We start from the raw sequence: 57,472 nt of genomic DNA on the forward strand, positions 1-57,472 counted from the left end.
ATGGTGGTCTTTGTCAATGGTAAGCCTAGCAAGAAGGATTACCGCAAATATAAGATCAAGACTGTGGTAGGGCCGGACGACTACGCTAGCATGCGAGAGGTCATCAAGCGTCGCTATAGTCGGGTCATTCGTGACGGGCTGACGCCACCAGATCTGATTGTCATTGACGGTGGACAAGGCCAGGTCAATATCGCTAAAGACGTTATCCAGAACCAGTTGGGGCTTGATATTCCTATCGCTGGACTGCAAAAAAATGACAAGCACCAGACCCATGAATTGCTCTTTGGTGATCCTCTGCAAGTCGTCGAATTATCTCGTAATTCTCAGGAATTTTTCCTCCTCCAGCGCATCCAAGATGAGGTGCACCGCTTTGCCATTACCTTCCACCGTCAGCTTCGTTCTAAGAATTCCTTCTCATCGCAACTCGATGGCATCGAAGGTTTGGGGCCAAAACGCAAGCAAAATCTCATGAAGCATTTCAAATCACTGACCAAGATTAAAGAAGCCAGTGTCGATGAAATCGTCGAAGTGGGCGTACCGCGAGCAGTGGCAGAAGCTGTGCAGGCAAAACTCAATCAAACAGAGCCAGCTCGTCCTTTGTTAGAAGTGGCGGAGCCTTTGGTAGGGTTGGATAGTTAATATATAAAGCAAGACCGTGTAAACGGTCTTTTGTGGCATAATTGGAAAGAAGTGAACCAAAATGGAGAGTCAATTATGATTTCTATAGAAAAGTCAAATCAGTCTGAAGTTGAAAAAATTTGCTTTATTGCGTAAAGATTTTACAAATAGGAATGTAATGATGACACAATTTGAAGATAAATTTATGGATGTTCAGGCTAGTATGATTTCATTAGCATTGGAATAGAAAATAAGGATGCACAACTTCATGAAAAACCTCTGCAAGCTCTTTCAATTTGTGGTAAAATAAGAGTAACAGAAATTAGAAAAGGAAACCAATTATGAAATTTCTTGAATTAAACAAAAAGCGTCATGCAACTAAGCATTTCAATGACAAACCGGTAGATCCTAAGGATGTCCGTACAGCTATTGAAATTGCGACCTTGGCACCAAGTGCTCATAATAGTCAGCCTTGGAAGTTTGTAGTGGTGCGTGAGCGAAATGAAGCTTTAGCGGGTATTACCTTTGGCTCTAACCAAGATCAAATCAAGGAAGCTCCAGTGACAATTGCCCTCTTTACAGATACGGATTTGGCTAAGCGGGCGCGCAAGATCGCGCGTGTCGCTGGGGTAAAAAATTTTTCTGATGAGCAGCTTCAATTTTATATGCAAAATTTGCCAGCTGAGTTTGCTCGCTATAATGACCAACAAAAGAGTGATTACTTGGCCCTTAATGCGGGTTTGGTCGCTATGAACCTCGTTTTGGCCTTGACTGACCAAGGTATTGGCTCAAATATCATCCTAGGATTTGATAAATCAAAAGTCAACCAAGTTTTGGAGATTGATGAGCGTTTCCGTCCAGAACTCTTGATTACTGTTGGTTATACAGATGACAAGCTAGAACCTAGCTATCGGTTACCAGTTGATGAGATTATCGAAAAGCGTTAATAAAGTAAAAAACAGAAATCGTAATTTAATTCAAAATATTCATTTTAAATCAAAGTGTTTTATAGAGGTGAGAAAATGACAATTGATTTTAAAGCAGAAGTTGAAAAACGTAGAGAAGCTCTGTTGGCGGACTTGTTCAGCCTTTTAGAAATTAATTCAGAGCGGGATGATTCTAAGGCAGACAAGGAACATCCTTTTGGACCTGGTCCTGTAAAGGCCTTGCATAAATTCTTGGAAATTGCTGAACGTGATGGTTACCCGACTCAAAATGTGGACAATTATGCTGGTCACTTTACTTTTGGGGAAGGAGAAGAAGAACTGGGTATCTTTGCCCATATGGATGTGGTACCTGCTGGAAGTGGTTGGGATACAGACCCTTATACACCGACGATTAAGGATGGCCGTCTCTATGCTCGTGGTTCTAGTGATGACAAGGGACCAACTATGGCATGTTACTACGGTTTGAAAGTCATCAAAGAATTGGGCTTGCCGGTTTCTAAGCGCGTGCGCTTTGTGGTGGGGACAGATGAAGAGTCTGGCTGGAAAGACATGGAGTATTACTTTGCTCATGTAGGCCTGCCTGAGCCTGATTTCGGCTTCTCACCAGATGCTGAGTTTCCAATTATCAATGGTGAAAAAGGAAATATCACAGAGTACCTGCATTTTGCTGGTGAAAATGCTGGCGCAGCACGCCTGCATAGCTTTACTGGTGGCTTGCGGGAGAACATGGTGCCTGAGTCCGGCACAGCTGTCTTGTCAGGTCATTTGCCAAATCTAGTTGATAAATTGGAGCAGTTTGCTAAGGAAAATGGACTAGACTTCACATATGAAGAACTTGCTAATAGCCAAGTCACTGTGACCATTATCGGTAAGTCTGCGCACGGTGCTTCTCCTCAGTCTGGTGTCAATGGTGCAACTTATTTAGCCAAATTCCTAACGCAGTTTGACTTTGCTGGCCCTGCTAAGGATTATCTAGATGTGGCTGGAAATATTCTCCTAAATGACCATGAGGGTGAGAACTTGAAGATTGCTCATGTGGATGAGAAGATGGGAGCTCTGTCAATGAATGCGGGCGTTTTCCGCTTTGACGAAAATAAGGCTGATAATACAATTGCCCTCAATATTCGCTATCCTGAGGGAACTAGTCCAGAAACCATTCAAAATGTTTTAGAGCAGTTGCCAGTAACCAAAGTGACCTTGTCTGAGCATGGACATACTCCTCACTATGTACCGATGGAAGATCCGTTGGTGCAGACCTTGCTGGCTGTTTATGAAAAACAAACTGGACTGAAAGGTCATGAGCAAGTTATCGGTGGTGGTACCTTTGGACGCCTCTTGAAACGTGGTGTTGCTTATGGCGCGATGTTCCCAGACTATATCGACACTATGCACCAAGCCAATGAATTTATCGATGTAGAAGATCTCTTTCGCGCGGCTGCAATTTATGCTGAAGCCATTTACGAATTGATCAAATAAAATAAGAACTCATTTGGCTATGCCAGGTGAGTTTCTTTTCAAGGGAGGAAATATGATGCAGACAATAGAAGATATTACCAAGGCCATTATAGCTGACCCACAGAATAAAGCTTTCACAGAACAGGGTATCAGACCACTTTTTGCGGCGCCTAAGAATGCTCGGATTAATATTGTTGGCCAGGCACCGGGGCTGAAAACCCAGCAGGCGGGGCTTTACTGGAAGGACAAGAGTGGCGACCGACTGAGAGAATGGCTGGGTGTTGATGAGGAAACTTTCTATCAGTCTGGATATTTTGCGGTTCTGCCCATGGATTTTTATTTCCCTGGGCATGGTAAGTCTGGAGATTTACCGCCTCGCAAGGGCTTTGCTGAGAAATGGCATAAGCCGATTTTAGAGCTCTTACCAGATATTGAGTTGACTATCTTGATTGGTCAGTATGCACAGAAATACTATCTGCATCAAAAAGGTACAGTCAAGCTGACCGAGACGGTCCAGCATTATCAAGACTACCTACCCGACTTTTTTCCCTTGGTACATCCATCGCCCCGCAACCAAATTTGGATGGCGAAAAATCCTTGGTTTGAGGCAGAAGTGGTGCCAGAATTGCAAGCATTGGTACAAAAGATTATTCATCAATAAAGGAGGAAATCTATGGATGCTTATCAACAAGTGGCTAACAAGTTGCAAGAGTTGGGGATCCCCTTTGATGTGGTGGAGCACCCACCTGCATTTACCACAGAGCAAGCCGACTCCTATATCGAAGGAATCGAGGGGGTTCGGACTAAGACCATGTTTTTGACCAATAAGAAGAAAACTCAATATTATCTGTTGATTATGGATGATCAAAAGAGTCTAGATATGGACTTGTTTAAAGACTTGGTCTCAGCCAACCGCATTCGCATGGCTTCAGCGGATTCTCTCTTTGAAAAAATGCAGCTACCACCAGGAACGGTATCGCCTTTTGGCCTTCTGAATAATCCTGAGCGGGATATTCAAGTTTATTTTGATAAGGACATTGTATCAGAGGATATCATGACTTTCCATCCCAATACCAATGAAAAGACGATTTTTCTCGCAACCCAAGATCTTTTTAAGTTCTTGACTCATCTGGGCTATGATTATCAAATTTTGGAACTTTGATTTCTGGAAAAGCTGTGGGGCTTCTTGGCCTTGCAGCATTTTTCTTGACACAAAAACGTTAGGAAAATTATTATTCTTCTCAAAGAGCAAGAGAAGGAGAGAAATAGAAAAAAGCCTGAGTAAAATTCAGGCTTTCTTGGATAGATTGAATAAAGTTTTTAGTTGGATGCTTGAGTGCTGGACTCTGTTGTTGTATGCTGGTCTTGGCTTGTCGAACTGCTGTCAGTGGAAGGAGTTGTATGGCTCGTATTTGCTTCTGCGCTTGAGGAGCTTGATGATGTTTCGGTCTCAGTAGCAGCTGAAGTTTCTGTTGGAGTCGAGCTAACAGATGTAGACTCTTTTTCTACCTCTTTGATGATGGTAGTAGTCGTAGTCGAGTTGCCTGTATCAGTTTTTGATTTTGAGTCATTGTTGTTCATAAGGTTCATGATGGTAAAGCAAGCAATGACGATTGAAAGAAGACTGGCAATTGTAGCAATAGTCTTTTGTAGGGCGGAAAAGCCAGTTTTAATATGCTGACTAGCTGGTTTTCGATTTGAAGTGCTGTTATTTTTTTCTTTGCGAGAATAGTTTTTCATGTAAAAGTCGCTCCTTTTCGTTCTTAATTTATTATACGTCTTTTATTTAGAAAAGTCTTCCAAAAATCTGAATTTTTTAAATGAAAACGCACACAATAGAATGAAGAACAACAGCTCCAAAAGGCGGAGAGATAAGCCTCTTAGAGCTGTTGGTTTTATCAAAATGTTAGAGCTACTTTGGAGTTGTTTCAGAGGCAGGGGCAGCTTGGGCTACAGCTAGCCGAGCTGCTGGGACTCGATAAGGGGAGCAGGAGATATAAGTGACTCCGATTTCTTGTAAGAAAGGAATGGAAGCTGGATCACCACCAACTTCGCCACAAACTCCGATGGACAAGGTTGGATCTACTTGGCGAGCTTTTTCAATGGCCAATTTCATCAATTGGCCGACACCTTCCTGGTCAAGGCTTTGGAATGGATCTTGGGTGAGCAACTTTTTCTCTTTATAGTCGTTGAGGAATTTTCCGATATCATCCCTTGAAAAGCCAAAAGTCATCTGGGTCAAGTCATTGGTTCCAAAGCTGAAGAAGTCCGCTTCCTGAGCCAGCTGATCAGCAATGAAGCAGGCTCTCGGCAGTTCGATCATGGTACCAATGTCATATGGGAATGGAGAGCATTGATGCTTTTTGAAAATCCATTCGATATGCTTGATGAGCAGCTCTTTAAGATAGATAAGCTCTGATTTTGTAGCAATCAACGGAATCATAATTTCAGGACGCACTGGATTTCCTTCTTGCTGCAGTCGAATGGCGCTGCTAAAGATAGCTTCTATTTGCATCTTATAGATATCTGGCAAGGTAATTCCCAAGCGACAGCCGCGATGGCCAAGCATAGGATTTGTTTCTTGCAATTGTGTGATTTTTCTTTCTAGTTGACTAGCTTTTTTATTGAGCTTTTCAGCCAGCAGGGCAATTTCCAGATGGTCTTTCGGGAGAAATTCGTGCATAGGGGGATCCAGTAGACGGACAATCATGGGTTTTTCACCAACAGTCTGGAACATCTGATAGAAGTCTTCTGCTTGGTAATCAAGGAGATGGGCAAGTGCCTCCCGTCTTTCTATCTCGTTTTCGGCCAGAATTAATTTCCTCATTTGCAGGATTCTTTCCTCACCGAAAAACATATGCTCGGTTCTTGCCAGTCCGATGCCTTGCGCTCCGAAGCTAATAGCGGTTTGCAAATCTTGAATCGTTTCAGCATTGGCGCGGACTGAGAGCTTAGCTACTTCATCAGCCCAAGTCAGCAAGAGCTGCAGATCCTGATCTTTTTCTACAGAGACAGTCGGGATTTGACCCAGATAAAGAAAACCAGTCCGACCATCTACGGATAGAATATCTCCTTCATTGAGCAAGATATCTCGGCACTGGATGGTTTTGCTGTCCTCTTGGACAAGTAGATCTCCACATCCTGCGACACAGCAGGTTCCCATCCCTCGAGCTACAACTGCTGCGTGTGAGGTCATTCCACCTTGGCTAGTGACGATTGCTTGGCTGACAATCATTCCTTCTATGTCTTCGGGAGAAGTTTCTTGCCGGACCAGCACAACTTTTTCGCCAGCTTCATGTAGTTCTTTGGCTCGCTTGGCAGTGAAGACAATTTTTCCTGTTGCAGCACCGGGACTGGCTGGCAATCCTTGCGCTAAAATTGTCGCTTGCTGGAGCTTATTTTCATCAAAGACGGGGTGAATCAGCTGATTGATATGAGCAGGGCTAATCCGACGAATGGCCTCGCACTTGTCTATCTTGCCTTCTTCTACTAATTGCAGAGCGATTTTCAAAGCAGCCTTGACTGTTCGCTTACCATTACGGGTTTGCAGGATATAGAGCTTGCCCTTTTCGATTGTAAATTCGATATCTTGCATATCTTTATAGTGATCTTCAAGTATGTGGGCATATTCTTGAAAAGCAGCATAGGCTTCTGGCATCTTTTCTTGCAGATGTTGAATGGGATCGGGCGTGCGAATACCGGCCACGACATCCTCTCCTTGGGCATTTAAAAGAAATTCGCCAAAGAGGCCTTTTTGACCTGTTGCTGGATTTCGAGTGAAGACCACTCCAGTCCCACTTTCTTGATCAAAGTTGCCAAAGACCATGACTTGAATATTAACGGCAGTTCCTAAATCTTCTGGAATCTGATTGAGCTTGCGATAGACTTGGGCGCGTGGATTATTCCAAGAGCGAAAAACAGCTTTGATAGCAGCGAAGAGTTGTTCCTTAGGATTTTGAGGAAAAGTCTGATAATGCTCGCGATACAGCTGCTTGTACTGATCAATGAGAGCTTGGTGCTCTTCCAAACTAAAGTCGTTGGCAGTCTTACCAGCATTCTTTTCAAAATAGGAGAGCAACTGATCGAAGTCTTCTTTTGGAATTTGGAAAACGACATCTGCATACATCTGGAGCAGCCTGCGATAGCAATTATAGGCAAAAGCCATATTGGTTTTGGAAGCCAAGGTTTGGGTTCGCAGGTCATTCAATCCTAAGTTTAAAATCGTATCCATCATGCCAGGCATAGAAAACTTAGCACCGCTGCGAACAGAGACTAGCAGTTGCTCCTCTTCGTTCCCTGAGAAGTATTGGCCAGTTTTTTGCTCTAGTTCAGAAATAGCCTGCAAAACATTCTCGCTTAATGTTTCTTCAAAAAAGGAAGGCTTACTTAAAAACTGAATACAGGCTTCCGTCGTAATAGTGAATCCTGGCGGAACTGGCAAACCTAAATTGGTCATTTCAGCCAGATTGGCACCTTTACCACCCAAAAGAGCATTTTGCTCGGCTCGTCCTTCCTCAAAGGAATAAATCCATTTCGTCATATCTTACCTCCAAATAGACAAAAATGTGTCATATATATATCGTTTATATTCTAATATACATCACATATATTTGTCAATGGAAAAGATCGTTATATTTCATTGATATAAGATAAAAATATGATATAATATGACAGAAAAAGATGAAAAATAAAGTATTCTATCTCTAAAAAGGAGACATATTGCATTGGAATTATCAGCACGCCAAAAGCAGATTGTTGACATTGTCAAGAAAGAGCAGCCAGTCAGCGGGGAAAAGATTTCAGAACTGATGGAAATTTCTAGAGCAACCTTGCGCTCGGACCTGTCCTTTTTGACGCTGGTTGGCATTTTAAAAGCGACGCCAAAGGTTGGCTATACTTATTCAGGGAATGATTTAGAGACCTTATTTTTCTTTGACACTTTTCGCAAGAAAGCGGAAGATATTATGGTTTCTCCAGTTTTGGTGCCTCAAGAAACTTTCATCCAGGATGCGGTGATAAGGCTCTTTATGTATGACGCGGATGTTCTTTATGTCATTGATGAAAAGAAGCTACTCTTAGGAATTGTCTCGCGCAAGGATTTGCTACGAGCGGCTTTATCCAGTAGTATCGGAACAACGCCTATTGCAGTTTGTATGACGCGGATGCCTCATCTTAGAACCTGCCATAAGGATATGAATATACTAGAGGTGGCCGCTCTTTTGCAGGATTTTGCCATTGACTCCCTGCCTGTGGTAGAGAAAGATAATGAGCGCAAGATTTTAGGAACGGTGACTAAGACAGCTCTGCTGGACTATATCATTCAGGAAGCGCGCCAAGCGGAAGTAAAGAGACAGGAGTAGTGACAATGAGGAAAGAAATTATTGTATATAGCATTTCAGATTCTTTAGGAGGAACCTCGCAGCGACTCTTGTCTGCTGTAAGTGCGCAGTATCCAGATTTGACATTTAATAATAGCTACCGTTTTCCTTTTATAGACAAGGAGCAAGAATTGCTGGAAATTTTGCAAGATGCTTTAAAAGATGATGCCTTGGTCATCAGTACCTTGGTAAATGGAGAATTAGCTAAGCTGGCTAGAGAATTTAGTCAAAACCACAAGCTGGCCTACATTGATCTCATGCACCCTTTCTTTGAAATCATAGGAGAAAAGACTGGGATTAGCCCGATTGAGATACCAGGAACCTTGCACCGTTTGGATACGGAATATTTTAATAAAATATCAGCGATTGAGTTTGCTGTAAAGCATGATGATGGCAAATCTCCGCAGGGATTTTTGGAGTCGGATCTAGTTCTACTGGGAGTTTCACGGACTTCAAAAACTCCTCTCAGCATTTTTTTGGCTAATAAGGGCTACAAAGTTTCCAATTTACCTTTGATTCCAGAAGTTCCGCTTCCTCAAGTTTTAGACAAGGTGGACAAGCGTAGGATGATCGGTCTGGTCTGTGAGCCAGAAAAATTAGTCAAAATTCGTAGCAACCGCCTCAATTCGTTGGGGCTGTCCCACTCGACCAGCTACACAGATTTGGAGAAGATTTATCAGGAATTAGACTATTCCAAAGAAGTCTTTAGAAAATATCAGATAGAGGTCATCAATATTACAGATAAATCAATTGAAGAGACAGCTTTCCTGATTGAGGATTATTTAAAAAAATTAGATATGATTGGCGAGGCGAAGTAATCGTGTTCAGGGCCGGTTCCTAAATTTATCAGGTAGGGACTGCGCCCTTTTCTTGTTCCTAGGCTCGTTTCGTGTTACAATAGGAGTATTGATTTTTACTGATAAATACAGAGGAAAAAGATGATTTATTTAGATAATTCAGCGACAACCAAGCCCTATCCAGAGGCGCTGGCTACCTATACAGAAGTGGCTTCTAAAATCTGGGGTAATCCTTCTAGTCTGCATAGTTTGGGCAGTCAGGCGACCCGTCTCTTAGAGGCCTCTCGCCGTCAAATAGCAGAGCTTTTAGGTAAGTCTTCGTCGGAGATTTTTTTTACGTCTGGAGGGACAGAAGGGGACAACTGGGTACTTAAAGGAGTCGCCTTTGAAAAGATTCCTTTTGGAAAACACATCATCGTATCCAACATTGAGCATCCCGCGGTTAAAGAATCAGCCCTCTGGTTGCAGAGTCAGGGATTTGAAGTTGATTTTGCGCCAGTAGATAAGGCGGGTTTTGTTGATGTAGACAAACTAGCGGAGTTGATTCGATCAGACACTACTCTGATCTCGATCATGGCTGTCAATAATGAGATCGGTAGTATTCAGCCCATTCAGAAAATATCCGAACTGCTAGCAGACAAACCGACTATTTCCTTTCACGTGGATGCTGTCCAGGCTGTTACGAAGATTCCGACAGCGGCTTATCTGACGGATCGCGTGGATTTCGCGACATTCTCCAGTCATAAATTTCACGGTCTTCGGGGCGTAGGATTTGTCTATATCAAGTCTGGCAAGAAAATTAGTCCGCTTTTGACTGGTGGCGGCCAGGAGTCGGATAAGCGCTCCACAACGGAAAATCTAGCAGGCATTGCAGCCACAGCCAAGGCTCTGCGATTGTCCATGGAAAAGCAAGAAACGTTTGCCCAGCGGACGGCTCAGATGAAGAAGATTATCCTTGAAGAGCTGCAGAAGTATTCCGACGTGGTGGTCTTCTCAGGCTTGGAAGATTTTGCGCCTCATATCCTGACCTTTGGTATCAAGGGAGTACGAGGTGAAGTCGTCGTCCATGCGTTTGAAGACTACGAGATCTATATCTCGACGACCAGCGCTTGCTCTTCTAAGGCTGGTAAGCCAGCGGGAACCCTCATCGCTATGGGGGTCGAAAAGTCTCTCGCTCAAACTGCCGTCCGTATCAGTTTAGATCTGGACAACGATATGAGCCAGATGGAACAGTTTTTAACAACTTTTAAAATCATTTACGAAAAAACCAGAAAAGTAAGGTAAACAATGCAATATTCAGAAATTATGGTGCGCTATGGTGAGCTTTCTACCAAGGGCAAGAACCGCATGCGCTTTATCAACAAACTCAAACGTAATATTCAGGCTGTTTTGTCAGTCTATCAGCAGGTCCATGTCAAGGCTGACCGTGACCGAACTCATGTCTATTTGCATGGAACAGACTATCAGCCTGTCGCTGAGTCACTCAAGCAGATTTTTGGGATTCAGAATTTTTCACCGTCTTATAAAATCGAAAAGTCGGTACCAGCCCTAATCGAAGCTGTCCAAACCATCATGAAGGAAGTTTATCAAGAAGGTATGACTTTTAAGATTTCCAGCAAGCGCAGTGATCACAGCTTTGAATTGGATAGCCGCGAGCTCAATCAGACATTGGGGGATGCTGTTTTTAAGGCCATTCCAAATGTTCAGGTCAAGATGAAAGCGCCAGATATTGACCTGCGCGTTGAGATTCGTGAGGAAGCGGCCTATATCTCTTATGAGACGATTCGTGGTGCTGGGGGACTGCCAGTCGGCACTTCAGGCAAGGGCACGCTCATGCTGTCTGGTGGGATTGACTCACCGGTGGCTGGTTATCTGGCTCTCAAGCGTGGTGTAGACATCGAGGCGGTTCACTTTGCTAGTCCGCCTTATACTAGTCCAGGTGCGTTGAAAAAAGCTCAAGATTTGACGCGAATATTGACCAAGTTTGGCGGCAATATCCAGTTTATCGAAGTGCCTTTTACAGAGATTCAGGAAGAAATCAAGGCAAAGGCTCCAGAAGCCTACCTGATGACACTGACTCGTCGCTTTATGATGCGTATTACAGACCGGATTCGAGAGGAGCGGGGCGGTCAAGTCATTATCAATGGAGAAAGTCTAGGTCAGGTGGCAAGTCAAACCATCGAGAGTATGCAGGCTATTAACGCCGTGACCAATACACCGGTTATCCGTCCTGTCGTGACGATGGATAAGCTGGAAATCATTGAGATTGCAGAAAAAATTGATACTTTCCAAATCTCTATCCAGCCATTTGAAGACTGCTGTACTATTTTTGCGCCTGACCGGCCTAAAACCAATCCAAAAATAAAGAATGCCGAGCAGTACGAAGCTCGTCTAGATGTTGAAGGCTTGGTAGAACGCGCTGTTGCAGGCATCATGATTACAGAAATCAGGCCACAGGTAGAGACTGATGAAGTTGATGAGCTGATTGAGGGGTTGTTGTAGGAGTTTAGAAGTAGCTTTTTACTAAAAGAATCTGGAAATTATATCCATCTATGCTGAAGATAAAAGGGGATATTTATGAACGAGTGGGATTATTTCTTGAGTGGGCTCATGCGAGCATTGTCTTGGAAAGATGGACAAGATAATGCTTTGCTGTTTGGAATTCCCAGTTGGACTTATTTTATTGGTCTCTTAGTTCATTTCCAGATTTTCCTAAGCTTGTATGCTCTCTTATTTTTGGGATATCATAAAGATATTAAGGAAGCTGGCTCTGTCAAGAAGGCCATGAGAAATAAATGGAATACTATACGTCAAAGCCAAAAAAGTAAGGGCAGAGCTATTTTTGTCACAATAATTGGCGTTCTTCTTATGTTTTTTATCTTTCCTGCTTATGAAGGCTATCGAATGACCAATGGTATTTGGCGCTATCATTATTTTACTAATCAGATAACCGAGCTAAAAACGGCTTTAGTGACTGGTGTTGATACCGAGACTGGAGGAAGTAAGTCTACCTATTCTCGTATTACCTTTACTATTAACGTTGATGGAAAAGAGCGAGAGGTTAATGTTTCAGATAGTAATAAAAGTCTTGCCAGATCAGCAAAAAAAAATTTGAAGCCTCCGATAGCTATTGAGGTCTATGTCAATCAAGAAGGGCAGATTGTATATTTTAAATAAATGGAAGTACAGAATGAGGATATTTAGTCGAAAATCCGTTTTCATTAAATAAAATTACTTGCAAAAGGTTAGTAGAAGTGCTATACTAAGAATGTTGACTATGCACGGCCTGTGCAACCGCTCGAACATCGTTGATCACATAGTGAGTATAAAGTGGTTCGTCCCACGATGCTAGGCGAGTCTTCACAAAAATACGGGGAAACCCCAAAAAATCATAGGAGGTGCATAATGAGCACATACGCAATCATTAAAACTGGCGGAAAACAAGTTAAAGTTGAAGTTGGTCAAGCTATCTACGTTGAAAAATTGGATGTTGAAGCTGGTCAAGAAGTGACTTTTAATGAAGTTGTTCTTGTTGGTGGTGATAAAACTGTTGTCGGAACTCCACTTGTTTCTGGAGCTACTGTAGTTGGAACTGTTGAAAAACAAGGAAAACAAAAGAAAGTCGTTACTTTCAAGTACAAACCTAAAAAAGGTAGCCACCGCAAACAAGGTCACCGTCAACCTTACACTAAAGTTGTCATCAACGCAATCAACGCTTAATTTACAGGAGAACACATGATACAAGCAGTCTTTGAGAAAGCCGAAGATGGCGAGCTGAGGAGTGCGGAAATTACTGGACACGCCGGAAGTGGCGAATACGGCTTTGATGTCGTGTGTGCATCGGTTTCTACGCTTGCCATAAATTTCATCAATTCAATTGAAAAATTTGCAGGCTATGAACCAATCCTAGAATTAAACGAAGAAGAAGGCGGATATTTACGAGTAGAAATCCCTATGGATATTCCGCCGCATCAGAGAGAAATGACTCAGCTTTTCTTTGAATCATTTTTCTTGGGAATGGCAAACTTATCGGAGAACTCTTCTGAGTTCGTCCAAACCAGAGTTATCACAGAAAACTAACACGGAGGAAAAACACTATGTTAAAAATGAATCTTGCAAGCTTGCAACTTTTCGCCCACAAAAAAGGTGGAGGTTCAACGTCAAACGGACGTGATTCACAAGCAAAACGTCTTGGAGCTAAAGCAGCTGACGGACAAACTGTAACTGGAGGATCTATCCTTTACCGTCAACGCGGTACACACATCTACCCAGGTGTTAACGTTGGCCGCGGTGGAGACGATACATTGTTCGCAAAAGTTGAAGGTGTAGTACGCTTTGAACGTAAAGGTCGCGATAAGAAACAAGTATCAGTTTACCCAATTGCGAAATAATTCATTCTTTATAGAAATCCCTGTCTTAAGATAGGGATTTCTATTTTTGGAGAAAATGAAATCGTTTCCTTTTGTGAAATCATTTTAAAAGAAATTGTTGCTACATGCAATGTTTTTTTTGTATAATAGAGTTGTTATAAGGATATTCTAAGGAGGGCAATATGGGATTTCTGGGTTTAGCTATTTCAGCTTTGTTAAATAATACGTTGATTCAATTAAAAGATGAATTGGTGGACTTTGGTGTAGATAATTGGGAAAAATTTGAAACTGGATTTAATAAAAGTTTTACTTCCTATTTTGAGGGTTCATTTAAGAGAGTGAAGAATATTCCGTTTGTGTTAAGCGGTACAAATAATATTGATTTGCTTTCTATTTTTCAGCCCACTTATTTAAAATCAGAAATAAGTCATGTGAGATGTTATACTGCTGATTTAGATAATATTTTACAAGAATCGGATAATGCTTGGATTTATGGATATGGTGGCATTGGTAAATCAACCATGCTGAAGTACTTTTTCCTTAAGGAGATTGAAAAAGCTACGAGTAACAATAATCAAAGAATCCCCATTTATATTGAATTGAGGAAATATAATTTTGATTCGAAGAAAAGAAGGGAATTTTTAAATTTTATATATGAAGAAGCTAAAGTATTAGGGTTTGATTTAGAGTTTGAGTATTTTGAATATATGGCAAAAAAAGGGCGTTTTATTTTTCTTTTGGATGCTTTTGATGAAATAGCTTCAAATAATATGGAACAAGCGGCGACAGAGATAGAAGAATTAGCCACTAAATATTCTAATAATCCAATCCTTGTGACTAGCCGAAAATTACTTTTTAATCATATAAATAATGCCTCTTTATTTCATCCCTATCAAACGAATGGCTTAAGTAAAGACGAAGCAATAGCATTAATAAAGCGCATCAGTACATTGCCTGAATCAGAGCCAAGAGAAGAGGTGTTTGAAGGGTTTATCAAGAGTTTGGAAGATCAGTTATATGATGAATATCAATCATTTGCAGAAAATCCTATATTGCTTTTCTTGATGTTACAAATGTTTCAAAGAAATGCAAATTTTCCGACTGAGAAAGCTACTTTTATCAAAGATTCTTATCGACTGCTCTATAAAGAACATGATCATTCAAAATTAGTTGCTATGAAAAGACAATTTAAAACCGACTTATCTGAGTCTACTATGTTGCGAGTGATTTCTTATCTTTGTTTTCTCACTTACTTTGAAAATAATGGAGAGAAATTAGAGTTTACAGAAAGTGAAATTCTTTCTTTGCTAGATAGGGTATTAAATCATGAAGATTCGTCTTCAACAAGAGCAGAAGATTTGCTTGCTGATTTGATAACCCGTCTATGTATCATACATAAAGAGGGACGATCTTACTATTTTGTCCATAATATTTTCCAAGAATTTTACGCGGCAAACTACTTATATGAGTTGTATGATGAAACCCAAGAACAATTTTTTAAAACTGCTTTTCTTGCTGAAGATATGAATGAACGTTTGATTTTGACTACTTTAGAATATTATGATGAATTGGATAAAGAATTTAATAAGAAGAAGTTAAACTACAATATCTTCCTGCCAATTTTAGAAGAATTAAAACGTAGAAATGAAGGAAGAGACTTTGGTGAATTGGATACAAATTTATACGATGTGAGCCTGTCTCCTAAAGGTGAGGGAGATATTAGTTTCGATGATTTGGGTTCTTATTTTTTATATTATTTAATGGAATTTGCTGAAAAAGTTTATTTAGTAGAGCAAGATAAAAAACTGCCTTTGCCTGTAAAATTTCCCAAAATTAAAGAAAAAAAGATATTTTTTATATTTTCCAAATATCATGATAATTTAAAGGATCAAGAGTATTTTCAACTGCATGTTAAAATTTATAATGAACTCCAAAACGTAAAACTAACAAGTGAAGCAATGGAACTTATGGAAAAGTATAAGCTAGACTTGCTTAATTTCTCTATTGACTATAGTACGATTCGTAAAGACGATGCATGGTATGAAGTCTTCAAAAAAAGTAGTGCTTATGAATGTTTAAATTTCATTGAAGCCTGGGTAACAACGACAAGAACCGAAAAAGAAGCGGACAAAAGAAAAATCCCAATTTTGAATTTTNAAAAATAAATCGGCAATATCTGCTAATTTATTTAGTTTTGAAATCGTTTCCTTGACATTTTCTCTTCTTAGTGTTTTAATATACCCTATAGGGGTATAAAGGAGAAAAAATATGTTTCATTTTTTTACAAAAATAGATAGTATTTCAACGGATGAGTTGGAGAAGCGATTGAAGTCCAATATCCAACTAATTGATGTACGGACACCATCCGAATTTCGTAGAGGACATATCAAAGAGGCCCAGAATATTCCTTTGAGCCAAATTGGTCAATTTGCTCCAGCTAAAAAGGAGACGATTTACGTTATTTGCCATTCAGGCGTGCGGAGCAAGATGGCAGCGAAAAAGCTGAAGAAAAAGGGCTATGATGTTGTCAATGTCCGCGGTGGTATGAGCGCTTGGACAGGGAAAACCATTAAGTAGAAGGGGTTAAACAATGAAAATTATTATCGTTGGTGGAGTTGCAGGCGGTATGTCTGCGGCAACACGTTTAAGACGGATGATGGAAGATGCTGAAATTGTGATTTTTGAAAAAGGTCCTTTTGTATCTTTTGCGAACTGCGGTCTGCCTTATTATATTTCTGGTGAAATTGCTGAGCGAGATGCTCTCTTGGTTCAAACACCTGAAAGTCTCAAGGCGCGTTTTAACTTGGATGTGCGACCTTTTCATGAGGTGGTGAAAATTTCGCCTGAAGATCATACGGTGACGGTGGCTCATGACGGTTCAGAGTTCACAGAGCAGTATGACAAGCTGATTCTTTCACCGGGGGCGAAGCCTTTTATTCCTGAGATTGAAGGACTTTCAGAAGCAAATAATGTATTCACTTTGCGCAATGTTCCAGACTTGGATCAGATCATGATAGTCTTGGATAAAGAGCCACAAGAGGCTGTTGTCGTAGGTGCTGGATTTATCGGTCTGGAAACGGCTGAAAATCTACGCAAGCGTGGCCTGAATGTAACAATCGTAGAAAAAGCGCCGCATGTTTTGCCACCGCTGGATGAGGAAATGGCAGCTTTTGTCCAAGCTGAATTAGCGGACAAGGGAGTGAAGGTCATTACTTCCCAGTCAGCTACTCGCTTCGAAGAAAATGGCAAAATAATCGTCTTGGAAGATGGTCAAAAATTGGCTTCAGATGTGACCATTCTCTCTGTCGGGGTCCAGCCTGAAAATAGCTTGGCTAAGGCAGCAGGGATTGAAACTGGTCTTCGTGGGGGCATCTTGGTCGACGAGCATTATGAAACAAGCCAGAAAGATATTATTGCAGTCGGCGATGCTATCCTTGTCAAGCAGGAAATCACTGGTGAAGATGCCCTGATTGCCCTAGCTTCGCCTGCTAATCGACAAGGTCGTCAGGTAGCAGATGTTATTGCTGGCTTGGAGCGGAAGAATAAGGGAAGCATTGGTACGGCTATTGTGCGTATCTTTGATATGACAGCCGCTTCCACAGGCCTGAACGAGCGTTTCCTTCAGCAAAATCAGCTGCCTTATCAAGCGATTCATGTCAGCGGTAAGGATCATGCAGGCTACTATCCAGGTGCGACTGACTTGACCTTGAAATTGCTCTTTGAGCCAAAAACTGGAAAAATCTATGGTGCTCAAGGTGTGGGCAAAAAAGGCGTTGATAAGCGGATTGATATTCTGTCGACAGCTATCAAGGGCAATCTCACGATTTTTGATTTGCCAGAGCTGGAGTTCACCTATGCACCACCTTTTGGCTCAGCCAAGGATCTGGTCAATATGCTGGGCTATGCAGCTATGAATCTAGCGGAAGGCTTGAGTGAAAATATCCAATGGCACCAGCTGGAAGACGAGTTGGCAAGCGGGAAAGTCTTTTTAGATGTTCGGACGCTCAATGAATTTAAGCAAGGACGCTTAAAGGCGGACAAGACAGTCCATATTCCTCTGAATGAACTCAGAGAACGCTTGGCTGAGCTGGATAAGGAAGAAGAATATATCGTGAGCTGCCACAGCGGTCTGCGCAGCTATATTGCCGAGCGAATCTTAAAACAAGCAGGATTTGCAGTGAAAAATCTAAACGGAGCTTATGCTTTGTATAAAATGGTAAAACCAGAAGGAGTAGAAAAATGAAAACTATATCAGTGGCTGACTTAGAAAAGCAGTATCAATCTGAAAAATTGGCCATCGTAGATGTGCGCGAAAGACATGAATTTCAAGCGGGTCATATCCCAAATGCTGGAAATCTTCCGCTTAGTGAGTTGGAAACTGGCTATAAAAAGCTGGATCCTGACTACAAATACTATGTCATTTGCCAAGGAGGTGCACGTTCAGCGACTGCTTGCCAATTTCTTGCCATGCAGGGCTTTGATGTGACCAACGTATCAGGTGGCATGAACGCTTGGTCTGGAGAGACGGAATAAAAGATAAAAAGGATTCAAGTCGTTGCTTGAATCCTTTTTTCCTCTTCTTCTTATTTTCGATTTACCAGAAAATGAATAGCTTTCTCTATTCTTTCCCTTTGCTTTTTCGGATCATCAGATGGATTTTCTAGGCAATCCGTTAAATTCTCAGTAATAACCATCTCAATAACACGGTCAACGCTGGAGCGGACGGCTAATAACTGTGTGAGAATATCTGAACATTCCCTGTCCTCTTCAATCATTTTTTGAATGCCTCTTAACTGTCCCTCGGAGCGCTTGAGGCGGGTAATATAATTAGAATTCACGGTGATTTCCTCGTTTGTTTACATTGAGTTTATTATATGCTTAATCTGTATATTTGTCAATTGGATTGGTTGGAGGTAGTTTTCAGAAATTTTCCATAATCACTCTCTGATTCCTCTATTTACTTTTTATCAGAATTCTGGTATAATAGCTTATGTTATAAAATATAACATAGAAATTGAACTAAGAGAATACTAAATAAAATAAGGGCTTATCTTTATTTCCGATCCTCTTATTCTTGGACTTTTCTCTCAATTTTTGGAGGTGTATTTATGAAAGTATCAAAAATGCTTTTAGCTACTGGAGTGGTACTCAGTGCAGGAGTATTCTTGTCAGCATGTGGCAAATCTTCATCCAGCACAACTACATATTCTTATGTTTATGCTAGTGATCCAGATAGCTTGAACTACCTGACCACTAACCGTGCAACTACATCAGACGTTATTACAAACCTTGTAGATGGTCTTTTGGAAAATGATGAATATGGAAATCTAGTTCCTTCTCTTGCAGAATCATGGACAGTTTCTCAAGACGGCCTGACTTACACATATAAGCTTCGTAAGGATGCTAAGTGGTTCAATGTTGATGGCGAAGAAGTTGCAAATGTGAAAGCTCAAGACTTTGTGACTGGACTTAAATATGTGGCTGACCAGAAGTCTGAAGCCCTTTACCTGATTCAAGACTCGATTAGTGGCTTGGATGCCTATGTCAAAGGCGACGAAAAAGACTTTTCAAAAGTCGGAGTGAAGGCAGTGGATGATTATACGGTTCAATACACGCTGACACGCCCAGAGCCTTATTGGAACTCTAAAACGACGAATAATATCTTGTTCCCTGTCAATGAAGAATTTTTGAAATCTAAAGGAAAAGATTTTGGTTCTGTTGATCCATCAAGTATTCTTTACAACGGTCCTTTCCTTTTGAAATCCTTGACCTCTAAGTCTTCTATGGAATTTGTTAAAAATCCAAATTATTACGATAAAGACAAGGTCAGTCTAGAACATGTTAAATTAACCTACTATGATGGATCAGACCAAGAATCTTTAATTCGCAACTTCAGTGATGGTGCTTATAGTGGTGCCCGTCTCTATCCGAATACTTCAGGATTTGCGGCAGTTAAGAAGAAATATGCGGACAATATCCTTTATAGCCCACAGGATGCGACCTCATATTACTTTAATTTCAACTTCAACCGTCAATCATACAATCACACTTCCAAAACAAGTGATGATCAAAAGAATGCAACAAAAGAAGCGGTTTTAAATAAGGACTTCCGTCAGGCCGTCAATTTTGCCCTTGACCGGACTTCTTATGGTGCGCAAAGTAATGGTAAAGATGGAGCTACCAAGCTGTTGAGAAATACGCTTGTCCCTCCAACATTTGTTCAAATTGGCGATCAAACTTTTGGCCAAGTAGTTGCTTCTAAATTAGTGAATTATGGTACAGAATGGGCAAATATTGATCTGACAGATGCTCAAGATGCTTATTATAATCCAGAGAAAGCCAAGGCAAGATTTGCTAAAGCTAAGGAAGCTTTAGAGTCTAAGGGAGTTCAATTCCCAATCCATTTGGACCTTCCTGTAGACCAAGCTGACAAGGTGAGTATCCAATGGGCAAGTTCAGTAAAACAATCAATTGAATCAACCTTGGGTGCAGAAAATGTAGTGATTGACCTGCAGAAGATTAGTGTGGATGATTTGAACAACATCACCTATTTTGCAAATACTGCAGCTCAAAAGGACTATGACTTCTATACAGGGGGCTGGTCAGCTGACTATCAAGACCCATCTACCTACTTAGATACTCTAAATGTAAATAATGGTGCTAGCTTGCAAAACTTTGGTTTTGAGCCAGGCCAAGATATGGACAAGATGAAAGAGCTGGGCTTGGACACTTATACTAAGATGTTGGAAGAAGCAAATGCTGAAACGACAGATGTGAAAGTTCGCTATGAAAAATATGCGGATGCACAAGCTTGGTTGCTTGATAGTGGGATTATCATGCCGACCATTTCAGGAGGCGGTAGTCCTTCTGTAAGTAAGTCCAAACCTTTCAGTCGTGCCTATTCACTCGTTGGAATCAAGGGATCTGGCTTCAATTTTAAATATACGAAGCTCAGAAGTGAGATTGTAACGACCAAAGAATATGAAGAAGCTAAGAAGAAATGGCAAGAAAAAACGTTGGAATCTAACAAAAAAGCCCAAGAAGAACTAGCAGATCATATTGAAAAGAAATAAGAGATTAAAAGATTAACTTTCAAAGAAAGTTAATCTTTTTGATTTGATCTAGATTAGAAATTTCGTAAAAGGAGCCATTTAGACTTGTTTTTTTGTGAAAAATTAGTTATAATAAATAAGTTGCCACCCTTAGTGTAATGGATATCACGTAAGATTCCGGTTCTTGAGATGGGAGTTCGATTCTCTCAGGGTGGATGACTTAAGCTCGGACTCGTGAGAGTCCTTTTTTATTGTCTAAGGGAGGAGATTGCCATGGCAGTGAAGCTAATCGCTCATACCTTGATTGAGAAGAATGGGCAGTATTTGCTGATCAAACGCTCAAAAATAAAGCGCGGCCTTCCTAATGTTTATCCGTGCTATTGGGATATTCCTGGCGGAAGAGTAGAAGAGAACGAACTACCCAGAGAAGCAGCTCTACGCGAGGCTATAGAAGAGGTTAATCAAAAGATTCGAATTGATAAGATTATCCATGAAGATAGTCAGTTTGACTCAAGAAAGAATGCTGTTTTTACACGCTTGGTTTATGGGGCCAGAATTATAGATCAGTGCGATATCCTATTGGATCCAGAAGAGCATACAGACTTTATTTGGCTTTCTTCTTTGGAGGACTTAGAGGGAGAGCTGATTGTTCCTTATTTAATTGATATTTTTTCTGATAGATTCCACATAAGATAACAAAAAAACATCCCCTTTTTTATCAGGAGATGTTTTTTCTGATTAGTTTTTAGATGCTTCTTGGAATTCTGGATTTTTCCAAGCTTCGTCAATAATTGCTTGCAATTCTTTAGCAGATGCTTGCATTTTTTGAGTTTCTGCATCGTTCAATGGGATATTTACTGGACGAACGATACCGTGTGCACCAACAACTGCTGGTTGACCGATGAAGACATCTTTCACACCGTATTGGCCTTCTTGGAAGACTGAAAGTGGAAGTACAGCATTTTCATCGTCAAGGATAGCTTTTGTGATACGAGCAAGGGCTACAGCGATACCGTAGTATGTAGCACCTTTCTTGTTGATGATTGTGTAAGCAGCATCACGAACGCCTTCGAACAATTCGATCAATTCAGACTCTTGAACATTTTGAGTATCTTTAAGGAATTCTTCAAGGTTTACCCCTGCGATGTTAGCATGTGACCAAACGGCGAATTCTGAATCGCCATGCTCACCCATGATGTAGGCGTGAACTGAACGAGCATCAACATCCAATTTTTCAGCAAGTGCTTGACGGAAACGGGCTGAGTCAAGTGAAGTACCTGAACCGATAACGCGTTCTTTAGGGAAGCCTGAGAATTTCCAAGTTGAATAAGTCAAAACGTCAACTGGGTTAGCAGCAACAAGGAAGATACCATCGAAACCTGATTCAACAACTTGTGTTACGATTGATTTGTTTATGGCAAGGTTTTTACCCACGAGGTCAAGACGAGTTTCACCTGGTTTTTGAGGTGCACCCGCAGTGATAACAACAAGGTCAGCGTCTGCACAGTCAGAGTATTGAGCTGCGTAGATCTTTTTAGGTGAAGTGAAGGCAAGGGCGTGGCTAAGGTCAAGCGCATCACCAACAGCTTTTTCGTGTAATTGTGGAATTTCGATAATTCCAAGCTCTTGTGCAATTCCTTGGTTAACAAGCGCGAAAGCGTAAGATGAACCTACGGCACCGTCACCAACAAGGATGACTTTTTTATGTTGTTTAGTAGCAGTCATTTCTAAACATCTCCTTATTATTTTTGGGGTTTTCCCCATACAATTACATTCTACCACTTTTGATACAGTTTGTCACGGCTCACCGTGGTATTTTGACCCCTAAAAGGCTATGTAAACGTTTTTATATTCGGTTTTAAATACTGAAAATATAGCTAAAATGTGGTATAATGAGATAGTGATTTAATATTGAAATGAGGCATTTTTTAATGCAAGATAGAAACTTAGTAGATGTCAATTTGACCAGCGAAATGAAGACCAGTTTCATCGATTATGCAATGAGTGTTATCGTGGCTCGGGCTCTTCCAGATGTTCGCGATGGTCTTAAGCCGGTTCATCGCCGGATTCTTTATGGCATGAATGAGCTAGGCGTTACGCCTGATAAGCCTCACAAGAAATCAGCTCGTATCACAGGGGATGTCATGGGTAAATACCACCCGCATGGCGATTCCTCTATTTATGAAGCGATGGTGCGGATGGCTCAATGGTGGAGCTATCGCTACATGCTGGTAGACGGCCATGGAAACTTCGGTTCGATGGACGGAGACGGAGCCGCTGCCCAGCGTTATACAGAAGCACGTATGAGCAAGATTGCGTTGGAGATGCTTCGTGATATTAACAAAAATACTGTTGATTATATTGACAACTATGATGCCAGCGAGAGAGAGCCGATGGTTCTTCCTGCTCGCTTCCCTAACTTGCTCGTAAATGGAGCGACAGGGATTGCCGTTGGGATGGCGACCAATATCCCACCTCATAATCTTGGTGAGTCTATTGATGCGGTTAAGCTGGTTATGGATAATCCAGAAGCAACGACTCGTGACATCATGGAAGTCCTGCCTGGCCCAGATTTTCCAACAGGAGCACTGGTGATGGGGAAATCTGGTATTCACCGTGCTTATGAAACAGGGAAGGGTTCGATTGTTCTTCGTTCTCGTACTGAGATTGAAGAAACGAAAAACGGCCGTGAGCGAATTGTCGTAACCGAGTTTCCATACATGGTTAATAAGACTAAAGTCCATGAGCATATTGTTCGCCTGGTGCAGGAAAAACGCATTGACGGTATCACAGCTGTTCGCGACGAATCCAACCGTGAAGGGGTCCGTTTTGTCATTGAGGTTCGCCGTGATGCCTCTGCTCATGTCATTCTAAATAACCTTTTCAAGTTGACTCAGATGCAGACCAATTTCAGCTTCAATATGCTGGCTATTCAAAATGGTGTGCCGAAGATTCTGTCTCTGCGTGAGATTTTGTTGGCCTACATTGAGCACCAAAAGGAAGTGGTGACTCGCCGGACAGCCTTCGATAAAGAAAAGGCGGAAGCTCGAGCACACATCTTGGCTGGTTTGCTGATTGCGTTGGATCATATCGATGAAGTGATTCGCATTATCCGTAATAGCGAGACGGACGCAGAAGCCCAAGCTGAATTGATGGCTAAGTTTGAACTTTCTGAGCGCCAGAGTCAGGCTATCCTTGACATGCGTCTGCGTCGTCTGACTGGTTTGGAACGTGATAAGATTCAGTCAGAGTACGACGAGCTGATTGCCTTGATTGCGGACTTGGCTGATATCTTGGCAAAGCCAGAGCGCGTTATCGCTATTATCAAGGAAGAGCTAGACGAGGTCAAGCGTAAATTTGCGGATGACCGTCGAACTGAGCTGATGGTGGGAGAAGTCCTTTCTCTTGAAGATGAAGATTTGATTGAGGAAGCGGATGTTTTGATTACCCTGTCTAATAAAGGCTATATCAAACGTCTGAATCAGGCAGAATTCACTGCTCAGAAACGTGGTGGACGCGGTGTTCAAGGAACTGGTGTCAAAGATGATGACTTCGTCAAAGAGCTGGTTTCAACGAGCACTCACGATAGACTGCTCTTCTTTACTAACAAGGGCCGAGTCTATCGTCTCAAAGGATATGAAATCCCTGAGTACGGCCGAACAGCCAAGGGCTTGCCAGTGGTCAATCTCTTGAAACTGGATGAAGGAGAGACCATTCAGACCATTATCAACGTTCAGCAGGACAGTAGCGATCATTCCTACCTCTTCTTTACAACCCGTTTGGGTGTGGTTAAACGAACCAGCGTAACAGAGTTTGCTAATATCCGTCAAAACGGTCTCAAGGCCTTGAATTTGAAGGATGAAGACGAGCTTATCAATGTCTTTCTGACGGACGGTGCTGCAGATGTTATCATTGGTACTAAGTTTGGTTATTCGGTCCGTTTCAATGAGACAGCTGTCCGGAGCATGAGCCGTAGTGCGACTGGTGTTCGTGGGGTTAATCTGCGGGACGGCGACCAGGTCGTTGGAGCTGGTGTGATTTCTGAGGGTGACGAAGTGCTTGTCATTACCGAAAAAGGCTATGGTAAGCGAACTCTTGCCAGTGAGTATCCAACCAAGGGCCGTGGTGGTAAAGGGATAAAAACAGCCAATATCACTGATAAGAACGGACCTCTCGCTGGTCTGATGACCGTCACTGGCGAAGAAGATTTGATGATTATCACCAATACAGGTGTCATTATCCGTACCAGTGTGGCTAATATTTCTCAGACAGGCCGCTCAACTATGGGAGTGAAGGTTATGCGTCTGGACCAAAATGCTCAGATTGTTACCTTTACAACGGTTGCGCCTGATGAAAAAGACGATGAGGAAGAAGTAGAATAAGAGGAGGATGAATGTGAAGAAATCTAAGAAAAAATTCAAGCTAAGAAATTTCATCATTAACTGTGCGGTTTTCCTTTTATTTCTAGTTGCTCTAGCTCTGATTTTCAACTCGTCTATCCGAAATATGATCATGGTTTGGCACACGAATCAATACCAGGTTAGCAAGGTCTCTAAGGAAGAAATCAAGCAGAATAAGGCAGTCGAGTCAAGTTTCGAGTTTAGCGATGTCCAATCTCTTTCTACAGAAGCGGTGATTAATGCTCAGTGGCAGGCTCAAAAATTGCCAGTTATCGGTGGCATTTCAATTCCTGAAGTTTCAATGAATCTGCCAATTTTCAAAGGTTTGGATAATGTTGGCCTTTACTATGGTGCTGGCACTATGAAAGAAGATCAACAAATGGGACAAGGAAACTATGCCTTAGCCAGCCACCACGTCTTTGGAATTACTGGAGCCAGTGACATGCTCTTTTCACCGCTAGATCGTGCCAAAATAGGGATGAAAATTTATATCACGGATAAGGAAAAAATCTATACCTATACGATTTCTAGTATAGAAAGTGTTGCACCAGAGCGTGTTGATGTCATCAATGATACAGAAGGTGTTGCTGAAATCACTTTAGTCACATGTGAGGATGCAGCAGCAACCAGTCGAACTATTGTTAAAGGTACGCTTGAAAGTACGATTGACTATGACAAGGCACCAAAAGATATTTTAGATGCTTTCAGTCGATCTTATAATCAAATGCAGCTATAATAAGAAATATTGTAAAACGAAGTAACAAGAGTTACTTCGTTTTTTGATTGATAAAACTAAAATGATATACGAACAGATACTAGAACGCTTTCAAAGAATATGCCTTCTTTATTAGATTGTGCTATACTTATGTTAGTATGGTACTCTTTTAGTCAAGAAAGGAAATTATCATGAAAATATATAAATCATTTTTAATATTTTTTATAGCATTTATATGTTTAGGAAGTATCACTGCCTGTAGCCAGTCCAAAACAGCAGAAAAGAAGTTTGATTTCATAATGACATCAGAAGATAAAAAGAGACTTCATAAAGAAGAAGAGCAAATTGCTTTGTATTTGGTGAATCATTATGAAGATGTGAAAAAAATAGAATTTGTAAATTTTTATAAAGGTAGTTTTGGGACGGGGGATTCTATATCTGTTAAAGTAAATTCAAATAATTATATAAAACCAATTACTTTAGGAGATCCAAGTGGCGAGTATATTATTAGCTATAATCCTGAGAACTTTCATTTGAATGAAAAGAATCCGCCAACTCAATTAGATAATCTAAAAAATATTGAGATTAAATATTATGAGGAGATAGAAAGGTGATCTCCATTTCAGATAAAAATCATAATAAATTAGCAAAAGAGGCGTACAACTTGAACCAAAGAACGAACAAATTTGCTTGATATATGATTGTTTTTATTAAAATATGCTATAGGTAGCATAGTTGAAGATTTTGAGATTTATAAAGAAAAGGAGTATTTATGAAAATATCTAAGTTACTTTTGATAGTATTTATTGGGTTTCTAGGGATAGGAACACTCAGTGCCTGTAGTCAGCAGAAAAAAACAGGACAGAAAGAGAAAGTTACTATGACAAAAGAAGAAAAAAAGGAACTTCGTAAAAAGGAAGAGAAAATAGCTTTGTATTTGGTGAATCATTACGAGGATGTGAAAAAGATTAAGTTTGATAAATTTCACAGGGGAGGATTTGGGATAGCAGATTCAATAAGTGTTATTGTCAATGATGATAGTTATATAAAACCAATTATATTTAACGATGATAGTGAAAGATATTCTGTTGATTATGATCCGAGTGATTTTCATTTAATAAAAAAGAAAAATTCTACAGAATTAACCAGTCTTGATGGGATTGAAGTGATATATTATGAGGAAAAGTAAATTGATTATAGAAAGATAATATAATTGAGGTATGAAATCGTCAATTTCAAGTTATTGATGACGCTGCATAAAGGAAGGAGTATTTATGAAAATATCTAAGTTACTTTTGATAGTATTTATTGGGCTTCTAGGGATAGGAACACTCAGTGCCTGTAGTCAGCAGAAAAAAATAGGACAGAAAGAGAAAGTTACATTGACAGAAGAAGAGAAAAAGATAATCAGAAAACAAGAGGAGGCTCTTGCTTTATTTTTGGTTAATAATTTTGAGGATATTGAAAAAATAGAATTTATAAGTATAGTAAAAGGTGGTTTTGGAACTTCCGATGTGGCGTATATGAAAATTAACGATGAACTCCTTGTGGATTCTAATCTGCAGGACACATATGATATTAATCATTATTCTTTGGGTTATCATCAAAGTTCAAAATTTTTAGTAAGAAAAGAAGTTCCTTCTTCATTTTCAAATACAGATGAGCTGAAAGTGAAAGTAATGTATTATGAGGGAAGAAAATGAATAGTATAACTGATGAAGATTATAAATGGATAGCAAAAAAGTTTTACAAATTAGCTCCTAAAAACAATGAAGACTCGCAAAGAAATTAGGGCAAATTTTTTATGTCAACAGTTGAAACACCGAGTTATTAATGCTTCTGAAGATGTGAACGCTTTCTTGTTTCATAATTATTTTGCTATAATATAACTATGTTAGTATAGTTGAAGATTGTATGTTTTATAAAAGAAGGGAATATTATATGAAAATATCTAAGTTACTTTTGATAGTATTTATCGGATTTCTAGGGTTGGGAACGCTCGGTGCCTGTAGCCAGCAGAAAAAAACAGAACAGAAGGAGAAAATTACTATGACAAAGGAGGAAAAAAAGAAACTTCGTAAAGAAGAAAAGAAAATCGCTTTGTACCTGGTAAATCATTATCAAGATGTGAAAAAAATAGAATTTGTAAATTTTCATAAAGGTGGTTTTGGGACGGGGGATACAATCACTATAAAGGTCAATGATAATAGTTATATTTTACCAACAGAGTTGGAAAGTATTGATGGATATTATTCAATAGGATATGATCCAAAAGACTTTCATTTGATAGAGAAGAAACCTCCAACACAGTTAACTAGTCTAGACGGAGTAGATGTTAGTTATTACGAGGATTATTAAATGACGCGTTGACTGATAAAGATTACAACATAATATCTAAAAAAGCCTATAATTTGGATCCGAAAGAATATAAAGCAGAAGAACAATTTAGTGTGGGAAAGGAATCTGACGTTAACGGTCGAAATTCCGAGTCATTGATGCTATTGGTTACTCTATTGAGTTAAAATATAATAGTATGTAAAATTTAGTTTCATCCATAATAAAAGTGATAAAAAATGTAAACGCTTGCTTGGTTTATATTCTTTTTGATATAATATATTATAATCGTGTTAGGATAGTTGATGATCTTGTGTTTTATAAAGGAAAGGAATATTTATGAAAATATCTAAGTTGCTTTTGATAGTATTTATTGGATTTCTAGGTTTGGGAACACTCGGTGCCTGTAGCCAGCAGAAAAAAACAGAACAGAAGGAGGAAGTAACATTGACAGCAGAAGAGAAAAAGATAATTAGAAAACAAGAAGAGGCTCTTGCTTTATTTTTGGTCAATAATTTTGAAGATGTTTATAAAATAGAGTTTGAAAGTATTTCAAAAGGCGGATTTGGTAGACCTAGATTCATTTATTTCTCGGTAAACGATAAAATAGAAGTTTCAACAGACTTAAAAGATAGTTACGATATACAGAATTATGGCTTGATCTATCATAATAGCTCAGAGGAACTGAAACGTAAGGAAGTTCCAACTAGTTATACAAAATTATCGGAAACCCAAATAAATGTTATACATTATGGAGAGAAGAAATGAACATAACGGATGCGGATTATAATAAAATTGCAACATATGTTTACGATATTGACCCAGTAGATAATCCGGATAAGCAATTATCAGTTGGAGAAACGATTAACGTTAATGGTCGAAAATTCCGAGTCATTGATGCTATTGGGAACTCTGCTGAACCAACGGATAATAGTATGCAAGCTATGGCTGTTGCTCCTGTTGATGATCAAGGGAACGTAGACTACAGTCAGGTAGTGGTTTCTTATGTTGGCACCAATTTTGGAGACAAAAAAGATGTTCTCAATGACCTTGAAAATCTAGGTATGGGTTTTACGGATAAAATGATAACAGGTCTCCCCTCGATTTCAGGGATGGGCAAAGGCATTCTAGAAGGACATTTTAACGATAGTGTTAAAAAGGAAGTTGTCGAAAACATTGTAGATGTTCAGTCAAAAACAGCATTAGAGTTTGCCCAGCGAGTAGAGAAAAAGGTTCGTAAAGAAAATCCCAATGCCATTATAACAACGAATGGTCATTCTTTGGGAGAGTCTATGGCACTTTATACTGCCTTAAAAATGGGATGGAATAATGTTGGCTTTAATGGTCCAGATATTCATAATATTGTTTCGGAAGAAGAAATAGCCTATATGCAGGCGCATCCAGAGCAATTTCGTAATTTTAGAAATCCAAATGATATGTTTTTGGGGAACATTTTGGGGAATAAAACAGGCGTTGCCATTTATGTCAATATGACAGATGCTAGTTTTGTTGATGAATCTTTACGAATTTTACAAGATGATAAACTTTCTTGGAAAGAAAAGGCAGATAAGATCTATAGTCTAGGGGATAAATATCATAGTTATAATACTTGGAGATTTAATAATAAAGGTCAACTCATTGATGAAAATGGCAATGTTGTGACCAATACTGCAAAAGGAAATGCGAATGCCCTCATCCTAGAAACAAAAACGAGAATGTTGCGGTATTATGGCATGAAAAGCTTACTTACAGAAAGCGGAGGTGGCCTAAGTAGCAACGAACGAATTTTTCTAGACAGCGAGCAAGCTACTATTGGTGCAAATGCTCTTGTTAATGCTGCTCAGCAAGTTTTGGATCAGATTAAGATTGAGAAACAAAGAGGAGTAGAAGAAGTTGAGTCTTTATTTGAAACGACCAAGTCTCCGTTTATGGTCAGTAGTCTCAGTCCTGATGAGATTAGATCGGCTTTTGCAGCTGGTGGTGTCACACATGATAGTGTGGTCGGAAATGTAGAAATCTCTCTACAAAATAAGCTCAACAAAGCGAGTCAAATATTAGATGAAATGACTAAATTGAAAGATAAAATTGCAGCTGGTATAAACAAAAAACTCGAAGAAGACATAGCTTTAGCAGGGGAATTCAATCAATGGAGAAATTTGAAGTAGCACAACGTGAAGTCGAAAAGAAAACTAAAGAATTAGAAGAATTGGAAGAGCGGCATCGAGAAAAGTTGCAAGAATTTGAGGAAAGAAATGATTATTTTCAAACTGCGCGTCGTGCCATACAAAATATTCTTGATGAAAAGTACGAAGAAACGTTACATTATTTGAAATCTACTGATGCGGATCAGGATTTTTATAGGATTCTTAATAGAGAGATGGAATCTTACCAAATGTTATCGGAAGATGCCTTGACGGAGGCGCAAAAAATATTGGAATTAGAATCTTTAAAAGAGAGTGATAATTTCCGACGAGAAAGACGATATCTAGATGATAAGTTAGAGGAGGCTTATCTGCGTAGGAGAATAGCCGCAGATGACAATAATAAAACTAGAGAGTAAAAGGAAGTGATGCTAAAATGGCAACAACATTGACTGAGGATATTACAGGTGTATTTACTGTAGGAAATTTCGATGATTTAGGAACTCGTCTGCTTGCTATTCAAAAACAGATTGAAAAATCTTTGATAACAAATGTTTATGCTCCACATATTCTTAGTAAAAGTGATGGTATTAAGACCAAATCTAAGGAAGCGATTAGTAAAGTTGCAAAGGAAGGAAAGTTGGCTATCAAGGGGATTAATGATACTTTAGATAGTGCCATCAAGGGACAATGGTCTACATCCGTTAGAGAGGCTGTTACAACAGCAAGCAACAAATATGATAAGATTTAGCAATTAATAATAAATAGCCTAAATAAATGAACTCGCCTAATCGATAGATTTTGTGTCTAACCTTTTGGTATGTAGTTCATTTATTTAGGTTCTTTTTTTTACTTAATAGCGAATTAATAAGTAAGGAGGTTGATATGTATCGTATTTCATTGCAGGATGACATAAGTATGATGCCGCGTGAACGGCTGATAAGAGAAGGAGCGGATAAACTTAGTAATCAGGAATTGCTATCTATATTTTTGCGAACAGGCAGCAAAAAAGAAACTGTCTTTCAAGTTTCTCAAAGGATTTTATCATCGATTTCTAGTTTGAATGATTTGAAATATCTGACTTTGCAAGAATTGCAGACAATTTCAGGAATTGGCCCTGTGAAGGCTGTTGAGTTGCAAGCCATTATTGAGCTTGGCTGCCGTATCAATAAGGCTGAAGTTCTGGAGAGGGAGCAAATCCTTGGAAGTCAAAAACTGGCTCGTAAAATGCAGGTAGAATTGGGAGATAAAAAGCAGGAGTGTTTGGTCGCTATTTATCTCAACAGTCAAAACCAGATCATCCATCAGCAGACAATCTTTGTAGGAACGGTAACTAGAAGTATTGCTGAACCGCGCGAGATTTTGCATTATGCTCTCAAACACTTGGCGACATCTATTATACTTGTACACAATCATCCTTCTGGAGTGACTTTACCAAGTAAGAATGACGACGAGGTCACCAAACACATGAAAGAAGCTTGTGAACTAATGGGGTTGGTTCTTTTAGATCATTTAATTGTTTCAAAAAATAATTATTATAGCTATCGTGAAAAAACGGATTTGATCTAAAGTTTGTGAACGACATAATCAAACAAGGCTAAATCACCTGTTCTTGTGGGAAATAGAAATTCTGGATGCCACTGCACACCAAGAAATGGACTCCCATCAGTCGAGGTAACAGCCTCAATGACCTTATCCCGAGGATCGTAGGCTATGACTTCTAGATTTTTCGCTAGATCCTTGATACTTTGGTGATGGAATGAGTTGATTTGACAAGTAGGTCCGTATAATTCATGGAGGATGGAGCCATTTTTAGTGACCATAGTCTGTGTAGTGTATTGAGCAGTGCTATCTTGCCAGTGATTCTCAATGTCTTGGTGAAGTGTGCCACCCATGGCGACATTGTAAAGCTGAGTACCACGACAGACACCAAAAATAGGTTTGTTTTGCTTGCGTGCTTCTCGGATGAGAGCTAGTTCAAATAGATCCCTTTGAAGCAGATAATCATCACTTTCGATAGTCTGTTCCTCGCCGTAGAAATGAGTATGGACATTTTGTCCACCGGTAAGGATCAGTTTATCGATCATAGTGATATAGGTGTGAGCTAAGGCTTCATCACCAATTGGTAAGATAATTGGGATTCCTCCAACTTTATTGACTCCCTCGATAAAGCCAGTTGAAGTATAACTGATATGGATAAATTGATCGTTGGGAATATCCCTTTGGTTTCCTGTTATACCGATAATCGGTTTTTTCATAAAGTGTCTGTTTCCTTTCTTACCTTACTCATCATCTTTTCTCATGAAGTAGAGTAAGGTTTGGAGTTCGCTGGTTAGGTCCACATATTGTACAACCACATCTTTAGGGACAGATAGGTGTACTGGGGAGAAGCAAAGAATTCCCTTGATACCAGCATCAACCAAGACGGATGCGACTTCTTGTGCCTTAACGCTCGGAACTGTCAGAATGGCAGTCTTTACGTTTCCTTCTTGGACTTTTTCTTTTATTTGAGAAATTCCATAAATAGGAATTCCATCATTTGTGGTGGTCCCGACGTCAGAATAATCATCTGTATCAAAGGCCATTACAATCTTCATTTTATTCCGTTCATGAAAGCGGTAGTGTAAAAGAGCACGGCCCATATTTCCGACACCAACGATCATGACATTTGTAATCGAGTTGTCGTTGAGAAGATTGGCAAAGAAATTCATTAGTTTCTTGACATCGTAGCCAAAACCTCTACGACCTAACTCACCGAAGTAAGAAAAGTCACGCCGAACAGTCGCAGAGTCGATTCCAATCGCCTCTGCGATTTGTTTTGAATTGGCCTTTTCAATATTTTCCGCGTTAAATCGCTTGAAAATTCGGTAGTAGAGGGAGAGCCGTTTAGCAGTAGCACGTGGAATAGAATTGCTTTTTTCAGTTTTCACAAAATCACGACCTTTCTATCTTCTATTCTATAGAAAGCTTGTGAAAAAATCAACTAATTTGATGAACAAAATATTATTATACTAATAAAGATAGATAAAATAATAGAAATAAGCAAAATTCTTAGAATTTCGCTTATTGGGGGGCTTTTTCAAAAATGTCTCTTTCAACTAAACTATCCATCAAGAAATAGAATTTTTGCTGAATAATATGGTGTTTTTCTGATTTGAAGATATTAACCAATCTTAAACCAGACTTGTCCGTAATATTGATTTTTACTCCGCTTAGATCTTTATTGACGATAATCTTAAGCAAGAATCCATCGCCACTATTGGGAACCGCTTCAAGTAAACGAGAAAGCTCATAATTACCAACTTTTGTTTCAGCAAATGTATTGTCCCGTAAGGTAAATTTCTTAACATTTGGATGGAGTGAGTAGGTGAAGTCGCAGTTTGCTAAGCTAACAGATGTTTGAAAAGCCATCTTATCCTCCTAGTATTTCTTTTAGTTTTTGGCTGAATAGTTTGATTTCTTGGATGCTAGTTTGGTCTGATACACTGATACGAATGGATTCTTTTAAGCGCTCAGAGTTTGGGCCATATAAGGCTTGAAGGACATGACTGGGCTGAACAGCACCAGCTGTACAAGCAGAGCCAGTCGAGATTGAAAAGCCATTAAGGTCCATTTTAAGCAAGATAAGATCATTCTTTTGGTTTGGAAATCCAATATTGACAACATAAGGCAGGCTGGGCTGACTTTCGTTTAGGTAGTAGTCTATATCCGTTAGGTTGTCCAGTAAAGTATCTTTTAACTGCTGGGCATGCTCAAGATTTTCCTCTAAATGGGCAACATTTTCAGAAAGGGCAGTTGCCATTCCGACAATGGAAACGAGGTTTTCTGTACCCGCTCGATGCTTGTTTTCTTGATCGCCGCCATGCATGAAATTATCAAAATCCATCTGGTCAGCATAGAGAAATCCAACTCCTTTTGGACCGTGGAATTTGTGGGCTGATGCACTCAGGAAATTGATTCCCCATTCTTCAGGATAGACAGGGAGCTTTCCGACCGCTTGGACTGCGTCAACGTGAAAAGCAGCAGGATGATCCTTTAGTAATTCACCAATTTCTTGAATCGGCAAAATATAGCCTGTTTCATTGTTGACAGCCATGACTGAGACAAGGATAGTATCTGATCTGAGAGCATTCTTGATATCTTCCGTTCGGATTTGCCCATCTACTGGCTGAATAATAGTCGCTTCAAAGCCAAAATGCTCCACTAAGTATTCAACAGGCTCTAAAACAGCATGGTGTTCAATGGCTGTAGTGATAATATGCTTGCCTTGATTCTGATGGCGTAAGGCATATCCCTTGATTGCAGTGTTATTGCTTTCAGTAGCACCTGATGTAAAGAGGATATTTTTGCTCTGTGTGTGTAGAACTTTAGCAATATCTTCGCGAGCTTGTCGGAGCAGTTTTTTAGCTTCTCGACCGTGGCTGTGGGTACTGGATGGATTGCCGAAGATTGTCATTGCCTGAGTCATAGATTTAATTGCAGCAGGTGACAAGGCAGTCGTAGCAGCATTATCTAAATAAATCACAAATTTATCCCTTATTTCTTTTGAAAAGCAAAAAGTGGGCTGACTGGTTTTCTCTCTTGAATACGCACGATAGCATCACCAATCAACTCGCTGGCTGTGATGTAGTGAACATTCTTCGGAGTCTTTTCTTTTGTATCAACAGAGTCAGTCACTAAGATTTCTCGGATAGGAACACTGTCTAGTAAGTCTGCAGCTTCATCTGCAAATAAACCATGACTTGAGACAGCATAGATTTCGACAGCCCCTTCACGTTCAACGATTTTAGCAGCTTCTGAGAAGGTACGACCGGTATTTAAGATATCGTCAATCAAAATTGCTTTTTTGCCTTCAACCTCACCGATGATATATCCTTCGGAGCGTCCTGCCTCATCTTCACCATAGTCGATGATGGCGATTGGAGCGTCGAGATATTCCGCCAAGCTACGAGCGCGTTTCACGCCAGAATTTTTCGGGCTAACGACGACAACATCCTCGCCAGTTAATCCCATATTGCAATAATGTTCGGCAAACAATGGAATAGTGAAGAGATTATCGACAGGAATATCAAAGAAGCCTTGTACTTGGACAGCGTGAAGGTCAAGTGAGATAACTCTGTCTACGCCAGCTCCAACCAGCATATTGGCAACGAGTTTTGCAGTGATTGGCTCGCGAGGAGCCGCTGTCCGATCTTGGCGAGCATAACCAAAATAAGGCATAACCACAGTTACGGTATTGGCACTTGCTCGTTTACAGGCATCAACCATAATCAATAACTCCATCAAGTGATTATTGACTGGGAAGCTGGTAGACTGGATGATATAGATATCATAGCCACGGACACTTTCCTCAATGTTAATCTGAATCTCACCATCAGAAAATTGGCGGGAAGAAAGCTTGCCTAAAGGTACTCCGGCAGCTTCAGCAATCTTCTCAGCAATTGAGTGATTGGAATTGAGGGAGAAAAGCTTCATATTTTTTTTGTCTGACATTAGAATGACCATCCTCTTTTTGTCTCTTTAGATTTATAAATATTATTTTACCAAAAAAATGAGATTATTTCAGCATTTTTACAAGTTTTCGGCAAATCTGGCAATCTTACTTTTACCAGGCTTGTATTGGATTTGATTTTCGTTTAAAAAGTCTATGAACTTTTGCTCCCCCTCTTCGATATCATTGATCTCTAACTCTAATTCGAAATCTTTTTTGCCAAAGTAATGGCTTTCGTCTAAGGCAAAAAGTCCGAGTGCATCTTGTTTTTCGTATCGAATATTTTCAAGAGTTCCGAGTATTGTTAGTTTGTCAACTGGGATTCCTTTTTCTTGGAGTTTATCTAGGATTTCTCCCTGAGGAAATTGCAAATTTTCTGTAATTTCTTTAGATTCATCTTTGGACAATGCTTGGTTGTACTCGAAATTTCCAAGTTTTTGAGGAATTTTTAGAGTAAACTCAGCAGCGTCAGGAGTGGTTCGGACTCGCAGAGCCATACGAGCTTCACGGAGAGCAAAGTCAGCCGAATCAATATAATAGTTGACTTGGAAAATTGGCTGGACATGATCAAAGAAGGTCAGAAGTCGTTTATGTTCGTCTTCTGTTAACATTGTTTTGTATTCAATTTCTAAATGGTTCATTTTTAAATCCTTTTCTTTATCTGAAAGCGATTTTATGTTATAATAACAACTGTGTTTATTTTATACAAAAAACGAATAGATGACAAGGTATGTATATGACAATAGATTGGGAAGATTTTCTGGATCCATATATTCAGGCGGTTGGTGAGTTGAAAATAAAGCTTCGTGGCATTCGCAAACAGTATCGCAAACAGCAACGCCATTCACCGATCGAGTTTGTAACTGGTCGCGTAAAACATATTGAAAGCATCAAGGAAAAAATGGAACTTCGCGGGATTACTGAGGAAAACTTAGCCCAAGAGATGCAGGATATTGCTGGTTTGCGTGTCATGGTTCAATTTGTAGACGATGTGGATGAAGTTTTGGAAGTTTTGCGAAATCGGACAGATATGCGTATCGTTCAGGAGCGTGATTACATCAAAAACAAGAAAGACAGTGGTTACCGTAGCTACCATGCCATCGTTGAATATCCAGTAGATACGATTAACGGAAATAAAGTTATCTTAGCAGAAATTCAGATTCGTACCTTGTCCATGAACTTTTGGGCAACGATTGAGCACTCTTTAAACTATAAGTATAAAGGAGAATTCCCAGAGGAAATCAAACGTCGCTTGGAGACAACAGCTAATCTCGCCTATCAGCTAGATGAAGAGATGGGAGCCATTCGTGATGCCATCCAAGAAGCACAAGCACTCTTTGATCCTCTGCACCGCAAGCTAAATGACGGTGTTGGAAATAGTGACGATACAGATGAAGAATACAGGTAAAAAAATAGCGATAATCCGCAATCGCAAAAGGCAGAGTGAGGAAGTATTTCAAACTCTGATGCAAAAATTGCGGAAAGCAGGCTTTATCCTGACACCCAAAAATCCAGATATCGTGATTTCTGTCGGTGGTGATGGGATGCTGCTATCAGCCTTTCACAAATATGAAGAGCAACTGGATAAGGTGCGTTTTGTCGGTGTCCATACCGGACATTTGGGTTTTTATACAGATTACAGAGACTTTGAAATTGATAAATTAGTGGAAAATCTGAAATTGGACACAGGTGCCAAGGTCTCTTATCCGATTTTAAATGTCAAGCTAACCTTTGAAAATGGGGAAACGCGGACGATTCGTGCGCTCAATGAAGCAACGATTAAACGCTCCGACAGAACCATGGTTGTTGATGTGGTCATCAATAATGTTCATTTTGAGCGTTTTAGAGGCGACGGGATTTCTGTCTCAACGCCTACTGGAAGCACAGCCTACAATAAATCATTGGGAGGAGCTGTTCTACATCCAACGATTGAAGCCTTGCAAGTAACAGAAATTGCTAGTCTGAATAATCGTGTGTATCGTACTTTAGGTTCCTCAGTTATCGTTCCTAAAAAAGATAAGATTGAGCTGCTGCCGACACGCAATGATTACTATACCATAGCGGTTGATAATCAAACATTTTCTTATAAAAATATTGTCCGTATTGAGTACCAAATTGATAATCATAAGATTAACTTTGTGGCTTCGCCTAGCCATACCAGCTTTTGGAACCGCGTGAGAGACTCCTTTATCGAGGAGTGCCAAGAATGAGATTTGAATTTATTGCGGATGAGCATGTCAAAGTCAAAACTTTTTTGAAAAAGCATGAAATTTCAAAAGCCCTTTTGGCCAAAGTGAAGTTTGCAGGTGGGAATATTCTTGTCAATGGTCAATCTCAAAATGCCATTTATTTGCTGGATATTGGCGATAAGGTGACAGTAGATATCCCTTCTGAGAAAGGCTTTGAAAGCCTAGAAGCCGTGGATCGTGAGTTGTCGATCGTATATGAAGATGAGCACTTTCTAGTTTTAGATAAACCTGCCGGAGTAGCTAGTATTCCTAGTGTCAACCATTCGAATACGATGGCAAACTTTGTTAAGGCTTACTATATTCGGCAAGATTATGAAAATCAGCAGGTTCACATTGTAACGAGATTAGATCGCGATACCAGTGGACTCATGCTCTTTGCAAAACATGGCTATGCTCATGCAAGACTGGATAAGCAACTGCAGAAAAAAATGATTGAAAAACGTTATCATGCGCTCGTTCAGGGGAGCGGTGAGCTTAAAGCGGAGGGAGATATAATTGCGCCGATCGGACGCGACCCTGACAGCATCATCACCAGATGTGTGACAAAGGATGGCAAGTATGCTCATACCAGCTACAAGGTTGTGGAGCAGTTTGGCGATATCTATCTGGTAGACATTCGTCTGCATACAGGGAGGACCCATCAGATTCGTGTGCACTTTGCCCATCTTGGATTTCCTCTCCTTGGAGATGATCTCTATGGAGGGACTTTGGAAGCGGGAATTACACGTCAGGCCTTGCATTGTCACTCTTTATCTTTTTATAATCCATTTTTGGAAAAGCAGCTCCAATTGGAATCCCAGTTGCCGATTGATTTCCAAAACACCATTACATCGTTAACAAAAAATAATTAATTTTTAAAGGAGAAACTCATGGAAGTTTTTGAAAGTCTAAGAGACTCAGTTGTTGGTAAAAATGTTCGTATTGTATTGCCAGAAGGACAAGAACCACGTATTCTTCAAGCGGTTAAACGCATAGTAAAAGAATCAGAAGTTACACCAGTTCTTTTGGGAGATCCAGATAAAATTCGTATTTACTTGGAAATCGAAAATATCATGGACGGATATGAAGTTATAGACCCTAAAAACTATGACAGATTGGAAGAGATGGTGGCGGCTCTTGTAGAGCGTCGTAAGGGCAAAATCAGTGAAGAAGAAGCTCTTGAGCTTTTAAAAACAGACGTTAACTATTTTGGGGTTATGCTAGTCTATCTCGGTATCGTAGATGGTATGGTTTCTGGCTCTATCCACTCTACAGCTGCCACAGTGCGTCCAGCTTTGCAAATCATTAAAACACGTCCAAATGTAACAAGAACTTCAGGTGCCTTCCTCATGGTGCGTGGTTCAGAACGTTATCTTTTCAGCGACTGTGCCATTAACATCAATCCTGATTCAGAAGCTTTGGCAGAAATTGCGATTAACTCAGCCGTGACAGCTAAAATGTTTGGCATTGATCCTAAGATTGCTATGCTGAGCTATTCGACTAAAGGTTCTGGCTTTGGAGAAAGCGTTGATAAAGTGGTACAAGCGACTAAGTTGGTCCATGATTTGCGCCCAGACTTAGAAGTTGACGGGGAATTACAATTTGACGCTGCCTTTGTACCAAGCACAGCAGCCTTGAAAGCTCCAGGAAGCAAGGTTGCAGGTAAAGCGACTGTCTTTGTCTTCCCAAGCATTGAAGCAGGAAATATCGGTTATAAAATGGCAGAGCGTTTAGGTGGATTCTCAGCTGTCGGTCCAGTTCTTCAAGGATTGAACAAGCCAGTAAACGACCTTTCTCGCGGATGTAATTCAGATGACGTTTATAACTTAACACTGATTACAGCTGCACAAAGTGTTGACCAATAAAATAACTAAAAAAGATGAGTGATTCATCTTTTTTAGTCTGTTTAAGTATGAGAGAAATGGTAGATTTAAAAAAATTTGGAATTGAAATGTGGGAAGAAGAGAAAATAGCCTCTTTTCGCAAGAAATTATTGACTTGGTATGATGAAAACAAGCGCGATCTGCCTTGGCGTAGGTCCAATAATCCTTATCATATCTGGGTTTCTGAGATTATGTTGCAGCAAACACGTGTGGATACGGTGATTCCTTACTATGAGCGTTTTCTTGACTGGTTTCCAACTGTGGCCGACTTAGCGCAAGCGCCCGAGGAGAGATTGCTCAAAGCTTGGGAAGGTTTGGGCTATTATTCGCGGGTGCGAAATATGCAAAAGGCAGCCCAGCAGATAATGACGGATTTTGATGGAAAATTTCCTGATAGCTATGAAGGAATTGCTAGCCTCAAAGGGATTGGACCTTATACGGCTGGTGCTATTGCTAGTATTGCCTTTGGTCTAGCTGAGCCTGCGGTGGACGGCAATGTCATGCGGGTACTGAGTCGATTGTTTGAAGTGGATTTAGATATTGGTCAACCCAGCAATCGCAAGGTCTTTCAGGCTATGATGGAGATTCTGATTGATCCAGGCAGACCTGGAGATTTCAATCAGGCGTTGATGGATTTGGGATCGGATATCGAAGCTCCTGTCAATCCTCATCCAGAAGACAGCCCTGTAAAAGAGTTCAGCGCAGCTTATTTGCACGGAACTATGGATAAATATCCCATTAAAGCACCTAAAAAGAAGCCAGTTCCGGTCTATCTGCAAGGCTTGATTATCGAAAATGAACAGGGACAGTTCTTGCTTGAAAAGAATGAGGCCGCTGGCTTGTTATCAGGTTTTTGGCATTTTCCCTTGATTGAAGTCGAAGAATTTCAAACTGAAAATCAGATGTCCTTGTTTGAGGTGGCTGAAAATCAGCCCAGTCTGGATCTGTCTCCTCAAGAAAGCTTTGAGCAGGATTATGATTTGACTGTCGATTGGCAGCAGAAGTCCTTTCCAAAGGTGCAACATGTATTCAGTCATCGCAAGTGGCATATCCAGCTGGCTTATGGCCGTGTTAAAGATAGCCAGCACGCAGCTGACGGAGAGGTCTTGTGGCTTCATCCAGAAGACTTTGGTAATTACCCCTTTGCCAAGCCCCAGCAGAAGATGTGGGAGGCTTTTAGAAACGTAAAAGATGGAAACTAAGGTCAATAGTCTGTTGTACTCGATTAAATTTACGAAGAATAGGAAATCACTAAAATATGTCCCATACCCCTAGTCCTCCAGATAAAACTTTTATTGGACGTCGTAGCAGACTTGCTGGTGTCATTTATTTTATATTAGGAGCTTTGAATTTCTTACATTGCCTTCTTTATTTTCAGTGGATATTTTCCCCAACTGCGAGAACTGACTTCATCATTATTCTAATTTTTATAGGTTTAAATATTTATTTTTTGACTCGCGAGTTCATCTATAAATGCTTCCATTGGTGTGGCTATCATGCCTTACCTGAGTTAGCTAAGTTCGGGAGCGGACGCTATTCCTTTCACTTGCCTGTCTTCGAAAGACATACCGAAAACTATAAAGTCTATTACAGTAAAAGATCAAAGAAACATCAATTTCTTTTCTTTGTGAGCTATATTTTATATGTGAATTTAATTTTAGTAGTTCTTTTGCTCTTCTCATGTGCATACTGGGATATGTTCATTGAGAGTTCCTCGAAATTTCAAGATTGGCATGCTTTTCTATTTATCTTTTTAATAATCATCCTGTATATCTGTATTGAAGCTTTATTTAAAAAATATAAACATTGGTTTAAAAATTATTTTAAACTAGATGATAGAATAGTAGAACACGGCTTTCCGATATATACTTTAAAAGAAAAATAAAAGACAAACAATATAGTTTGTCTTTTTTGTTTTTAAAATAACTTATAGTCCTTCTTGCTCTGTAAGGCGTGAGACAAATAAACTACCCTTTAAATGGGAACTTGTGCTTAAATTCCAACAAAAGCTTTAATCTCATCTGCAGTCATAGAAGAATCACAACGAACAGCTACTTGGCCGTCTTGAACATGAACAAAACCAGGAACCGTCGGAATGCTGTATTCAGAGCGGAAAGCTTGCAATTTCTCTAATTCACTAGCTTCTTCGCTATTGATGAAGAAAATATGTGCCTTGGTATCAGCCACAACACCAGCCAATGTTCCAGCAAATTTACGGCAGTAAGGGCAAGTTTTGCGACCAACGAAGAAAGTTGCAGTTTCTTTGTCAGCAATCGCTTGACGAGCTCGGTCAACAGTTGTGACTTCCAAGTCTTTAATATTTTGAGCAAATTGTTCCATAAATAATCCTCATTTCTTTTGATAAAACTAGTATGCCATAAAGTTTCTAAAATTGCTTAGATTTGATACGAAAAAAAGATGAGATTGGTTCGTCTCATCTTTTATAATTGCTTATTTTACAAAAGCATTGATTTCCGATTCAATATTTGCAATCTTAGCTTGAGAATCCTCATTGCTATCGCCGACAACGGCAATGTAGAACTTGATTTTTGGTTCAGTTCCAGATGGGCGGACAGCAATCCATGAACCATCAGCCAAGGTGTATTTCAGCACATCGCTTGGAGGAGTTGTCAAGTTTGTAACAGTACCATCTGCAGCAGTAGCAGTTTGAGCCTTAAAGTCTTCTACGACAGTAATAGCTGTTTGGTTCCATTCTTTCGGACCATTGTCACGGAATTTAGCCATGATAGCCTTGATTTGCTCGGCTCCATCAACACCAGACAGGGTTACAGAAATAGTCTTTTCAGCAAAGTAACCATACTCTTTGTAGATTTCTTCAATACCGTCAGCCAGAGTCAAACCACGTGAGCGGTAGTAGGCAGCTAGCTCAGCTACAACCAAGACTGCTTGGATAGCGTCTTTATCACGTACGAATGGTTTAATCAAGTAACCGAAGCTCTCTTCAAATCCCATCATATAAGTGTGATTGTGCTTTTCTTCGAATTCTTGAATCTTTTCAGCGATAAATTTGAAACCAGTCAAGACATTGAACATGGTTGCACCGTAGCTTTCAGCAATCTTAGTTACCAAGTCAGTAGAAACGATAGATTTGCAGAGAGCTGCGTTAGCTGGCAGAGTTCCAGCACTCTTATGAGCTTCCAAGATGTACTTAGCCATGATAGCTCCGATTTGGTTGCCTGAAAGGTTGAGGTAGCTTCCATCTTTTTGCAGAACTTCTACACCGACACGGTCAGCATCTGGGTCAGTTGCGACCAAGACATCTGCACCAACTTTACGGCCTAATTCCTCAGCTAAGGCAAAGGCTGCTTGGCTTTCAGGGTTTGGAGATTTAACAGTTGAAAAGTCAGGGTCTGGAGTTGCTTGCGCTTCAACAACTTGAACAGAGTCAAATCCTGCTTGGGCAAGAGCGCGACGGGCCAACATTTCCCCAGTACCATGAAGTGGTGTGTAGACAATTTTCATGTCCTTGCCGTATTCGTCAATCAGTTTTTGGTTGATATTGACATCTTTAACTTCCTTGAGGTATTCAGCATCAATAGCATCGCCAATCACTTCAATCAAGCCGGAAGCTTTTTCAGCTTCAACATCAGCTACCTCAATCGCAAAAGGATTTTCAATCGCACGGATGTAATCAGTCAATGCATCTGCATCATGCGGAGGCATTTGTCCGCCGTCTTCACCATATACCTTGTAGCCGTTAAATGGAGCAGGGTTGTGGCTGGCTGTAATCATGATACCAGCAAAAGTTCCCAAATGGCGCACTGCAAATGAAAGTTCTGGTGTTGGGCGTAGGCTTTCAAATACATAAGACTTGATACCGTGTTTAGCTAAGACTGCAGCAGATTCAAAGGCAAATTCTGGTGAGAAATGACGAGAGTCGTAAGCAATCGCAACACCGCGTTTTTTGAACTCATCTCCTTTTTCTTCAATCAAGCGAGCCAAACCCTCAGTTGCCTGACGGACAACATAGATATTGATACGGTTGGTACCAGCGCCAATTAAACCACGCATACCAGCAGTACCAAACTCAAGGTTTGTATAAAAGGCATCTTCCTTAGTTTTTTCGTCCATACCTTCTAACTCTTTCCGAAGATAGTCAGGAAGTTCAGCGAAGTCAAGCCATTTTTTGAAGTTTTCGTGATAGGTCATAGATGGAGTCTCCTTTATATTTAAGATAGAAAATCACCGCGTCTTTAAGGATAAGCCGCAAGATTTTCTTGTTTGTTTAATCGCTTTCATTGTAACATATTTTCATATTTTTTGAAAGTACTGACCTAAAAAATAATGAAATCCTTTGAAAAAGTGAATAAAAATAGAGTAAAAAAATAATCACTTAAGTGATTATTTTTTTAGTTTTTCAAGTGCTGGAACGATTGCAACTGTAAGGAGAGCGGATATAATCATTTCTGAGATTGAATTGGCTGATAAAACCAGTGCAAGCATGGCTCTGATGTCTCCATTGTAAACAGATGAAAATAGAATGAAAATTCCTCCGAGAACGAAAATGGTGTTAGTCATTGAGCCCACGGCACCAGCTAAAACTAAACCTGGCTTAGTTTTCATCCATTTGTAGACAAAATACGGAGTGATTCCGATTAGAATACGTGGAACCATAGCGATCATCAATGAATTGATACTACCGTTTTCTACAAAAGGACTGAAGAGGTAGCTAGTTGGCAGCAGGATAACGGTGTTGGTCACCACACTGATTACCCCCATCAGGGCTCCAAGAACAGCTCCAATTCGCGGTCCGTAGATAATACTAGCGATAATGACTGGAATATGAATAATGGTCGGTTTAATCGGAACCGGTAGTAGGTTGAAAATAACAGAGCTCAGCAGATGGAGTACTAACATAATAGCAAAAAAGATAGCAATTTGCGCGATACTAGATTGTTTTCTCATTTATAATTTCCTTTACTTTTTCTATAATAATATTGACATCAGCTAGAGCGCCAGTCCCATGATCTCCGCAAGCTAGAACAGCTTCACGCGGTTCGATAATCTCCCAGCCGAATTTTTTTAATCTTTCCAAATTATGCTGAGTCAGTGGATTTTCATACATCTTGGTATTCATAGCTGGCGCGATGGCTTTTTTGACATGAGATGGGAGAGCAAGGGCTGTAGCAGTTACCACATTGTCTGCCAGACCGTTAGCCAGTTTAGAGATAGTATTGGCTGTGGCAGGAGCGACTAAGAAGAGATTCGTTTCTTTGCCAATTTCAATATGGTTGACCTTGTCTGGCCTCGGCTCGTCCATAAGGTCAAGGGAAACAGGATTCTTTGATAAAACCTGTAAGGTCAGCGGGGTGATAAAATGACTGGCAGCTTCTGTCATGAGAACAGACACACTGTAGCCTAGCTTACCCAGCTGGCTCGTAATATCTGCTGCTTTATAGGCCGAAATACTGCCCGTGACAGCGAGAGTAATATGGGTCATGAACTGTCTCCTTTCTGGATATGGCTTAACAATTGTTCAGCAATTTCTTCCTTGGAGAAAGCTTCTGTGATAGTGTCTGCTCCTAGGAGATAGGCGTGGTGTTGCCCGCTAGAAATTTCAGTCAAATCGTTGGCTACAATTAATTCAGCTTGATTTTTTTCAAGGCTGGCTCTAGCAGTAGTTAGTAACTCTTCTTTAGAGACACCTACCAGGAGCTTAAAGCCAATCAATCGAATATTGGGATTCCATTCCTTGACCTTGCTGATGATTTTAGGATTTTTCTTGAGGAAAAGTACCTGATAGTCATCGGCAGATGAAATCTTACTTTCAGAATTACTTTTTTCCAGAAATTCAGCCAAATCTGAACTGGCAAGAACCTCCTCAAATCCTGCCATATACACTGGTTTATAGTCAGAAACAGCCATCGAATGAATGAGTACATCATGAGCTGGCACCAGCCCTTCCATAGCTGTCAAGAGCTGCTCCGTATCTTCAATGATCTTAATCGTTAGGTTGTCATGCGGGTCAGGTTTGACAGCTTTAGCCGTTGTCAGCAGAGTCACCGAAGCCCCCTCGGCCAAGCAATGCTCGGCTATCATTTTTCCAAGTTGACCCGTCGAATGATTAGTGATAGAGCGGACTTGGTCGATTTTTTCACTAGTTCCGCCAGAGGTAATCAATATATTCATAGCTTTATTCTACAAGAAAAAATGAATTTAGTAAAATAAAATTAACTTAATACTCAATTTAGCCAAACTTATTTTGTTACTAGAAAAGATGCATCATGCAAAAATATTTAAAGTAATTACCGAACATTATGTTGTTATTGGAGTTTAAATGTGCAGTTTTGTATCATATTTGTTATAATAGTTTTATCAAATTAGAGGAGTTCCTTAATGAAAACAGATATCGAAATTGCTCAGAGTGTTGAATTACAGCCTATTGTGGATGTGGTAAAAAAGATTGGCATTGATTATGACGACTTGGAGCTGTATGGAAAGTACAAGGCCAAGCTCAGTTTTGACAAAATTCGTGAGGTAGCGAAAAATCCTGTCGGCAAGCTGATTTTGGTAACAGCAATCAATCCAACGCCAGCAGGAGAAGGTAAGTCTACCATTACCATTGGATTAGCTGATGCGCTTAACAAAATTGGCAAGAAAACGATGATTGCTATTCGCGAACCATCTCTTGGGCCAGTGATGGGGATTAAAGGAGGAGCAGCTGGTGGCGGTCACGCGCAGGTTCTACCGATGGAAGACATTAACTTGCATTTTACTGGTGACATGCACGCCATCACGACTGCTAATAATGCTCTGTCTGCTCTTATCGACAATCATTTGCATCAGGGAAATGCTCTGGGAATTGATCAGCGCCGCATTATCTGGAAACGGGTGGTTGACCTGAATGACCGGGCCCTTCGCCATGTAACGATTGGATTGGGGAGTCCAGTCAATGGTATTCCGCGAGAAGATGGTTTTGATATCACGGTTGCTTCTGAAATCATGGCGATTCTTTGCTTGGCAACGGATATTGAAGATTTGAAAAATCGCTTGGCTAACATCGTTATTGGTTATCGCTATGACCGCACACCAGTCTATGTTCGTGACATTGAGGTAGAAGGGGCTCTTGCTTTGGTCTTAAAAGATGCGATTAAGCCAAATCTGGTACAGACTATTTACGGAACACCAGCCTTTGTCCACGGCGGACCATTTGCCAATATCGCCCACGGCTGTAACTCTGTTTTGGCGACTAGTACAGCGCTACGCTTGGCTGATTATACAGTGACTGAAGCTGGCTTCGGAGCGGACCTTGGTGCTGAGAAATTCCTTGATATTAAAACTCCAAACTTGCCAACTTCTCCAGACGCAGTCGTGATTGTGGCAACCTTGCGTGCGCTCAAGATGAATGGTGGTGTGGCTAAGGATGCACTTACTGAAGAAAATGTTGAGGCGGTACGTGCTGGCTTTGCGAATCTTAAACGTCACGTTGAAAATATCCGTAAGTTCGGTATTCCAGCGGTAGTAGCTATCAATGAATTTGTCTCTGATACGGAAGCTGAAATTGCTGCTCTTAAGGAACTCTGTGCAGAAATCGGGGTAGCGGTTGAGCTTGCTAGTGTCTGGGCTGATGGCGCTGATGGCGGTGTGGCTCTGGCTGAAACTGTTGTCAAAACCATTGACGCAAATCCAGCAAACTACACTCGTCTTTATGACAACGACTCAACAATTGAAGCGAAAATCGAGAAGATTGTCACAGAAATCTATCGTGGTTCAAAAGTGAACTTTGAGAAAAAAGCACAAACTCAGATTCGGGAAATCGTCAAGAACGGCTGGGACAAGCTGCCAGTCTGTATGGCTAAAACACAATATAGCTTCTCAGATAATCCTGCTGCTCTGGGCGCGCCAGAGAATTTCGAAATTACCATTCGTGAACTGGTTCCAAAGCTTGGGGCGGGCTTTATCGTGGCTTTGACAGGAGATGTCATGACCATGCCAGGTCTACCAAAACGTCCTGCAGCACTCAATATGGATGTGGCAGCAGACGGTACAGCCATTGGTTTGTTCTAATTGAATTTAAGATATAAGAAGAGGTTGGGCTAAACAGAGCCTGGCCTCTCTCTTTTAGACTTAAATTCCAGATATTTTGATATAATAAAGCCGTATTCCCATTACCTAGTTTTTGCTCATAGGAGGATGAACATTGAAAAAAAGAAGTCTCAAACAGGAATTAATTTATTTGGCCTCGGGGGAATCGATAAGTGTTGTATTATTTTGCATCGTGTATGCCCTGTATACGAAACCAGAGACCCGATTTGCCACATCCAGTGCCGTCCTTTATTTCCCATTGTTAATTCTTAATCTGATATTGGTTCAAGGTTCCATCTATTGGCTTAACTGTTTGAAACGAATCCAAAAGAAGAAGGCACTGAAAACTAAACTGCTTGCACCTCTTTATAAAGGGCTAAAAGCGCTGGATTTTATGATGCTGCTTGCATATATACCGATTTGGATCTGGTCTTTTAGAGTGAGTAGTAGCAGTAATATCATTATTGGAGTTTTACTTTGGTTGTTTGCCATCATTGAATTTGTAAATTATTTTTACTATCGCCTGTCTTACTATGCAATGGGAGGCCTAGGACTGCAAGTGATGAGGCCTCTCAAGTTAGTATTGACGGGAAAAGCAGCCAAATCACAAATTGCAAAAGAAATTTCCTTATACGAAAAAAATATGGAGCATAAATAATGAAAAAGAAATACCTATTAATAACTCTTCTAAGCATTGCCCTTTTAACCTTGACTGGCTGTCAGTCCGTTGAAAAGTGGTTCAAAAATGCCAAGGAAGAATGGCTGGGGCTGGAAATGACGGTTCGCACCTATGATGAGAATTCTCAACTCATCGACCAGATGTCGGGCAAGTCCCTGTCCATCTCGCGTAACGAGGAGTTTGACTCAGTCGATTCGGAAGGGAATTCCAAAGAAGACTCATCTGTGCTCAAAATCACCTTGGGTAAGTATGAGATTGACCATGTGGGCTCTTCCTTGATTGCAGAAGAAAAAGGCTTGAAAGATGTGTTTGCTCAATATCAAAAGACTGCAGATGTTGAGGAGAATAGCCATTCTGTCCCTGTTTTAAATCGCATGATTTCAGCCTTTAAAAACGACTTTACCGGAAAGAAAAAGGTTATTCTGATTCGCTCTCAAAACGGGACTCCTCTGGCAGCCTATGCTGGCGACCGAGTCTCTCTCGATAAATCTGATGCTCCCAAAACCTCTGAATTACTGATTGACGGTAAGCGTCTCGTGATTTATCGCTGTGACTACACTATTTATGACCGTGAATTGCTGGAGTAAGATATGAATGTAGAGGAATTGGTAAAAGAGTTAAAAGCTGTAGCTAACCCAGATGATGCGGTGGCTATGAAAGCCTATATGAAAAATAAATTTGAGTTTCTAGGAGTCAAGACTCCAGCCAGGCGGAAACTCGCAAAGGCTTTTTTCAAACAGCAGACTGACACCGTCATTGACTGGAATTTTATAAATGAAGCTTGGAAAAATCCTTATCGAGAATTACAGTATGCCGCGCTAGACTATCTGGAGATTCGCAAGAAGCTATTGACTCCATCTGACTTGCCGCGTTTGAAAAGGCTTGCCCAAACAAAATCTTGGTGGGATACCATTGACTTTCTGGACCGCTTGGTCGGATCCATCATTGCCCGATTTCCAGAAACCAAAGAGATTATTTTAGCTTGGAGTCGTGATGAGGATATCTGGCTGCGGCGCTTGGCTATTGACCATCAGTTGCTGCGAAAAGAAGATACTGACACAGAACTATTGGAGAAAATTTTAGTGAATAATTTAGGTCAAACGGAATTCTTCATTAACAAAGCCATCGGCTGGGCGCTGAGAGATTATTCCAAAACCAATCCAGACTGGGTCAAGGATTTCATAAAACGGCATCAGGCAGAAATGGCTGCGCTTAGTATCCGAGAGGGAAGTAAGTATCTGTGATGGTTGACCAATCTTTATGGCTTGACATTTTCTACGCTATAGCTTATGATAGATAGGTGCGATGAGTCGATATGCAGATTTTCTGCAAATTGAAGTATGGGAGGTCATAAACGCAGGAGCGGACCTTGATCAGTTGTGTGAACCTGCTGATCACACGAAAGTGCCCTTATCCCCAGTCTACGGATTGGGGATTTTTCTATGTCTCTTAGATTGGCGAGACCATTGGTCGAAGCTGATCTAAGAGACATTGATACTGAGACGGTTGGCGTCGTGAGTGCTATTACTCCTGATGAAACTACTCTTAGAAATGCAAGACAGTTATCCGCGGTTGAACTTAGAGACATTGATACTGAGACGGTCAGTATTGTGAGCGCTGAGCATTGCAACAAAATAAGTCCATAATTCTTTAGAAATATTTGCATTTTTCCTTAAAAATAGTATAATACTAGAATATACAAAATTTTTAGAAAATTCAGAGGTGGATTGTATGGGATATACAGTTGCTGTAGTTGGTGCCACTGGTGCTGTTGGCGCTCAAATGATTAAAATGCTGGAAGAATCAACACTTCCAATTTATAAGATCCGTTATTTGGCTTCTGCTCGTTCAGCTGGTAAGGTTCTTCAGTTCAAGGGACAAGATGTTACCATTGAAGAAACAACAGAAACTGCCTTTGAAGGCGTAGACATCGCTCTTTTCTCAGCTGGTGGCTCTACTTCAGCAAAATATGCTCCGTATGCAGTTAAAGCTGGTGCAGTCGTAGTGGACAACACCTCATATTTCCGCCAAAATCCTGATGTGCCTCTGGTTGTTCCAGAAGTAAACGCTCATGCACTAGATCAGCATAAAGGGATTATCGCTTGTCCCAATTGCTCAACTATTCAGATGATGGTGGCCTTGGAGCCAGTCCGTCAGCAATGGGGCTTGGACCGTATCATCGTTTCAACTTACCAAGCAGTCTCTGGTGCTGGTATGGGTGCGATTCTTGAAACACAACGTGAACTTCGTGAAGTGTTGAATGACGGTGTGAACCCACGTGATTTACATGCGGAAATCTTGCCTTCAGGCGGTGACAAGAAACACTATCCTATCGCCTTTAATGCTCTTCCGCAAATCGATGTCTTTACTGACAATGATTACACTTACGAAGAGATGAAGATGACTAAGGAAACCAAGAAAATTATGGAAGACGATAGCATCGCAGTTTCAGCAACGTGTGTACGTATTCCAGTCTTGTCAGCTCACTCTGAGTCTGTTTACATTGAAACGAAAGAAGTGGCTCCAATTGAAGAAGTCAAGGTAGCCATTGCAGCTTTCCCAGGTGCCATTCTTGAGGATGACGTAGCTCATCAAATCTATCCTCAAGCTATCAATGCTGTTGGCTCACGTGATACCTTTGTTGGTCGTATCCGTAAGGACTTGGATGCTGAAAAAGGAATTCACATGTGGATTGTTTCAGATAACCTTCTTAAAGGTGCTGCTTGGAACTCTGTCCAAATCGCTGAAACTCTGCATGAGCGTGGCTTGGTCCGTCCGACGGAAGAAGTTGTTTTTGAGTTAAAATAAACTGTCTGGAAATATGTGACAGGTCGAGGATTGAATATCTGTCATTCAATCCTCTTTTCATACAAAGAGAGGTAAGTCTATGGCATACGCAGATTTGAAGAATTGTAAAATCATCACAGCTTTCATTACGCCTTTTCATGAAGATGGCTCCATCAATTTTGAGGCCATTCCAGATTTGATTGAGCATTTGTTGGCTCACCATACGGATGGGATTTTGCTAGCTGGAACGACTGCAGAGAGTCCGACCCTGACTCACGATGAAGAGTTAGAATTGTTTGCGGCTGTACAGGAAGTTGTCAAGGGTCGTGTTCCTTTGATAGCTGGTGTCGGTACCAACGAAACGCGCGACTCCATCGAATTTGTCAAAGAAGTAGATGTGTTTGGTGGTTTTGCGGCAGGTTTGGCCATTGTTCCCTATTACAATAAACCGTCTCAAGAAGGCATGTATCAGCACTTTAAAGCCATTGCGGATGCTTCAAACCTGCCGATTATTATCTATAATATCCCAGGGCGGGTAGTAGTCGAGATGACACCTGAGACTATGTTGAGGCTGGCAGAGCACCCAAATATTATCGGCGTGAAGGAATGTACGAGTCTGGCTAATATGGCTTATTTGATTGAACATCGTCCAGAGGAGTTCTTGATTTATACGGGTGAGGATGGCGATGCCTTTCATGCTATGAATCTGGGGGCTGATGGAGTTATTTCCGTTGCTTCTCATACAAATGGTGATGAAATGTTTGAAATGCTGGATGCTATCGAGCACAATGACATTAAAAAAGCAGCAGCAATCCAACGGAAATTCATCCCTAAAGTCAATGCCCTGTTCTCTTATCCAAGCCCAGCCCCAGTCAAGGCCGTTCTCAATTACATGGGCTTTGCAGCAGGTCCAACCCGCTTACCGCTTGTGCCAGCTCCTGAAGAAGATGCTAAGCGTATTATCAAGGTTGTAGTTGATGGCGATTATGAGGCGACCAAAGAGACTGTTAAAGGGGTTCTAAGACCAGATTATTGATCGGCAATTTTGGTTTAGATTTTATATAGATAAGTAAGGTGTGATTAAATAGTATGACAGAAAAGCATAGTCAACGAATTGAAGAGTACAAGGCAAAGCGCAGTCTGGAAAAACTTGAGGGGAAGAGAGTTTACGATAAGCCAATTATTCGAACTGGTGATAAGGCAAGTTTTTATGGCGCAGGTCTAATTTTGTTAGGGTTCGGTTTGGGGGCTCTTTATCTACTTCTTAACCTTATAACAGATTGGGATTTAAAACTTTTCTCTCTCATCTGGGAAACACTTGCTGGATTAGGGATTGTTGTCAGTCTGTTCGGGGCTTTTAAAATCGGTCGGTTAGAGTTGCATACTGTGTCAATGATAGCCGACAAAGAGAAGAATTTTGACATTAAAAGGGCTTTCAATCTTTATAATGTCATCCACAAACCGACTAAGAAAGTTTTACTTCAATACGATAGTGAGGATGATAGTTTAATTTCTCTAAATGCTGGCGGATACTTATTAGTCGAGCTCCTAAAGAAAGTTGAGGAAGAGAAACTGCCTTTTAATAAGATTAACAAAACTCTGAAATTAGAAGAAGTATCTGAAAATCATTGGAAAATGCAATATCGTTACAAGAAACAAGATATTGTATCAGAGCAAAATGGTATATAGTATATGCCTGATTAGTTAGTCCTATCTTTTTGAAAAAACAAGAAAAAATTGTATAATGATAGGGTAAGTTCTCACTTGAGAGGTGAAGAAATGCGGGTTCGTAAGGCAAGCAAGGATGATTGGCAACAAATCCAAAAAATATGTAGAGAAACTTGGCTGGCTACCTATAAAGATATTTATTCCTCTTCCTACATAGAGCGAGTGTTTGACATTTTTTATAGCCAGGAACGTTTGTATAAGGACTTGACTGAACTTTCTACCGAATGGAACGGCTATTGGCTGGCAGAAATGAATGGGCAGGTGCTTGGTTGTATTGGTGGTGGAATGAGTGAGGACGGCAGAGCCAATGTTTATGTTCTCTACGTCTTGCCGCAGGCTCAACGTTTGGGAATCGGCCATGCATTACTGGAGATCTTGACAAGTTACCAAAAATCACAATATCAGGCTAGAGAGCAAGCCGTTACAGTAACTGAAGGAAATGTTATCGGTCTTCCATTTTATGAAAAAGAAGGTTTTGTCTTTGAGTTTTCCACTGAAAATTGGATTGATAGCAGTCAAGCCAGAGATTTACACTATATCAGAAATATATAAATAAAGGAGTATCTTATGAAAGTTATTAAACGCAGTGGGGAAGTCGTTGACTTTGACCCAGATAAAATCTATCAAGCGGTATTAAAAGCAGCTCAAACTGTTTATGTCTTGACAGACGACCTCCGTCAAAATCTAGCCTTGGTCACAAAAAAAGTCGTGTTAGATTTGGAAGAAGCCAAGGTTGAGCGTGCCACTATCAGTATGATTCAGTCTATGGTTGAAAACCGTCTCTTGGGAGCAGGCTATATCACTATTGCTGAGCATTATATTTCCTACCGCTTGCAGCGTGATTTGGAACGCAGTGGTTACGGTGACCATATCGCTGTCCATCTGCATTTTGAGCAAATCCGATAATAATGCTGAAAAGCCCAGATGGGCTTTTTCTTTTTCAATACTCAATATAAAAATTCAGTTCAAAGTAGATTTTTCTTTAAAATTTGTAATCGTATTCAAAGTTTTTCCTTGTTTTTATTAGAAAAAGGCCTTTCAAAGCCAGTTAAATCAATATGTATAATCTGGACTTATGCTCTTCTTAATCTTTCTTAAGTAGACACTAGGACATATTAGATATAAAATGAAAGCGTCAACAAATACTGAGCTATAAAAATGAAAGCGCTCTTATACAAATAAAAACTATACAAAAGGAGTCAATAAAATGGCAACTAAAGAAGAAATTTTACGTGAACTATACCCTGAGGATCTTTTCCACTATGCTGATGGCTTGACTTTGGGAGAAGCGGAAGTATTACAAGAAACTCGTCGTTTGATTGAAAAGCATCTTCGTCCAGTCATTAATGAATATTGGGAAGCACCTGATTTCCCATTTGAAGAATTCTATGCAGTTGCTAAAGGCGCTCAAATCATGAACAACCCTAAATTGTTCGAAGGACGCGAAGGCAACTACAAACCATCAGAACTTTACATCGCATTCTTGTATTTGGAATTAGGCCGTTTCGATGCGTCTATAGCGACTTTCTTCACAGTTCATGGTGGACTTTGCTACAACACAGTCTTGCTTGGTGGTGACGAGCGTCAACAAAAAGAGTTCCTTCCTAAGTTAGCTGCATTTGATTGGCAAGGATGTTTCGCTTTGACTGAGCCGTTGTCAGGTTCTGACATTGCTGGAGGGCTTGCAACAACAGCTGAGCGTGTTGGCGATAAATGGATCTTGAACGGAGAAAAACGTTGGATCGGTGGATCAGACACAGCTGATGTTGTTCCAGTATTCGCTCGTGACGTTGAAGATGGAAAAGTGAAATGTTTCATCGTTCGTAAAGGTGCTCCTGGCTATCATGCAGAACCAATCCCTCACAAAACTGCTCTTCGTTGCGTACGTAATGGTCACATTACTATGAAGAACGTGGAAGTTCCAGATTCAGACCGTTTGGTAAACATCAATGGATTTGGAGATGTAGCTCGTATCTTGACATTCACTCGTGCTGACGTTGCTCACATTGCAACTGCTATCACTTGTGGTTCATACGTAGCTGCTCTTAAATATGCTAAAGATCGTCAACAATTCAAACGTCCAATTGCTGCATTCCAAATCGTACAAGAAAAACTGGCTAGAATGCAAGCTAACGCAGTGGCAGTACTTTCATACTCAGCTCGTATTGCTGAAATGCAAGAAGCAGGTAACGAATTGATGCTGAACTCTGCACTTGCTAAGATGCACAACTCATTGGTAATGCGTGAAACAGTTGCACTTGCACGTGAAACGTGTGGTGGTAACGGAATCACTCTTGAAACTGATGTAGCTCGCTTCTTTGCAGATGCTGAAGCAATCTACACCTATGAAGGTTCTCATGAAGTGAATGCTTTGATCGTAGGCCGTGAAATTACTGGTATTGGAGCATTTGTATAATAATGAATTTGGAACGATTGCTCAGCATTTGCTAGTAATCGTTCCGATTCTTTCTTTTTGAAGTTTATATTTTGATAGTAAATAGGAGAAAAAAATGAGTATTTCAAAAGTTATGATTATCGGATCAGGTCAAATGGGAAGCGGTATTGCACAAGTCTTTGCTCAATCAGGTTTCACAGTTTATCTCAATGACATCAAGGAAGAGTTTGTTCAAAGAGGGCTAGATGGTATTACTAAGCAATTATCTCGTTCTGTTGAAAAAGGTCGTTTGTCAGAAGAAGATAAAAACAGCATTTTGGCAAATCTGATTCCTTCTACATCTTATGAAGATGCTAAACATGTTCAATTGGTTATTGAAGCGGCTACTGAAAATCGCGACATCAAATTGAGCATTTTTAAACAGTTGGATGAGTTGACTGACCCTCAAACTATTTTGGCTTCAAACACTTCATCTCTATCTATTACTGATATTGCAGCTGCGACAGTTCATCAAGAACGTGTTATTGGTATGCACTTCTTCAACCCAGCACCAGTTATGAAATTGGTTGAAGTTATCCGTGCGCTTCAAACGTCAGATGAAGTTGTCAAAGCTGTTCGTGAATTGACTGAAAAAATCGGTAAAACAGCTGTAGACGTGAAAGATTCTTATGGTTTTGTTGTTAACCGCGTCTTGATTCCAATGATCAATGAGGCTATTTTCATCTTAGGAGAAGGAATTGCTTCAGCAGAAGAAATTGACGAAGCAATGAAACTAGGTGCTAATCACCCAATTGGCCCATTGGCATTGGCTGACTTGATCGGTCTTGATGTCTGCTTGGCTATCATGGGAGTATTGAATAATGGATTTGGAGATCCTAAGTATCGTCCTGCTCCACTTCTGAAGAAGATGGTTGAAGCTGGTAAGCTTGGTCGCAAGACTAAAGAAGGATTCTTTAAATATTAAGATATAAGGAGCAAGAAATGAAAGAAGCAGTTATTGTAGCAGCAGTCCGCACACCTTTAGGTTCTTTTGGTGGAACTTTAAAAAATGTTTCGGCTGTTGATCTAGGTAGTTTAGTTATTAAAAGTGCTATTGAACGAGCAAATTTGAAACCAGAACAAGTTGATGAAGTTATCATGGGGAATGTTCTGGGTGCAGGTCTTGGTCAAAACGTAGCTCGTCAAATGAGTGTTAATGCAGGTGTCCCAGTAGCTTCTCCAGCTTTCACTATTAACAAAGTTTGTGGCTCTGGTTTGAAAGCAGTTCAATTGGCGGCTCAAGCTGTATTGTGTGGAGATGCTGATATCGTTGTAGCTGGAGGGGCTGAAAACATGAGCCAAGCTCCTTATGTCCTTCAAAACCAACGATGGGGCGCTCGTATGGGAGACTCTCAAGTAGTAGACACTATGCTTCGCGATGGCTTGACAGATGCCTTTGAATCCTTCCATATGGGAATTACAGCTGAAAACGTTGCTGAACAATATGGCATTACACGTGAAGACCAAGATAACTTTGCTGTGCAATCTCAAAAACGTGCAGTTGCAGCGATCGAAGCTGGTCGTTTCAAAGAAGAAATTGTTCCTGTTGAAATTCCGCAACGTAAGGGTGATCCTATCGTATTTGATACAGATGAATTCCCAAGAAAAGATGCTTCTCTAGAAGGATTGGGGAAATTGCGCCCAGTGTTCAAGAAAGATGGTACTGTAACTGCTGGTAATGCCTCAGGTATTAACGATGGTGCAGCAGCAGTGGTTGTTATGAGTGCTGATAAGGCTAAAGAATTGGGCGTTCCAGTTTTGGCAACGATCAAATCTTACGCAAGCGCTGGACTAGATCCAAAAGTTATGGGGTGTGGTCCGATTTATGCATCTCGCAAAGCCCTTGAAAAAGGCGGATTTACAGTGGAAGATTTAGATTTGGTTGAATCCAATGAAGCATTTGCAGCGCAAGCATGTGCCGTTGGTAAAGAATTGAATCTTGATCCTGAAAAAGTCAATGTAAATGGTGGTGCGATTGCTCTTGGTCAC

62 protein-coding genes, 1 tRNA gene and 1 other annotated feature (2 of these 64 running past the window's edge) are annotated in these 57,472 nt (G+C 40.4%); of the genes, 48 read left to right on the plus strand and 15 right to left on the minus strand.

Translation table 11 applies throughout. The features are described from left to right. The 5 genes from uvrC to D8790_RS04930 form a co-directional block, all read left to right on the plus strand. Positions 1-639: the 3' portion of an excinuclease ABC subunit UvrC gene (gene uvrC, locus D8790_RS04910; RefSeq protein WP_125387783.1), read on the plus strand. Its footprint begins 1,197 nt before the window's first position; 639 of the gene's 1,836 nt are visible here — the last part of the coding sequence; its start codon lies beyond the left edge, outside the window; the stop codon is at positions 637-639. Positions 640-959: 320 nt separating this feature from the next. Further along, the gene (locus D8790_RS04915) at positions 960-1,565 is read left to right on the plus strand and encodes a nitroreductase family protein (RefSeq protein ID WP_125387784.1); all 606 of its coding nucleotides are present in this window, start codon (positions 960-962) and stop codon (positions 1,563-1,565) included. 75 nt (positions 1,566-1,640) lie between these two features. Continuing rightward, positions 1,641-3,041, plus strand: coding sequence for a dipeptidase PepV (gene pepV / locus D8790_RS04920; protein WP_125387785.1), 1,401 nt, complete (start codon positions 1,641-1,643; stop codon positions 3,039-3,041). 55 nt (positions 3,042-3,096) lie between these two features. Beyond that, positions 3,097-3,681: a uracil-DNA glycosylase family protein gene (locus D8790_RS04925; RefSeq protein ID WP_125387924.1), complete on the plus strand. Its 585-nt coding sequence runs from the start codon at positions 3,097-3,099 to the stop codon at positions 3,679-3,681. A gap of 12 nt (positions 3,682-3,693) precedes the next feature. Continuing rightward, the gene (locus tag D8790_RS04930) at positions 3,694-4,182 is read left to right on the plus strand and encodes a prolyl-tRNA synthetase associated domain-containing protein (RefSeq protein WP_125387786.1); all 489 of its coding nucleotides are present in this window, start codon (positions 3,694-3,696) and stop codon (positions 4,180-4,182) included. 158 nt (positions 4,183-4,340) lie between these two features. Here the strand turns inward: D8790_RS04930 and D8790_RS04935 are convergent, their stop codons facing one another. Together D8790_RS04935 and ppdK are read right to left on the minus strand one after the other, a co-directional pair. Beyond that, a complete protein-coding gene (locus D8790_RS04935) occupies positions 4,341-4,760 on the minus strand; it encodes a DUF6556 family protein (protein WP_125387787.1) in 420 nt (139 codons plus the stop codon). 172 nt (positions 4,761-4,932) lie between these two features. Then, positions 4,933-7,560 carry a pyruvate, phosphate dikinase gene (ppdK, locus tag D8790_RS04940; RefSeq protein ID WP_125387788.1) on the minus strand — a complete coding sequence of 876 codons (2,628 nt, stop codon included), beginning with the start codon at positions 7,558-7,560 and terminating at the stop codon, positions 4,933-4,935. Between the two features lie 184 nt (positions 7,561-7,744). On the opposite strand from ppdK, the gene D8790_RS04945 reads away from it, so the two are divergent. The 12 genes from D8790_RS04945 to D8790_RS05000 all read left to right on the plus strand — a co-directional run bounded on the left by D8790_RS04945 (position 7,745) and on the right by D8790_RS05000 (position 18,098). Then, entirely contained in the window at positions 7,745-8,380 is a 636-nt protein-coding gene (locus tag D8790_RS04945; RefSeq protein WP_125387789.1) for a CBS domain-containing protein, read from the plus strand. 5 nt (positions 8,381-8,385) lie between these two features. Further along, on the plus strand, positions 8,386-9,216 hold the full coding sequence (locus D8790_RS04950; RefSeq protein ID WP_125387790.1) for a pyruvate, water dikinase regulatory protein: 831 nt from the start codon (positions 8,386-8,388) through the stop codon (positions 9,214-9,216). A 120-nt stretch (positions 9,217-9,336) separates the two neighbouring features. Beyond that, positions 9,337-10,479 (plus strand): cysteine desulfurase family protein, encoded by a 1,143-nt coding sequence (locus D8790_RS04955; protein ID WP_125387791.1) that lies wholly within the window; start codon positions 9,337-9,339, stop codon positions 10,477-10,479. Between the two features lie 3 nt (positions 10,480-10,482). Then, positions 10,483-11,697: a tRNA uracil 4-sulfurtransferase ThiI gene (gene thiI, locus D8790_RS04960; protein ID WP_125387792.1), complete on the plus strand. Its 1,215-nt coding sequence runs from the start codon at positions 10,483-10,485 to the stop codon at positions 11,695-11,697. 75 nt (positions 11,698-11,772) lie between these two features. After that, complete coding sequence (locus D8790_RS04965) at positions 11,773-12,372, plus strand: hypothetical protein (RefSeq protein WP_125387793.1); 600 nt, start codon at positions 11,773-11,775, stop codon at positions 12,370-12,372. A gap of 105 nt (positions 12,373-12,477) precedes the next feature. Continuing rightward, positions 12,478-12,565, plus strand: a sequence feature (ribosomal protein L21 leader region). 35 nt (positions 12,566-12,600) lie between these two features. Further along, the gene (gene rplU, locus D8790_RS04970; protein WP_005591928.1) at positions 12,601-12,915 is read left to right on the plus strand and encodes a 50S ribosomal protein L21; all 315 of its coding nucleotides are present in this window, start codon (positions 12,601-12,603) and stop codon (positions 12,913-12,915) included. 15 nt (positions 12,916-12,930) lie between these two features. After that, positions 12,931-13,275: a ribosomal-processing cysteine protease Prp gene (locus tag D8790_RS04975; protein WP_005590407.1), complete on the plus strand. Its 345-nt coding sequence runs from the start codon at positions 12,931-12,933 to the stop codon at positions 13,273-13,275. A gap of 17 nt (positions 13,276-13,292) precedes the next feature. Next, entirely contained in the window at positions 13,293-13,586 is a 294-nt protein-coding gene (gene rpmA, locus D8790_RS04980) for a 50S ribosomal protein L27 (RefSeq protein WP_005590406.1), read from the plus strand. Positions 13,587-13,747: 161 nt separating this feature from the next. Next, positions 13,748-15,730: an NACHT domain-containing protein gene (locus D8790_RS04985; protein WP_125387794.1), complete on the plus strand. Its 1,983-nt coding sequence runs from the start codon at positions 13,748-13,750 to the stop codon at positions 15,728-15,730. A gap of 103 nt (positions 15,731-15,833) precedes the next feature. Further along, positions 15,834-16,142: a rhodanese-like domain-containing protein gene (locus D8790_RS04990; RefSeq protein WP_045497485.1), complete on the plus strand. Its 309-nt coding sequence runs from the start codon at positions 15,834-15,836 to the stop codon at positions 16,140-16,142. Positions 16,143-16,155: 13 nt separating this feature from the next. Continuing rightward, on the plus strand, positions 16,156-17,808 hold the full coding sequence (locus D8790_RS04995) for an FAD-dependent oxidoreductase (RefSeq protein ID WP_125387795.1): 1,653 nt from the start codon (positions 16,156-16,158) through the stop codon (positions 17,806-17,808). Beyond that, positions 17,805-18,098: a rhodanese-like domain-containing protein gene (locus D8790_RS05000; RefSeq protein ID WP_125379444.1), complete on the plus strand. Its 294-nt coding sequence runs from the start codon at positions 17,805-17,807 to the stop codon at positions 18,096-18,098. Before D8790_RS04995 ends, D8790_RS05000 begins: the two co-directional genes overlap by 4 nt. Before the next feature lie 50 nt (positions 18,099-18,148). Here D8790_RS05000 and D8790_RS05005 read toward each other — a convergent pair whose 3' ends face one another. After that, complete coding sequence (locus tag D8790_RS05005; RefSeq protein ID WP_015605027.1) at positions 18,149-18,403, minus strand: metal-sensitive transcriptional regulator; 255 nt, start codon at positions 18,401-18,403, stop codon at positions 18,149-18,151. Positions 18,404-18,673: 270 nt separating this feature from the next. Between D8790_RS05005 and D8790_RS05010 the strand changes: the two genes are divergently transcribed. The 3 genes from D8790_RS05010 (at position 18,674) to D8790_RS05020 (ending at position 21,313) form a co-directional block, all read left to right on the plus strand. Continuing rightward, entirely contained in the window at positions 18,674-20,638 is a 1,965-nt protein-coding gene (locus D8790_RS05010; RefSeq protein ID WP_125387796.1) for a peptide ABC transporter substrate-binding protein, read from the plus strand. Between the two features lie 123 nt (positions 20,639-20,761). Then, a tRNA-Arg gene (locus D8790_RS05015) sits at positions 20,762-20,833 on the plus strand. 57 nt (positions 20,834-20,890) lie between these two features. Next, positions 20,891-21,313: an NUDIX hydrolase gene (locus D8790_RS05020; protein ID WP_125387797.1), complete on the plus strand. Its 423-nt coding sequence runs from the start codon at positions 20,891-20,893 to the stop codon at positions 21,311-21,313. A 42-nt stretch (positions 21,314-21,355) separates the two neighbouring features. On the opposite strand, the gene D8790_RS05025 is transcribed toward D8790_RS05020, so the two are convergent. Continuing rightward, a complete protein-coding gene (locus tag D8790_RS05025) occupies positions 21,356-22,342 on the minus strand; it encodes an L-lactate dehydrogenase (protein WP_005591942.1) in 987 nt (328 codons plus the stop codon). Between the two features lie 206 nt (positions 22,343-22,548). Between D8790_RS05025 and gyrA the strand changes: the two genes are divergently transcribed. The 11 genes from gyrA (at position 22,549) to radC (ending at position 31,776) form a co-directional block, all read left to right on the plus strand. Beyond that, entirely contained in the window at positions 22,549-24,999 is a 2,451-nt protein-coding gene (gene gyrA / locus D8790_RS05030; protein WP_221765898.1) for a DNA gyrase subunit A, read from the plus strand. Positions 25,000-25,006: 7 nt separating this feature from the next. Further along, entirely contained in the window at positions 25,007-25,753 is a 747-nt protein-coding gene (locus D8790_RS05035; protein WP_125387799.1) for a class A sortase, read from the plus strand. Between the two features lie 170 nt (positions 25,754-25,923). Next, the gene (locus D8790_RS05040; RefSeq protein WP_125387800.1) at positions 25,924-26,346 is read left to right on the plus strand and encodes a ubiquitin carboxyl-hydrolase; all 423 of its coding nucleotides are present in this window, start codon (positions 25,924-25,926) and stop codon (positions 26,344-26,346) included. A gap of 158 nt (positions 26,347-26,504) precedes the next feature. After that, positions 26,505-26,921 (plus strand): ubiquitin carboxyl-hydrolase, encoded by a 417-nt coding sequence (locus tag D8790_RS05045; RefSeq protein ID WP_125387801.1) that lies wholly within the window; start codon positions 26,505-26,507, stop codon positions 26,919-26,921. Between the two features lie 85 nt (positions 26,922-27,006). Continuing rightward, a complete protein-coding gene (locus D8790_RS05050) occupies positions 27,007-27,435 on the plus strand; it encodes a ubiquitin carboxyl-hydrolase (RefSeq protein ID WP_125387802.1) in 429 nt (142 codons plus the stop codon). A gap of 238 nt (positions 27,436-27,673) precedes the next feature. Next, positions 27,674-28,090 (plus strand): ubiquitin carboxyl-hydrolase, encoded by a 417-nt coding sequence (locus D8790_RS05055; protein ID WP_125387803.1) that lies wholly within the window; start codon positions 27,674-27,676, stop codon positions 28,088-28,090. A 315-nt stretch (positions 28,091-28,405) separates the two neighbouring features. Beyond that, positions 28,406-28,834 (plus strand): ubiquitin carboxyl-hydrolase, encoded by a 429-nt coding sequence (locus D8790_RS05060; protein WP_125371923.1) that lies wholly within the window; start codon positions 28,406-28,408, stop codon positions 28,832-28,834. Further along, complete coding sequence (locus D8790_RS05065; protein ID WP_125387804.1) at positions 28,831-30,231, plus strand: lipase; 1,401 nt, start codon at positions 28,831-28,833, stop codon at positions 30,229-30,231. The genes D8790_RS05060 and D8790_RS05065 overlap by 4 nt, the downstream gene beginning before the upstream one ends. Continuing rightward, positions 30,213-30,626, plus strand: a complete 414-nt coding sequence (locus D8790_RS05070; protein WP_125371924.1) for a hypothetical protein — start codon at positions 30,213-30,215, stop codon at positions 30,624-30,626. The genes D8790_RS05065 and D8790_RS05070 overlap by 19 nt, the downstream gene beginning before the upstream one ends. A 17-nt stretch (positions 30,627-30,643) precedes the next feature. Next, positions 30,644-30,958, plus strand: coding sequence for a hypothetical protein (locus D8790_RS05075; RefSeq protein ID WP_015605011.1), 315 nt, complete (start codon positions 30,644-30,646; stop codon positions 30,956-30,958). Positions 30,959-31,092: 134 nt separating this feature from the next. Further along, positions 31,093-31,776 (plus strand): RadC family protein, encoded by a 684-nt coding sequence (radC, locus tag D8790_RS05080; RefSeq protein ID WP_061422797.1) that lies wholly within the window; start codon positions 31,093-31,095, stop codon positions 31,774-31,776. Here the strand turns inward: radC and D8790_RS05085 are convergent. The 6 genes from D8790_RS05085 to D8790_RS05110 all read right to left on the minus strand — a co-directional run bounded on the left by D8790_RS05085 (position 31,773) and on the right by D8790_RS05110 (position 36,339). Next, positions 31,773-32,465, minus strand: a complete 693-nt coding sequence (locus D8790_RS05085) for a gamma-glutamyl-gamma-aminobutyrate hydrolase family protein (RefSeq protein ID WP_125387805.1) — start codon at positions 32,463-32,465, stop codon at positions 31,773-31,775. The genes radC and D8790_RS05085 overlap by 4 nt on opposite strands. 24 nt (positions 32,466-32,489) lie before the next feature. Beyond that, complete coding sequence (locus tag D8790_RS05090; RefSeq protein ID WP_005590387.1) at positions 32,490-33,137, minus strand: redox-sensing transcriptional repressor Rex; 648 nt, start codon at positions 33,135-33,137, stop codon at positions 32,490-32,492. Positions 33,138-33,270: 133 nt separating this feature from the next. Further along, the gene (locus D8790_RS05095; RefSeq protein ID WP_061908934.1) at positions 33,271-33,618 is read right to left on the minus strand and encodes a DUF1831 domain-containing protein; all 348 of its coding nucleotides are present in this window, start codon (positions 33,616-33,618) and stop codon (positions 33,271-33,273) included. A 1-nt stretch (position 33,619) separates the two neighbouring features. Next, positions 33,620-34,732, minus strand: a complete 1,113-nt coding sequence (locus D8790_RS05100) for a cysteine desulfurase family protein (protein ID WP_125387806.1) — start codon at positions 34,730-34,732, stop codon at positions 33,620-33,622. A gap of 11 nt (positions 34,733-34,743) precedes the next feature. Further along, positions 34,744-35,700, minus strand: coding sequence for a ribose-phosphate diphosphokinase (locus tag D8790_RS05105; protein WP_081105361.1), 957 nt, complete (start codon positions 35,698-35,700; stop codon positions 34,744-34,746). A gap of 78 nt (positions 35,701-35,778) precedes the next feature. Next, on the minus strand, positions 35,779-36,339 hold the full coding sequence (locus tag D8790_RS05110) for a CYTH domain-containing protein (protein WP_125387807.1): 561 nt from the start codon (positions 36,337-36,339) through the stop codon (positions 35,779-35,781). Between the two features lie 95 nt (positions 36,340-36,434). Here D8790_RS05110 and yjbM point away from each other — a divergent pair, with 95 nt between their 5' ends. The 5 genes from yjbM to mutY are packed head-to-tail and all read left to right on the plus strand — an operon-like array spanning position 36,435 to position 41,011. Then, positions 36,435-37,106 (plus strand): GTP diphosphokinase, encoded by a 672-nt coding sequence (yjbM, locus tag D8790_RS05115; RefSeq protein WP_037585978.1) that lies wholly within the window; start codon positions 36,435-36,437, stop codon positions 37,104-37,106. Next, positions 37,090-37,908 (plus strand): NAD kinase, encoded by an 819-nt coding sequence (locus D8790_RS05120; protein ID WP_005590379.1) that lies wholly within the window; start codon positions 37,090-37,092, stop codon positions 37,906-37,908. The genes yjbM and D8790_RS05120 overlap by 17 nt, the downstream gene beginning before the upstream one ends. After that, complete coding sequence (locus tag D8790_RS05125; protein ID WP_125387808.1) at positions 37,905-38,798, plus strand: RluA family pseudouridine synthase; 894 nt, start codon at positions 37,905-37,907, stop codon at positions 38,796-38,798. The genes D8790_RS05120 and D8790_RS05125 overlap by 4 nt, the downstream gene beginning before the upstream one ends. A gap of 18 nt (positions 38,799-38,816) precedes the next feature. Next, positions 38,817-39,791 (plus strand): phosphate acetyltransferase, encoded by a 975-nt coding sequence (pta, locus tag D8790_RS05130; RefSeq protein ID WP_125387809.1) that lies wholly within the window; start codon positions 38,817-38,819, stop codon positions 39,789-39,791. 56 nt (positions 39,792-39,847) lie between these two features. Beyond that, a complete protein-coding gene (mutY, locus tag D8790_RS05135) occupies positions 39,848-41,011 on the plus strand; it encodes an A/G-specific adenine glycosylase (RefSeq protein WP_125387810.1) in 1,164 nt (387 codons plus the stop codon). A 790-nt stretch (positions 41,012-41,801) separates the two neighbouring features. On the opposite strand, the gene D8790_RS05145 is transcribed toward mutY, so the two are convergent. From D8790_RS05145 to D8790_RS05165, 5 genes are all read right to left on the minus strand, one after another. Further along, the gene (locus tag D8790_RS05145; protein ID WP_125387812.1) at positions 41,802-42,149 is read right to left on the minus strand and encodes a DUF6568 family protein; all 348 of its coding nucleotides are present in this window, start codon (positions 42,147-42,149) and stop codon (positions 41,802-41,804) included. 111 nt (positions 42,150-42,260) lie between these two features. After that, on the minus strand, positions 42,261-43,979 hold the full coding sequence (locus D8790_RS05150; protein ID WP_125387813.1) for a phospho-sugar mutase: 1,719 nt from the start codon (positions 43,977-43,979) through the stop codon (positions 42,261-42,263). Positions 43,980-44,171: 192 nt separating this feature from the next. Continuing rightward, a complete protein-coding gene (locus tag D8790_RS05155; protein ID WP_125387814.1) occupies positions 44,172-44,735 on the minus strand; it encodes an ECF transporter S component in 564 nt (187 codons plus the stop codon). Then, positions 44,719-45,270 (minus strand): phosphopantothenoylcysteine decarboxylase, encoded by a 552-nt coding sequence (gene coaC / locus D8790_RS05160; protein WP_125387815.1) that lies wholly within the window; start codon positions 45,268-45,270, stop codon positions 44,719-44,721. Before coaC ends, D8790_RS05155 begins: the two co-directional genes overlap by 17 nt. After that, on the minus strand, positions 45,267-45,959 hold the full coding sequence (locus tag D8790_RS05165) for a phosphopantothenate--cysteine ligase (RefSeq protein WP_125387816.1): 693 nt from the start codon (positions 45,957-45,959) through the stop codon (positions 45,267-45,269). Before D8790_RS05165 ends, coaC begins: the two co-directional genes overlap by 4 nt. A gap of 207 nt (positions 45,960-46,166) precedes the next feature. Between D8790_RS05165 and D8790_RS05170 the strand changes: the two genes are divergently transcribed. The 12 genes from D8790_RS05170 to D8790_RS05235 form a co-directional block, all read left to right on the plus strand. Beyond that, positions 46,167-47,837, plus strand: coding sequence for a formate--tetrahydrofolate ligase (locus D8790_RS05170; protein ID WP_125387817.1), 1,671 nt, complete (start codon positions 46,167-46,169; stop codon positions 47,835-47,837). 133 nt (positions 47,838-47,970) lie between these two features. Further along, positions 47,971-48,513 (plus strand): hypothetical protein, encoded by a 543-nt coding sequence (locus D8790_RS05175; RefSeq protein WP_125387818.1) that lies wholly within the window; start codon positions 47,971-47,973, stop codon positions 48,511-48,513. Then, entirely contained in the window at positions 48,510-49,121 is a 612-nt protein-coding gene (locus D8790_RS05180) for a DUF5052 family protein (RefSeq protein WP_125387819.1), read from the plus strand. Before D8790_RS05175 ends, D8790_RS05180 begins: the two co-directional genes overlap by 4 nt. A gap of 3 nt (positions 49,122-49,124) precedes the next feature. Further along, positions 49,125-49,778, plus strand: a complete 654-nt coding sequence (locus tag D8790_RS05185) for a DNA alkylation repair protein (RefSeq protein WP_125387820.1) — start codon at positions 49,125-49,127, stop codon at positions 49,776-49,778. A gap of 487 nt (positions 49,779-50,265) precedes the next feature. Continuing rightward, positions 50,266-51,342 (plus strand): aspartate-semialdehyde dehydrogenase, encoded by a 1,077-nt coding sequence (locus D8790_RS05200; protein WP_125387823.1) that lies wholly within the window; start codon positions 50,266-50,268, stop codon positions 51,340-51,342. A gap of 79 nt (positions 51,343-51,421) precedes the next feature. Continuing rightward, the gene (gene dapA / locus D8790_RS05205; RefSeq protein WP_125387824.1) at positions 51,422-52,357 is read left to right on the plus strand and encodes a 4-hydroxy-tetrahydrodipicolinate synthase; all 936 of its coding nucleotides are present in this window, start codon (positions 51,422-51,424) and stop codon (positions 52,355-52,357) included. A gap of 53 nt (positions 52,358-52,410) precedes the next feature. After that, positions 52,411-53,010, plus strand: a complete 600-nt coding sequence (locus tag D8790_RS05210) for a hypothetical protein (RefSeq protein ID WP_125387825.1) — start codon at positions 52,411-52,413, stop codon at positions 53,008-53,010. Positions 53,011-53,100: 90 nt separating this feature from the next. After that, positions 53,101-53,601: a GNAT family N-acetyltransferase gene (locus D8790_RS05215; RefSeq protein ID WP_125387826.1), complete on the plus strand. Its 501-nt coding sequence runs from the start codon at positions 53,101-53,103 to the stop codon at positions 53,599-53,601. A gap of 15 nt (positions 53,602-53,616) precedes the next feature. Further along, positions 53,617-53,955: an ATP cone domain-containing protein gene (locus tag D8790_RS05220; protein WP_015604984.1), complete on the plus strand. Its 339-nt coding sequence runs from the start codon at positions 53,617-53,619 to the stop codon at positions 53,953-53,955. Between the two features lie 301 nt (positions 53,956-54,256). Then, on the plus strand, positions 54,257-55,465 hold the full coding sequence (gene fadE, locus D8790_RS05225; RefSeq protein WP_005590354.1) for an acyl-CoA dehydrogenase FadE: 1,209 nt from the start codon (positions 54,257-54,259) through the stop codon (positions 55,463-55,465). A 94-nt stretch (positions 55,466-55,559) separates the two neighbouring features. Then, positions 55,560-56,408: a 3-hydroxybutyryl-CoA dehydrogenase gene (locus tag D8790_RS05230; protein WP_061908982.1), complete on the plus strand. Its 849-nt coding sequence runs from the start codon at positions 55,560-55,562 to the stop codon at positions 56,406-56,408. A gap of 17 nt (positions 56,409-56,425) precedes the next feature. Then, positions 56,426-57,472 carry the 5' portion of an acetyl-CoA C-acetyltransferase gene (locus D8790_RS05235; protein WP_125387827.1) on the plus strand. 132 nt of this gene lie beyond the right edge of the window, so 1,047 of the gene's 1,179 nt are visible here — the first part of the coding sequence; the start codon lies at positions 56,426-56,428; its stop codon lies beyond the right edge, outside the window.

It is taken from the genome of Streptococcus cristatus (assembly GCF_003943535.1).
GTDB lineage: Bacteria > Bacillota > Bacilli > Lactobacillales > Streptococcaceae > Streptococcus > Streptococcus cristatus_L.

Coding starts and splice junctions, on each gene's coding strand:
- D8790_RS05050 (WP_125387802.1), top strand. CDS start 27,007: ATGAAAATATCTAAGTTACTTTTGATAGTATTTATTGGGCTTCTAGGG.
- D8790_RS05040 (WP_125387800.1), top strand. CDS start 25,924: ATGAAAATATATAAATCATTTTTAATATTTTTTATAGCATTTATATGT.
- D8790_RS05150 (WP_125387813.1), bottom strand. CDS start 43,979: ATGACCTATCACGAAAACTTCAAAAAATGGCTTGACTTCGCTGAACTT.
- D8790_RS04925 (WP_125387924.1), top strand. CDS start 3,097: ATGCAGACAATAGAAGATATTACCAAGGCCATTATAGCTGACCCACAG.
- D8790_RS05170 (WP_125387817.1), top strand. CDS start 46,167: ATGAAAACAGATATCGAAATTGCTCAGAGTGTTGAATTACAGCCTATT.
- D8790_RS04990 (WP_045497485.1), top strand. CDS start 15,834: ATGTTTCATTTTTTTACAAAAATAGATAGTATTTCAACGGATGAGTTG.
- dapA (WP_125387824.1), top strand. CDS start 51,422: ATGGCATACGCAGATTTGAAGAATTGTAAAATCATCACAGCTTTCATT.
- D8790_RS05085 (WP_125387805.1), bottom strand. CDS start 32,465: ATGAAAAAACCGATTATCGGTATAACAGGAAACCAAAGGGATATTCCC.
- gyrA (WP_221765898.1), top strand. CDS start 22,549: ATGCAAGATAGAAACTTAGTAGATGTCAATTTGACCAGCGAAATGAAG.
- D8790_RS05210 (WP_125387825.1), top strand. CDS start 52,411: ATGACAGAAAAGCATAGTCAACGAATTGAAGAGTACAAGGCAAAGCGC.
- D8790_RS05200 (WP_125387823.1), top strand. CDS start 50,266: ATGGGATATACAGTTGCTGTAGTTGGTGCCACTGGTGCTGTTGGCGCT.
- ppdK (WP_125387788.1), bottom strand. CDS start 7,560: ATGACGAAATGGATTTATTCCTTTGAGGAAGGACGAGCCGAGCAAAAT.
- D8790_RS04955 (WP_125387791.1), top strand. CDS start 9,337: ATGATTTATTTAGATAATTCAGCGACAACCAAGCCCTATCCAGAGGCG.
- pta (WP_125387809.1), top strand. CDS start 38,817: ATGGAAGTTTTTGAAAGTCTAAGAGACTCAGTTGTTGGTAAAAATGTT.
- coaC (WP_125387815.1), bottom strand. CDS start 45,270: ATGACCCATATTACTCTCGCTGTCACGGGCAGTATTTCGGCCTATAAA.
- D8790_RS04995 (WP_125387795.1), top strand. CDS start 16,156: ATGAAAATTATTATCGTTGGTGGAGTTGCAGGCGGTATGTCTGCGGCA.
- yjbM (WP_037585978.1), top strand. CDS start 36,435: ATGACAATAGATTGGGAAGATTTTCTGGATCCATATATTCAGGCGGTT.
- D8790_RS05045 (WP_125387801.1), top strand. CDS start 26,505: ATGAAAATATCTAAGTTACTTTTGATAGTATTTATTGGGTTTCTAGGG.
- D8790_RS05215 (WP_125387826.1), top strand. CDS start 53,101: ATGCGGGTTCGTAAGGCAAGCAAGGATGATTGGCAACAAATCCAAAAA.
- pepV (WP_125387785.1), top strand. CDS start 1,641: ATGACAATTGATTTTAAAGCAGAAGTTGAAAAACGTAGAGAAGCTCTG.
- mutY (WP_125387810.1), top strand. CDS start 39,848: ATGGTAGATTTAAAAAAATTTGGAATTGAAATGTGGGAAGAAGAGAAA.
- D8790_RS05220 (WP_015604984.1), top strand. CDS start 53,617: ATGAAAGTTATTAAACGCAGTGGGGAAGTCGTTGACTTTGACCCAGAT.
- thiI (WP_125387792.1), top strand. CDS start 10,483: ATGCAATATTCAGAAATTATGGTGCGCTATGGTGAGCTTTCTACCAAG.
- D8790_RS05110 (WP_125387807.1), bottom strand. CDS start 36,339: ATGAACCATTTAGAAATTGAATACAAAACAATGTTAACAGAAGACGAA.
- D8790_RS05165 (WP_125387816.1), bottom strand. CDS start 45,959: ATGAATATATTGATTACCTCTGGCGGAACTAGTGAAAAAATCGACCAA.
- D8790_RS05095 (WP_061908934.1), bottom strand. CDS start 33,618: ATGGCTTTTCAAACATCTGTTAGCTTAGCAAACTGCGACTTCACCTAC.
- fadE (WP_005590354.1), top strand. CDS start 54,257: ATGGCAACTAAAGAAGAAATTTTACGTGAACTATACCCTGAGGATCTT.
- D8790_RS04975 (WP_005590407.1), top strand. CDS start 12,931: ATGATACAAGCAGTCTTTGAGAAAGCCGAAGATGGCGAGCTGAGGAGT.
- D8790_RS05145 (WP_125387812.1), bottom strand. CDS start 42,149: ATGGAACAATTTGCTCAAAATATTAAAGACTTGGAAGTCACAACTGTT.
- rplU (WP_005591928.1), top strand. CDS start 12,601: ATGAGCACATACGCAATCATTAAAACTGGCGGAAAACAAGTTAAAGTT.
- D8790_RS05020 (WP_125387797.1), top strand. CDS start 20,891: ATGGCAGTGAAGCTAATCGCTCATACCTTGATTGAGAAGAATGGGCAG.
- D8790_RS04935 (WP_125387787.1), bottom strand. CDS start 4,760: ATGAAAAACTATTCTCGCAAAGAAAAAAATAACAGCACTTCAAATCGA.
- D8790_RS05105 (WP_081105361.1), bottom strand. CDS start 35,700: ATGTCAGACAAAAAAAATATGAAGCTTTTCTCCCTCAATTCCAATCAC.
- D8790_RS05055 (WP_125387803.1), top strand. CDS start 27,674: ATGAAAATATCTAAGTTACTTTTGATAGTATTTATCGGATTTCTAGGG.
- D8790_RS05000 (WP_125379444.1), top strand. CDS start 17,805: ATGAAAACTATATCAGTGGCTGACTTAGAAAAGCAGTATCAATCTGAA.
- D8790_RS05185 (WP_125387820.1), top strand. CDS start 49,125: ATGAATGTAGAGGAATTGGTAAAAGAGTTAAAAGCTGTAGCTAACCCA.
- D8790_RS05070 (WP_125371924.1), top strand. CDS start 30,213: ATGGAGAAATTTGAAGTAGCACAACGTGAAGTCGAAAAGAAAACTAAA.
- D8790_RS05060 (WP_125371923.1), top strand. CDS start 28,406: ATGAAAATATCTAAGTTGCTTTTGATAGTATTTATTGGATTTCTAGGT.
- D8790_RS05035 (WP_125387799.1), top strand. CDS start 25,007: ATGAATGTGAAGAAATCTAAGAAAAAATTCAAGCTAAGAAATTTCATC.
- D8790_RS05155 (WP_125387814.1), bottom strand. CDS start 44,735: ATGAGAAAACAATCTAGTATCGCGCAAATTGCTATCTTTTTTGCTATT.
- D8790_RS05230 (WP_061908982.1), top strand. CDS start 55,560: ATGAGTATTTCAAAAGTTATGATTATCGGATCAGGTCAAATGGGAAGC.
- D8790_RS04930 (WP_125387786.1), top strand. CDS start 3,694: ATGGATGCTTATCAACAAGTGGCTAACAAGTTGCAAGAGTTGGGGATC.
- D8790_RS05120 (WP_005590379.1), top strand. CDS start 37,090: ATGAAGAATACAGGTAAAAAAATAGCGATAATCCGCAATCGCAAAAGG.
- D8790_RS04915 (WP_125387784.1), top strand. CDS start 960: ATGAAATTTCTTGAATTAAACAAAAAGCGTCATGCAACTAAGCATTTC.
- rpmA (WP_005590406.1), top strand. CDS start 13,293: ATGTTAAAAATGAATCTTGCAAGCTTGCAACTTTTCGCCCACAAAAAA.
- D8790_RS05065 (WP_125387804.1), top strand. CDS start 28,831: ATGAACATAACGGATGCGGATTATAATAAAATTGCAACATATGTTTAC.
- radC (WP_061422797.1), top strand. CDS start 31,093: ATGTATCGTATTTCATTGCAGGATGACATAAGTATGATGCCGCGTGAA.
- D8790_RS05010 (WP_125387796.1), top strand. CDS start 18,674: ATGAAAGTATCAAAAATGCTTTTAGCTACTGGAGTGGTACTCAGTGCA.
- D8790_RS05025 (WP_005591942.1), bottom strand. CDS start 22,342: ATGACTGCTACTAAACAACATAAAAAAGTCATCCTTGTTGGTGACGGT.
- D8790_RS04965 (WP_125387793.1), top strand. CDS start 11,773: ATGAACGAGTGGGATTATTTCTTGAGTGGGCTCATGCGAGCATTGTCT.
- D8790_RS04950 (WP_125387790.1), top strand. CDS start 8,386: ATGAGGAAAGAAATTATTGTATATAGCATTTCAGATTCTTTAGGAGGA.
- D8790_RS05125 (WP_125387808.1), top strand. CDS start 37,905: ATGAGATTTGAATTTATTGCGGATGAGCATGTCAAAGTCAAAACTTTT.
- D8790_RS05075 (WP_015605011.1), top strand. CDS start 30,644: ATGGCAACAACATTGACTGAGGATATTACAGGTGTATTTACTGTAGGA.